Source organism: Blautia sp. HA9023 (assembly GCF_056504095.1).
In genome coordinates, this window is record NZ_JBWLUR010000006.1 from 927,745 (window position 1) to 985,415 (window position 57,671).

At 44.5% G+C, this 57,671-nt stretch carries 46 protein-coding genes, 1 pseudogene and 2 riboswitches (2 of these 49 only partly in view); of the genes and pseudogenes, 42 read left to right on the forward strand and 5 right to left on the reverse strand.

Annotated elements, in window-relative coordinates; all coding sequences use genetic code 11:
- The 32 genes and pseudogenes from AC04Q6_RS08330 to AC04Q6_RS08485 all read left to right on the forward strand — a co-directional run.
- On the forward strand, window positions 1-469 hold the 3' portion of the coding sequence (locus AC04Q6_RS08330) for a shikimate kinase (RefSeq protein ID WP_021975985.1). Its footprint begins 38 nt before the window's first position; only the last 469 of its 507 coding nucleotides appear in the window; its start codon lies beyond the left edge, outside the window; its stop codon occupies window positions 467-469.
- Window positions 470-598: 129 nt separating this feature from the next.
- Complete coding sequence (locus tag AC04Q6_RS08335) at window positions 599-1,891, forward strand: UDP-N-acetylglucosamine 1-carboxyvinyltransferase (protein WP_021975986.1); 1,293 nt, start codon at window positions 599-601, stop codon at window positions 1,889-1,891.
- Between the two features lie 774 nt (window positions 1,892-2,665).
- Window positions 2,666-3,727, forward strand: a complete 1,062-nt coding sequence (locus AC04Q6_RS08340) for a LuxR C-terminal-related transcriptional regulator (protein ID WP_476389635.1) — start codon at window positions 2,666-2,668, stop codon at window positions 3,725-3,727.
- Between the two features lie 363 nt (window positions 3,728-4,090).
- Window positions 4,091-9,664 (forward strand): SpaA isopeptide-forming pilin-related protein, encoded by a 5,574-nt coding sequence (locus AC04Q6_RS08345; RefSeq protein WP_476389636.1) that lies wholly within the window; start codon window positions 4,091-4,093, stop codon window positions 9,662-9,664.
- A 68-nt stretch (window positions 9,665-9,732) separates the two neighbouring features.
- Window positions 9,733-11,115: a SpaA isopeptide-forming pilin-related protein gene (locus AC04Q6_RS08350; RefSeq protein WP_178745668.1), complete on the forward strand. Its 1,383-nt coding sequence runs from the start codon at window positions 9,733-9,735 to the stop codon at window positions 11,113-11,115.
- Window positions 11,116-11,250: 135 nt separating this feature from the next.
- The gene (locus AC04Q6_RS08355) at window positions 11,251-12,111 is read left to right on the forward strand and encodes a class C sortase (RefSeq protein WP_242997018.1); all 861 of its coding nucleotides are present in this window, start codon (window positions 11,251-11,253) and stop codon (window positions 12,109-12,111) included.
- Between the two features lie 3 nt (window positions 12,112-12,114).
- Window positions 12,115-13,023, forward strand: coding sequence for a class C sortase (locus AC04Q6_RS08360; RefSeq protein WP_118063657.1), 909 nt, complete (start codon window positions 12,115-12,117; stop codon window positions 13,021-13,023).
- Complete coding sequence (locus AC04Q6_RS08365; protein WP_476389637.1) at window positions 13,007-14,596, forward strand: pilin N-terminal domain-containing protein; 1,590 nt, start codon at window positions 13,007-13,009, stop codon at window positions 14,594-14,596. Before AC04Q6_RS08360 ends, AC04Q6_RS08365 begins: the two co-directional genes overlap by 17 nt.
- A gap of 240 nt (window positions 14,597-14,836) precedes the next feature.
- Window positions 14,837-14,938, forward strand: a riboswitch (SAM riboswitch).
- Window positions 14,939-15,024: 86 nt separating this feature from the next.
- Window positions 15,025-16,212 (forward strand): methionine adenosyltransferase, encoded by a 1,188-nt coding sequence (gene metK / locus AC04Q6_RS08370; RefSeq protein WP_119248047.1) that lies wholly within the window; start codon window positions 15,025-15,027, stop codon window positions 16,210-16,212.
- Between the two features lie 166 nt (window positions 16,213-16,378).
- The gene (locus AC04Q6_RS08375) at window positions 16,379-17,536 is read left to right on the forward strand and encodes a sensor histidine kinase (RefSeq protein WP_021975786.1); all 1,158 of its coding nucleotides are present in this window, start codon (window positions 16,379-16,381) and stop codon (window positions 17,534-17,536) included.
- A complete protein-coding gene (locus AC04Q6_RS08380) occupies window positions 17,529-18,218 on the forward strand; it encodes a response regulator transcription factor (RefSeq protein ID WP_021975785.1) in 690 nt (229 codons plus the stop codon). The genes AC04Q6_RS08375 and AC04Q6_RS08380 overlap by 8 nt, the downstream gene beginning before the upstream one ends.
- A gap of 102 nt (window positions 18,219-18,320) precedes the next feature.
- Entirely contained in the window at window positions 18,321-18,857 is a 537-nt protein-coding gene (locus tag AC04Q6_RS08385; RefSeq protein ID WP_118063649.1) for a Uma2 family endonuclease, read from the forward strand.
- Window positions 18,858-18,925: 68 nt separating this feature from the next.
- On the forward strand, window positions 18,926-20,365 hold the full coding sequence (locus AC04Q6_RS08390) for an aminotransferase class I/II-fold pyridoxal phosphate-dependent enzyme (RefSeq protein ID WP_118170176.1): 1,440 nt from the start codon (window positions 18,926-18,928) through the stop codon (window positions 20,363-20,365).
- Window positions 20,366-20,512: 147 nt separating this feature from the next.
- Window positions 20,513-21,100 (forward strand): guanylate kinase, encoded by a 588-nt coding sequence (locus AC04Q6_RS08395; RefSeq protein ID WP_021975782.1) that lies wholly within the window; start codon window positions 20,513-20,515, stop codon window positions 21,098-21,100.
- A 101-nt stretch (window positions 21,101-21,201) separates the two neighbouring features.
- Entirely contained in the window at window positions 21,202-22,191 is a 990-nt protein-coding gene (holB, locus tag AC04Q6_RS08400; RefSeq protein WP_021975781.1) for a DNA polymerase III subunit delta', read from the forward strand.
- 1 nt (window position 22,192) lies between these two features.
- A complete protein-coding gene (locus AC04Q6_RS08405) occupies window positions 22,193-23,092 on the forward strand; it encodes a PSP1 domain-containing protein (protein ID WP_021975780.1) in 900 nt (299 codons plus the stop codon).
- Window positions 23,082-23,822: a tRNA1(Val) (adenine(37)-N6)-methyltransferase gene (locus AC04Q6_RS08410; protein WP_118063643.1), complete on the forward strand. Its 741-nt coding sequence runs from the start codon at window positions 23,082-23,084 to the stop codon at window positions 23,820-23,822. Before AC04Q6_RS08405 ends, AC04Q6_RS08410 begins: the two co-directional genes overlap by 11 nt.
- A gap of 790 nt (window positions 23,823-24,612) precedes the next feature.
- The gene (gene rsmI, locus AC04Q6_RS08415; RefSeq protein ID WP_119248048.1) at window positions 24,613-25,464 is read left to right on the forward strand and encodes a 16S rRNA (cytidine(1402)-2'-O)-methyltransferase; all 852 of its coding nucleotides are present in this window, start codon (window positions 24,613-24,615) and stop codon (window positions 25,462-25,464) included.
- A gap of 280 nt (window positions 25,465-25,744) precedes the next feature.
- Window positions 25,745-27,670, forward strand: coding sequence for a DNA topoisomerase (ATP-hydrolyzing) subunit B (gyrB, locus tag AC04Q6_RS08420; protein WP_021976143.1), 1,926 nt, complete (start codon window positions 25,745-25,747; stop codon window positions 27,668-27,670).
- A gap of 14 nt (window positions 27,671-27,684) precedes the next feature.
- Window positions 27,685-30,240, forward strand: coding sequence for a DNA gyrase subunit A (gene gyrA / locus AC04Q6_RS08425; protein WP_021976144.1), 2,556 nt, complete (start codon window positions 27,685-27,687; stop codon window positions 30,238-30,240).
- Between the two features lie 15 nt (window positions 30,241-30,255).
- Window positions 30,256-30,885 (forward strand): hypothetical protein, encoded by a 630-nt coding sequence (locus tag AC04Q6_RS08430; protein WP_242997021.1) that lies wholly within the window; start codon window positions 30,256-30,258, stop codon window positions 30,883-30,885.
- Between the two features lie 22 nt (window positions 30,886-30,907).
- Window positions 30,908-31,622, forward strand: a pseudogene (locus AC04Q6_RS08435) (lysophospholipid acyltransferase family protein).
- A gap of 181 nt (window positions 31,623-31,803) precedes the next feature.
- Window positions 31,804-33,270, forward strand: coding sequence for an alpha-L-fucosidase (locus AC04Q6_RS08440; protein ID WP_119248050.1), 1,467 nt, complete (start codon window positions 31,804-31,806; stop codon window positions 33,268-33,270).
- Between the two features lie 106 nt (window positions 33,271-33,376).
- Window positions 33,377-34,699: an alpha-L-fucosidase gene (locus AC04Q6_RS08445; protein WP_119248051.1), complete on the forward strand. Its 1,323-nt coding sequence runs from the start codon at window positions 33,377-33,379 to the stop codon at window positions 34,697-34,699.
- A gap of 104 nt (window positions 34,700-34,803) precedes the next feature.
- Entirely contained in the window at window positions 34,804-36,102 is a 1,299-nt protein-coding gene (locus AC04Q6_RS08450) for a leucine-rich repeat protein (RefSeq protein WP_119248052.1), read from the forward strand.
- Window positions 36,103-36,346: 244 nt separating this feature from the next.
- Complete coding sequence (locus AC04Q6_RS08455; RefSeq protein WP_015526591.1) at window positions 36,347-36,688, forward strand: nucleotidyltransferase domain-containing protein; 342 nt, start codon at window positions 36,347-36,349, stop codon at window positions 36,686-36,688.
- On the forward strand, window positions 36,675-37,100 hold the full coding sequence (locus tag AC04Q6_RS08460; RefSeq protein WP_044961586.1) for a HEPN domain-containing protein: 426 nt from the start codon (window positions 36,675-36,677) through the stop codon (window positions 37,098-37,100). Before AC04Q6_RS08455 ends, AC04Q6_RS08460 begins: the two co-directional genes overlap by 14 nt.
- A 311-nt stretch (window positions 37,101-37,411) precedes the next feature.
- Window positions 37,412-38,488, forward strand: coding sequence for a substrate-binding domain-containing protein (locus tag AC04Q6_RS08465; protein ID WP_476389638.1), 1,077 nt, complete (start codon window positions 37,412-37,414; stop codon window positions 38,486-38,488).
- A gap of 170 nt (window positions 38,489-38,658) precedes the next feature.
- A complete protein-coding gene (locus tag AC04Q6_RS08470) occupies window positions 38,659-39,684 on the forward strand; it encodes a sulfate ABC transporter substrate-binding protein (RefSeq protein ID WP_244832815.1) in 1,026 nt (341 codons plus the stop codon).
- A 37-nt stretch (window positions 39,685-39,721) separates the two neighbouring features.
- The gene (gene cysT, locus AC04Q6_RS08475) at window positions 39,722-40,561 is read left to right on the forward strand and encodes a sulfate ABC transporter permease subunit CysT (protein ID WP_119248053.1); all 840 of its coding nucleotides are present in this window, start codon (window positions 39,722-39,724) and stop codon (window positions 40,559-40,561) included.
- Window positions 40,561-41,397: a sulfate ABC transporter permease subunit CysW gene (gene cysW, locus AC04Q6_RS08480; RefSeq protein WP_119248054.1), complete on the forward strand. Its 837-nt coding sequence runs from the start codon at window positions 40,561-40,563 to the stop codon at window positions 41,395-41,397. The genes cysT and cysW overlap by 1 nt, the downstream gene beginning before the upstream one ends.
- Window positions 41,387-42,445, forward strand: coding sequence for an ABC transporter ATP-binding protein (locus tag AC04Q6_RS08485; RefSeq protein WP_174088481.1), 1,059 nt, complete (start codon window positions 41,387-41,389; stop codon window positions 42,443-42,445). The genes cysW and AC04Q6_RS08485 overlap by 11 nt, the downstream gene beginning before the upstream one ends.
- A 156-nt stretch (window positions 42,446-42,601) precedes the next feature.
- On the opposite strand, the gene AC04Q6_RS08490 is transcribed toward AC04Q6_RS08485, so the two are convergent.
- Window positions 42,602-43,549 carry a serine hydrolase domain-containing protein gene (locus AC04Q6_RS08490; protein WP_119248055.1) on the reverse strand — a complete coding sequence of 316 codons (948 nt, stop codon included), beginning with the start codon at window positions 43,547-43,549 and terminating at the stop codon, window positions 42,602-42,604.
- 21 nt (window positions 43,550-43,570) lie between these two features.
- Window positions 43,571-44,404, reverse strand: a complete 834-nt coding sequence (locus AC04Q6_RS08495; RefSeq protein WP_119248056.1) for a MurR/RpiR family transcriptional regulator — start codon at window positions 44,402-44,404, stop codon at window positions 43,571-43,573.
- A 259-nt stretch (window positions 44,405-44,663) separates the two neighbouring features.
- Here AC04Q6_RS08495 and AC04Q6_RS08500 point away from each other — a divergent pair, with 259 nt between their 5' ends.
- From AC04Q6_RS08500 to AC04Q6_RS08525, 6 genes are all read left to right on the forward strand, one after another.
- On the forward strand, window positions 44,664-46,010 hold the full coding sequence (locus tag AC04Q6_RS08500; RefSeq protein ID WP_118063615.1) for an APC family permease: 1,347 nt from the start codon (window positions 44,664-44,666) through the stop codon (window positions 46,008-46,010).
- Window positions 46,011-46,015: 5 nt separating this feature from the next.
- Window positions 46,016-46,948 carry a serine hydrolase domain-containing protein gene (locus AC04Q6_RS08505; protein ID WP_173762190.1) on the forward strand — a complete coding sequence of 311 codons (933 nt, stop codon included), beginning with the start codon at window positions 46,016-46,018 and terminating at the stop codon, window positions 46,946-46,948.
- 192 nt (window positions 46,949-47,140) lie between these two features.
- Window positions 47,141-47,248: riboswitch (TPP riboswitch) on the forward strand.
- A gap of 198 nt (window positions 47,249-47,446) precedes the next feature.
- A complete protein-coding gene (gene thiS / locus AC04Q6_RS08510) occupies window positions 47,447-47,650 on the forward strand; it encodes a sulfur carrier protein ThiS (RefSeq protein ID WP_119248321.1) in 204 nt (67 codons plus the stop codon).
- A gap of 44 nt (window positions 47,651-47,694) precedes the next feature.
- Entirely contained in the window at window positions 47,695-48,480 is a 786-nt protein-coding gene (locus tag AC04Q6_RS08515; protein ID WP_021977211.1) for a thiazole synthase, read from the forward strand.
- A gap of 166 nt (window positions 48,481-48,646) precedes the next feature.
- Complete coding sequence (thiH, locus tag AC04Q6_RS08520) at window positions 48,647-49,888, forward strand: 2-iminoacetate synthase ThiH (protein ID WP_244832816.1); 1,242 nt, start codon at window positions 48,647-48,649, stop codon at window positions 49,886-49,888.
- A gap of 431 nt (window positions 49,889-50,319) precedes the next feature.
- Entirely contained in the window at window positions 50,320-51,336 is a 1,017-nt protein-coding gene (locus AC04Q6_RS08525) for a sulfate ABC transporter substrate-binding protein (protein ID WP_021977209.1), read from the forward strand.
- Between the two features lie 210 nt (window positions 51,337-51,546).
- On the opposite strand, the gene AC04Q6_RS08530 is transcribed toward AC04Q6_RS08525, so the two are convergent.
- The 3 genes from AC04Q6_RS08530 to AC04Q6_RS08540 form a co-directional block, all read right to left on the reverse strand.
- Complete coding sequence (locus tag AC04Q6_RS08530; RefSeq protein WP_119248320.1) at window positions 51,547-52,857, reverse strand: hypothetical protein; 1,311 nt, start codon at window positions 52,855-52,857, stop codon at window positions 51,547-51,549.
- Between the two features lie 143 nt (window positions 52,858-53,000).
- Window positions 53,001-53,714: a response regulator transcription factor gene (locus tag AC04Q6_RS08535; protein WP_118071855.1), complete on the reverse strand. Its 714-nt coding sequence runs from the start codon at window positions 53,712-53,714 to the stop codon at window positions 53,001-53,003.
- The gene (locus tag AC04Q6_RS08540) at window positions 53,715-54,890 is read right to left on the reverse strand and encodes an ATP-binding protein (protein ID WP_476389639.1); all 1,176 of its coding nucleotides are present in this window, start codon (window positions 54,888-54,890) and stop codon (window positions 53,715-53,717) included.
- Between the two features lie 349 nt (window positions 54,891-55,239).
- On the opposite strand from AC04Q6_RS08540, the gene AC04Q6_RS08545 reads away from it, so the two are divergent.
- The 4 genes in view from AC04Q6_RS08545 to thiS (AC04Q6_RS08560) are tightly spaced (at most 39 nt apart) and all read left to right on the forward strand, a layout consistent with a single transcriptional unit that may run on beyond the window.
- A complete protein-coding gene (locus AC04Q6_RS08545; protein ID WP_119248319.1) occupies window positions 55,240-56,478 on the forward strand; it encodes an O-acetylhomoserine aminocarboxypropyltransferase/cysteine synthase family protein in 1,239 nt (412 codons plus the stop codon).
- A 39-nt stretch (window positions 56,479-56,517) separates the two neighbouring features.
- The gene (locus AC04Q6_RS08550; RefSeq protein WP_118063601.1) at window positions 56,518-57,381 is read left to right on the forward strand and encodes a 4Fe-4S binding protein; all 864 of its coding nucleotides are present in this window, start codon (window positions 56,518-56,520) and stop codon (window positions 57,379-57,381) included.
- Entirely contained in the window at window positions 57,374-57,619 is a 246-nt protein-coding gene (locus tag AC04Q6_RS08555) for a sulfurtransferase TusA family protein (RefSeq protein ID WP_015526613.1), read from the forward strand. Before AC04Q6_RS08550 ends, AC04Q6_RS08555 begins: the two co-directional genes overlap by 8 nt.
- 12 nt (window positions 57,620-57,631) lie before the next feature.
- Window positions 57,632-57,671: the start of a sulfur carrier protein ThiS gene (gene thiS / locus AC04Q6_RS08560; RefSeq protein ID WP_021976045.1), read on the forward strand. 170 nt of this gene lie beyond the right edge of the window; the window shows 40 of its 210 coding nt (coding positions 1-40); the start codon lies at window positions 57,632-57,634; its stop codon lies beyond the right edge, outside the window.

The following is a 57,671-nucleotide window of genomic DNA, read 5'->3' on the forward strand; positions in this document are numbered from 1 at the left end:
AAAAAGCAGCATCGGTGTTGTACTTGCGAAAGTGCTTGGTTACCAGTTTATTGACTCAGACCTGCTGATCCAGAAAGAAGAAAAGAGAACTTTAAGTGAGATCATTGAGCAGGATGGAATTGACGGATTCAAGGCGGTGGAGAATCGTGTGAATGCGTCTATCCAGGTTGAGAATACGGTCATTGCCACAGGTGGCAGTGTCGTGTATTGTGATGAGGCAATGCAGCATCTGAAATCAGAAGGAGTTGTGGTATATCTGAAGATTTCTCTGAAGCTGCTGTCCAAGCGTCTTGGCAATCTGAAAGACCGTGGAGTTGTTCTGAAAGAAGGGCAGACACTGGAGAGTCTTTATGAGGAACGGACAGTGCTGTATGAGAAATATGCGGATATTATTGTAGACGAAGAAGACAAAGATCTGGAGGGAAGCCTTCAGATCGTGCTTGATGCACTGAAACGGGGAGAGAAATAGTTTACAAATCCGAAATATGTGTTATAATATACAACTGACCTAAAAAACGGTGTTGCGGAACGTATGTTTCCGTCGTAAATTCAGAGAAAGTTTCTTGCTCATAGAGGAGTAAAATAATAGAGGTGTGTTATGGAACAGTATGTGATTAAAGGCGGCAATCCTCTGGTTGGAGAAGTGGATATTGCAGGTGCGAAGAATGCTGCTCTTGCAATATTATCAGCAGCCATTATGACTGATGAAACAATATTAATCGAGAATCTGCCAGATGTAAGGGACATCAATGTTCTGCTTGAGGCTATTTCAGAGATAGGTGCTCAGGTTGAGCGTGTCGATAAATCTACTGTAAAGATCAACGGTTCTACCATCGGCAATCTCAGTGTTGATTATGAATATATCAAGAAGATCCGTGCTTCTTATTATCTTCTTGGTGCTTTGCTTGGCAAGTACAAGCATGCGGAAGTTCCGCTTCCTGGCGGATGCAATATCGGCAGTAGACCGATCGATCAGCATCTGAAGGGATTCCGTGCTCTTGGTGCGGAGGTTGATATCCGTCATGGTGCTATTGTTGCCAAGGCTGAGAATCTTCATGGCAGCCACATTTTCCTGGATGTGGTTTCTGTTGGTGCTACGATTAATATTATGATGGCTGCTTCTATGGCAGCCGGCCGTACCATTATTGAGAATGCTGCAAGGGAGCCTCATGTTGTTGACGTGGCCAATTTCCTGAACAGTATGGGTGCGAATATTAAGGGTGCTGGTACGGATGTGATCCGTATCCGTGGTGTTGAGAAGCTTCACCGTACAGAGTATTCTATTATTCCGGATCAGATTGAGGCAGGTACTTTTATGTTTGCTGCTGCGGCTACGGGTGGTGATGTTACGGTCCGTAATGTTATTCCGAAGCATCTGGAGGCTACGACTGCCAAGCTTGAGGAGATCGGCTGTGAGGTTGAGGAGTTTGATGATGCGGTTCGTGTTCGTGCGCCGCATAAACTTCATCGTACTCATGTAAAGACTTTGCCTTATCCTGGTTATCCGACGGATATGCAGCCGCAGATCGCGGTTACTCTGGCTTTGGCTGAGGGTACGAGTATTGTTACGGAGAGTATTTTTGAGAACCGGTTTAAGTATGCGGATGAGCTTTCCCGTATGGGTGCCAACATTAAGGTGGAGGGGAACTCTGCTATTATTGATGGTGTGAAGAAGCTTACGGGTGCGCGTGTGAGTGCGCCGGATCTTCGTGCGGGTGCTGCGCTTGTTATTGCGGGGCTTGCTGCAGAGGGTGTTACGGTTGTCGATGATATTGTTTATATTCAGCGTGGGTATGAGAATTTTGAGGAGAAGCTCAGGAGTCTTGGTGCTGAGATCGAGAGGGTTTCCAGTGAGAAGGAGATTCAGAAGTTTCGGCTGCGTGTTGGATGATGACTGATAACGATTGATGATAATTGGATATTTGAGTTTTGGGAGAGTTCCTGGGTGTTTGGGCCTGGGGGCTCTTTTTTGTGTGGGGGAGGGAGGGACGAATGGAGGGACGAACGGACAGTCTGCCAGCGGGGCGGCTGCATGGTCGTGCCTGGTGCGGTCGTTTCGCCGGGTCATACTAGGCGTCTGAGTCTTCTGCCGTGCAGGGCACCCCATAACTCGCCATGTACGCTGATGCGTACCTGGCTCAGACAGATGGGGCTTACTCTGCGGCTTGTGGCCGCAGAGTACCTTCCCGTCAGAAGCCTCAGGCGCCAAGTATGACCAGCGGCTTACTCCGACGCACCGGGTCCCGACCATGCAGCCGCCCCGCTGGCAGACTGTCCGTTCTGTTTTTTGGGGGTGTGAGGGAGTGGTGGTTTGCCGGGAGGTGGTGTGGCATCGGCGCTGCGCTGGATGTGGGTGGGGTGAGTTTTTTTTGGGGGGTGTCGTGAGGGGATTGGGGATAGAGGCTGTTTTGGATAGGGTGTGGTGTTTTTGTGTAATATTTAAATTTATTTTTGGAGTATTTTGGATTATAATTATAGAAAAAGATGGTTGGCCTGATTGGTTGCCTGATTGACTGATTGACTGGTTGATTGATATCCGGAGTTTTGGTGACTGTTTTGTGGGACTTGAGAGATGAGCTTCGGATGTGTGCTGATGTGGCTTGAGAGATGGGCTTCGGATGTGTGTTGATGAGGGGTGTGTGATGGGCTTCGGAGGTTTGTTGGTTTGGTTTTGAGGGTGGTCTTTTTTTGGAGGGCTGCCTGGGTTTTGGAGGGAGTGGGTTGTATGTGTGATTATGTGGTTTTGCCGCTTTTGAATTCGTCTTTTGAGCCTGGGAGGGCTCGGGAGGTTGTTGAGGGGTTTGTGGATGTGGATTTGAGGAATATTGCGCGGGCTGAGCTTTTTTATTTTACGGGGCAGGCGGAGGAGTGTTGTGAGATCACGAGGGGGTATCTGTCCAGCAGGGTTATTGAGCTGAAGCTTTCGGCGTGTATTTTGTATGGGTATTCTAATCTGTCGCTGGGGAATGTGGCGGCGGCTAAGCGGGGGATGGAGGGGATCCAGTCCTGTGTGAAGATTGCTATGAAGAAGAAGGTTCCTAAGGATGTTTATGCGTCCTGTCTTCTGGCGGGGTATGTGGGGGCGGTTTTGCTTCATTTGCCTACGGATGGGATGCCTGCTTTTGGGGAGTACAGCAGGATGCTTCCTGAGGGGCTGAGGCTTTTTGCCACGTATGTGATGGCGCACCATACTTATCTTAACGGGGAGATATGGAGTGCTTATGGGATGGGGAAGGCTGCTTTGTTTATGGCGGAGAGGTCGTATCCGATCAGTATGACGTATATTCACTGTATGATGGCGGTGTGTGCGATCAACCGAAAGCATAAGCAGGAGGCGCAGGAGGAGATGCTCCGGAGCTGGGAGCTGGCGAAGATGGATGGGTTTCTGGAGCCTTTTATTGAGCATCATGGGCTTTTGCGGGGGCTGATCGAGGCATGTATCCGGAACCGGGATCCGGAGGCGTATCAGCGGATCACGAAAGGGGTGCTTTCTTTCAGCAGGGGCTGGATGGCGCTTCATAATCCGGAAAACCGGAGAAAGGTTACAGGGGAGCTGTCGACGATGGAGTTTTCTATTGCCATGCTGGCAAGTGGGGGATGGACCAATAAGGAGATCGGAGAGCATCTGGGGATTTCCATTAATACTGTTAAGCATTACCTTACGGATATCTTTTGCAAGCTGAATGTCAAGAAGCGGGATGAGCTGAAGAAATTCATGTTAAAATAGTGACAGAGGCACTTTTTTTTGAAAAAACGTGCCTTACAAAACAACTGGTAGTGTTGTATAATAAATACCACAAATAGTCAGATTTTATTGGGAAATCAGACGAAAAGAACCAGTGAACGAGTAAGTTAAGAAGGAGGAGTTGAAGACTGATTCTCGATAGCATCTGATAATGTCAATATCCTTACCAAAAATGCCTGGTATATTGATATTACAATCACATAAGGGTAAAATATTGAAAAGGTGTAACCTGTTTACTCACCGGCTAAAAACATGAAGCTTTTTTAAGAGAAAGGAATATAAACAGAAGTAAAGTAATAAGAAATACAGTACACGTTAATGCACACATAGGAAAGCGGGAAAGGTATGAAAAAATTAAGGAATAATAAGATCAGAAAACTCCTGGCATTTATGGTGGCTTTGGCGTTGATGGTATCCTGTATGCCGAGTGCATATACGATCTCCGCGAGTGAGGCGTTCGGAGATGGAACGGAGGATATATTTACAGATGGCGAAATTACATCTGAACCAGCGGCCGAAGAATCGACACCGGATGTAAGCAGCGCTGACCAGGAGGAAACGGAACAGGCGCAGCAATCGACGCTTACATATGAAAATGATTCTGTTAAAGTAACAGCAGAGGCACTGGAGGACGGAGCTCTTCCGCAGAATACAGCATTGAAGGCTGACAGCGTAAACGAGAATTCATCCGTATCTTATGATACAGTTTCTCAGAAGCTTTCAGCAGCAACTACAGACAAGGGCAGCAGCCTGAGAGGTTTTTTTGCGTATGATGTGTATTTTGCTGATGGCGACGGAAACAGAGTCGAGCCGAACGGCAGAGTCAGAGTAACTTTTGAGTACAAGACACCGGCAGCACCGGAGCTTACCGATGCAGCCAGCACGAGTGTAACCGTTGAGAAGCTTCATTATAACAACAGTACCGGTGATACTGATGTTAACACCTTACAGGCCAACGAGGATCTGAAGGTTCTGAATGTCAACGAGGGCAAACAGATCCAGACACTTCAGGTTGAGACTGGCAACGCAGCTGTTTTTGCCGTTATGTGGGATTCTCCTGAGACACCGGCAGCAGAGAATCCGGAGGTAACTCCTGAGGCAGAGCCTTCTGAGGAGCCGGCGGAGAATCCGGATGCTGAACCTACCGAAGCGCCGGCAGAGAATCCGGATGTGGTGGAAGAACCGGCAGAGGATATTGCGAGCCCGGATGAGGTTCCGGCAGCAGATGAGAATGGTGAGACAAGCCTGATCGAGGTTCTGGGAGACGATACGAATCTTCGTGTCAGCCCATCTATCGAGGCAGAGGTTCTGGCAACTGTAAACGCAGGAACACAGCTCACACTTCTGGATACCGTAACAGCAGAGGACGGAGCAACCTGGTACAAGGTTTCCTGGGAAGGAACCGAGGCTTACATAAGAAGTGATATGGCACAGGTTGTTGACAGCAGTGATGAGGCAGAAGAGCCTGAGGATGTTCAGGAAGAAGAAATTCAGCCTGAGATCACCAGATATGATTACAAGAGTGACGAAGTCAATGTCAAGGTTACTCTTACCAATCCGGCAGACCTTCCGGACAACGCAGAGCTTTCCGTAACACCGGTAGAGCTCAGCCAGAAAGCCGAAGACCAGATCACCGAAGAAGCGATCAAAGAAAAGAAAGCCATCGAGAAGATCCACGCCTACGATATCAAATTCCTGGTAGACGGCGAAGAGATTCAGCCAGGTGCTTCAGTGAAGGTATCTGTATCTCTGAATGATGAGAGGAAGATCAAGGATGCAGACGTATACCATGTAGACGCAGAAGACAACGTTGAGAACATGGACGGAAGCGTTGATAAGAATGGTAATGTTGAGTTTGAAACTACGCATTTTTCTACGTATGTAATTGTGCAGAGAGGCGGAGAAAATGTTAAAGTAATAATTCGGCATCTGGATAATACGACTAGTAAGGAGATTTATTCAGCTGATGAGAGAACAATCTTAGTTGGCGGAAAGATAAATGATTATACCAAGGCAAAGAACTGGGAGGTTTCAAAAGTAAAAGTAAACGATGCTGAAGTTGATAAGGACAAAAAGATTGAAGTTGCACAGGATAGTACGATAGAAGTGTATTATACACCAAAGCATAATGATAACTTCCAGGGACCGACATCTTTCTATGATTATACAGTTAAGGCTGGTGAAGGTTACGACGAGAATACTGGAAAGTGGACACAGTATTCATTTAATATGTTAGGAGATGCTGCAAAGGGTGATAATGGTAATCAGAAAATAACATCAGGTAAAATGGATCACAATTATGATTCTTATAAATATAATTTTACAGTTGATTCTGGTTATGATGAACACGAAAACAAAATTGAAGCCGAAGTAAATAATTATAAGGAAAATGTCAAAAGGATAGGAGGATTATTAAAAGAGGTAGAGGACAATGGAAAGGGAGCAGTAAAATTCAATTACCCCGAGCCAGGATTTTTTGTAGATCAAGATGCAACTGCCACGATTAATAATAATGAAACTTATTTAAGAAGAGTCATTAAGGATTACAAACTAGTTTTTGATCAGAACGGAGATTCTTATAAACTTACAAAAGTAATTGATAAGAATGGAGATCAGCGTGCAACAGCAGGAAGTAATTTCTTCCCATTGGACGGAGTACCCAGAAGTGAAAAGAGTGATGATGGTAATCACAATTACTTTTTTGGAATGAGATATGATGTAACTTTTAAAATTGGAGATTACGTAGGTCCATTAAATTATACCTTTACAGGTGATGATGATTTATGGGTTGTTTTGGATGGAAAAAAAATTGTAATCGATTTAGGTGGAATTCATCAGGCAGCTAAAAAGGAAGTAAATCTATGGGATTATGTTAAACATAAGGATGAAAACGAGCATACCCTGACTATTCTGTATATGGAACGAGGTGCGTATGAATCAAACTGCCAGATGGAATTTACCCTTCCTTCCGCGCGTATTTCTGAAGTTACGAATGTACCTACAACAGATCTTGTATTAAAAAAAGTAAATAAAAGCCAGGATGCGTTAAGTGGTGCTCGATTTACTCTTGTAAATTCAGAAACCAATGAATCACAGACTGCTACATCCGTAGATGAAACAGGACTTGTTAATTTTACAAGATTAAGACCTGGAACATATACATTAACAGAGGATATTGCACCTGAGGGCTATGAAGCATCAAATGAATCTTGGATTGTAAAGGTTACGTTATCTGAGGATAATAAAGCAGTGGCAACTCTTTATAAAGCAGATGGCAAGACAAAGATAGAAAAAAATACAGATTCGTTGTATCATATTATGAATTACACACAGGAGGAGATTATTAAAGCCAGTATGGATTACAGTAAGACTGCAACTGTAAACGACTGGGATAAGAGAACTTATGACATCAATATTACGGCAGCATCTACAAGTACAAGTACAATAACCACTACTGAAAAAGCAGTAGCGGATATTATGTTGGTATTGGATGTATCTGGTTCTATGGATAAAACAACTGTTTCATATAGTTATGTTGCAGAAAATACAACTGATGGTAGAGCTGGATTAAATACAGGCACACTTTACTATGTGAAAAAAGATGAATCCTATGTGAAATTGCAATATTATAATAACTACTACGGGAGAACGGGTTGGTATATTGGTGATGATCGGTGGCCGCAAACTAAAGCAGATGATTCAACTTATAATGGATGCAAAATATATCTGAAAAAAACAGAAAAGAAACTTACAGCATTACAAAATGCGGTAAAACAGTTTATAACAGATACAGCGAATAAATCACCAGATAGTAAAATTGGTATTACAGCATTTAGTAGTGCTGGATATGGTAGCCATGGAAAAACTGAAGATTTACAGAAAGCGGGAGATAATAAAGAAAACCTGACAAGGTTTGTAGATTCTTTAGTAGCAAATGGAGGAACAGATCCATATGTAGGTCTTAAAAATGCAAAAAGTAAATTGGATGCAGCTACAATGAGCGGGGATACAAAACCTAAGTATGTATTATTGTTTACTGATGGTGAACCAACAGGATCTGGTAATAGTTGGGACACTACTGCGCAGCAGAATGCAGAAAACATTACAAATGGTACTGAAAGTATAAAAGGTATAAAGCAAGAAGGATATACTGTATATACAATTGGGTTTGGACTTCGAGATAAAGCAAAGGCATTTCTTGAAGGTGGAACATATGGCAGGACTACTTATCCAGGAATTGCATCTAAAAACTGTGCATTTAATGCTGAAAATGCAACGCAGCTGGGAGACATATTCAAAGATATTCAGAATACGATCACTCAGGACATTTCCATTACAGGAGCAACAATCACAGATATTATTGATCCGAGGTTTGAACTTCTGAAAGATGATGGAACGTTATATACACAGGATGACTTGAATAATGGTGTTGAAGTAAATGGTGGTACGGTATCTCTGGTAAAAGAAAATTATCAGATCCAGTGGACAGATCAGACAATACCAAACAAGAAAAATGGCGAATGGAACAAAACAATTAAAGTAAAAGCCAAAGACAATTTCGTTGGTGGAAACAATGTCACAACCAACGTATCTCCGGGATCCAAGATTTCTACAGGATATGGTGATGTTGAGTTGCCACAGCCGACAGTTAATGTTAAAGTTAACTTAGTAGTCAAGGACAAAGACGTTTGGATTTACAAAGGTGATACAGTACCGACAGATGAGACAATTCTGAATCAGTTGTTTAATGAGTCAGAAACATCTTATTCAAAAGGTACAATAAGTGCCGCCGATGCGAAAGATCATATTACTCTGCAGTGGAAAGATGGAACTCAAACCAATATCAGTAAAGAGAATATGGCAACAACACCGGATGATGATACAGAGTATTATCTGGAAGTAACTTATGATTCAAAGACGACATCAACGGATGAGAGTAAAACGAACACCACCACAAGTGATGGGGAACAGCATGTCGTAGGAGCTGCTGAGAAGGCTTATAATCCAGATAATAGCAACAATCCATATGGTATTTATAAGATTCATGTCATCAAAGGTCAGATTCAGATCACAAAGAATGTAACGGAAACATCTGACACAGATAGAACATTTACATTTAATGTGAATGCGAAGAATGGTCAGAATGTTTCAGACAGCCAGGTAAATGTAATAGTTCCGGCTGGTGAAACAAGCGGAACAGTTACGCTGCCGGATCTTCCAAGAGGAGAGTATACGGTAACAGAAGACAATGCAGATGGATATTTCATTCAGGCATTCGATATTGTTACAGGTGATGGCCAGACAGATTGTGAAAACGTTAAATCAGATGCAGATAAATCACTTAAGTTTACACTTGGTAATGATGTAAAAAAAGCAAATGTTATTACAACAGATTACACGTATACATCTGGTGGTGTAAAAGGTGTTGCATCTTACACAAACGAAGCAGTAATCAGTCTGGATCTGAAGAAAACAGATACAGATAATCATTCTTTAACAGGTGCTAAATTCAAATTAGAGATGAAAGATGGTGACATCTGGAAATCTCTTGAGAATGACATAGAAGTAAAGAATGATACTTCAGAGATTGAACTGAATAATCTGAAGGCAGGTATCTACAAGCTGACAGAGACAACTGCTCCGAAAGGATATTCATTATTAGGCAGCAGTATCTGCTTCAAAGTTGCAACAGGAAGTGTAACACTTGTTGACGAAAATGGCGATCCGGCACAGAAAAGTAATATGTGGTCACTGGAGAATAAAGTTTTAACAATCAAAAATGCTAAACTTTATTCCTTACCAGAATCCGGTGGACCGGGAATCTATGGATTTACGATCAGTGGTGTAGCGATTCTTGCAACTGCACTCCTGCTGTTTATAAATAATAAACGAAGGGAGGAAGAAGCAAAGAGATCGTAACACATTAATTGTAAATGGCCGATGAAGGGCGAAAAAGAAAAATGCAGAGAAAGAAAGGAGCAAACCTTATGAAAAATTTATTTAAAAAGATTGGTGCATTATTAGTGGCAGCGATTATGGTGCTGGCAATGGCATCTACCGCGTTCGCGGATGGACCTACTGCAACAATTACAGTGAATAATGCCGACAATGCAACTTTAACTTATGCACAGGTTATTAAAGCAGATCAGACAACGAGAACAGGTTGGGCTTTTGTAAATGATGATGTGAAAAATGCATATATTGAGGCATATGGAGTGGCTGCTGATGATGCACAGGCAGCAATTGAGGCATTAATTGCAAATACGGATGCTGAGAAATTAGGAAAAGCTCAGGCATTAGCAGCAGGAAAAGTTACTTTTGTAGAGATGAGTAATCCACAGACAGTCAGTGAAGCAGGTGTGTACTTAGTAAAGGCAACAGAAGTAGGATATACCTATAATATTATGTCAGCATATGTTGGATTTGGTGAAGTTCCGAATTTAACAAATGCAATTGTAAACGCAAAGAAAACACCTATTCAGGTAAACAAGAAAGTTCTTGATACTGACAATGTAACAAAAACAGGAGATGTCCTTACTTACACAGTAAGCACAAATGTACCATACATCAATCCTACAGATAAAGATAAATCTTTCTGGGCATATGATAAACTGACAGGTGCTGAATATGTAAATACAGACCAGGCAACAATCACATTAAATGGAGAGGATGTAACAGAGTCTTATCCAATTAGCTTTGATAGCGTAAATAATAAATTCAGCGTTGATTTAAGTGCCATGATTAATGATGCAAACAGCCATGCTGGAGAACAGGTAGTAATTACTTATCAGGTAAAAGTTACATCAGAAAATGACACCATCACCAATACAGCAACAGCCGGACATGAAAATGGTAATGAGTATGGAAGCAAAGAAAGTAAAACTTATGAAGGTAACATCACATTAACAAAATATGGTGAGAACAATGTTACACTTGCAAACGCAGGATTTGAAGTAAGAAAAGATGGTGCAGCAGATGCATTAACATTTGTAAAACTTTCTAATGGCGCATATAAATATGTTCCAGCTGATACTGAAGGTGCTGTGACAGAAGTTGTAACAGATGCAAATGGTAAGGTTAAAGTACAGGGACTTGATGTTGGAACATATAAATTTAAAGAGGTTACAGCACCACAGGGATATTCTGTAAATACAACTGACGTTAGTGCAACACTGGAAGTTGCTGAGGATGATAATGGAATTGCAAGTGACGTTCTTACACAGACAACTAGTATGAATGATACCAAGCTTGGATCTCTTCCATCCACAGGTGGAATGGGAACATACCTCTTCACTATCATCGGTGTTGTAGTTATGGCTGGTGCTGCTGGCGCATTCTTCATGAGCCGCAGAAGAGGATCTGAGGAGTAATCCTTCACAGATCGATTGGTCGAGTTTTTTCAAAATATTTATAAACAACAGAACCAAAGTAATCATTAAGTAAATCAGTTACCGCCCGGCCTCTTCGGAGGCCGGGACTGGTAATACAACAGTATGGAGAAACCTATGAGAAAGAATAAAAAGAAAAATTATATTGGACTTGGGTTGCTGTTTCTGATAGGATTGTCCATACTGCTGTATCCGATGGTCAGCGATGTCTGGAATAAGCACAGGGATAATCTTCTGATCAGTAAATATAGCAGCAGTGTTTCTTCGAATAATAATTCGGAGGAACTTGACAGCATGTGGAAGGCAGCAGAGGAATATAACGAGCAGATCAAACAGGAAAGCGTGCCGGATGCTTTTTCTGTGAGGGATGGAGAGACAGACAGTACATATGAGTCACTTCTGAATCTGAATGGTGATGGAATGATGGGATATATAGAGATCCCTGTGATCGATGTAAAGATCCCGATCTATCATTACACAACAGATGAAACACTGGAGAAGGGCGCGGGACATTTGTTTGGCAGCAGTCTTCCAGTTGGCGGTGAAAGTACACATGCGATTCTTTCCGCACACAGGGGACTTCCCAGTGCAAAGCTGTTTACAGATCTGAATCTTGTTGAAAAGGGAGATGTTTTTTACCTGCATATTCTGGATAAGACGCTTGCTTATGAGGTGGATCAGATCCAGACGGTTCTTCCGGAGGAGACCGATTCGCTGGCAATCACAGAAGGTAAGGATTATGTGACACTTGTTACGTGTACACCATATGCGGTAAACACGCACAGAATCCTTGTAAGAGGACACAGAACAACTGTAAAAGCTGCGAAAGAAGCGCAGAAGACAGAGAAGAAAGCTACCGGAGTTTCCAATCCGACACTTCCGATGCTGATCCTTTGTGTTGTGATCGGTTTTGCGATCGCAGGTGTGCTGGTAGCAGTTGTCAATTTTGTTCAGAACAAAAAACGACGCAGGAAATAATTTATGGCTAAAAAGAAAAAAAAGAAAAAGAGCAATGTCGTCCTGAATGCTTTTATTGCAGTAGCTTTTTTGGCAGGGGCAGGAATTTTTCTTTATCCTACGATCAGTGATATGTGGAACCAGTACAGAAACGCGCAGCTGATCAGTGATTATGATCAGGCAGTCACAGGACTTTCTGATGATAATTATGAGAAGCTTTGGAAAGAAGCAGAAGAGTACAATGCGGAGCATACGGTAAATGCGATTGTAGATGCTTTTGACGATGAGGAGGATTATGAACCGACCCATCCTTATGATGAGGTTCTGGATCCAAATGGCGATGGATTGATGGGAAGTATTGAGATTCCGAAGATCCAGGCGAAGCTGGCAATCTATCACGGACTGAGTAAAAACGTTCTGGAAAAAGGTGTGGGCCATGTGGAGGGCACCAGTCTTCCGATTGGAGGCGAGAGCACACATGCCGTGCTGGCGGCACACCGTGGACTTCCTAATGCAAAGCTTTTTACAGATCTTGACCAGATGGAGATCGGAGATATTTTTATCCTGCACATTCTGGGAAAGAATCTGGCATATAAAGTAGATCAGATCAAAACGGTTCTTCCGGAAGAGACCAGCGAGCTGGATATCGTGGAGGGCGAGGATCTGGTGACTCTTGTAACCTGTACTCCTTACGGAGTAAATACACACAGACTTCTTGTGCGGGGAAGCCGTACAGAGTATGTGGAGGAAGAAGAAAGTAATGAGACAATTCCGCAGAAGCTTGCAAAAACAGATCCGAAGAAGGTTCTGGCTGCGGGAGGCATCGTGCTTGTTATCTTGATACTGCTGGTTTATTTGATCGTCCGCCGCAGTGGAAAGAAGCGGGTATCAGGAGAAAAAGAGGAGGCGGAAAAAAGTGGAAAAGAGAACTAAGCGGAAAAATTTTTTAAGCAGCTTTCTGGCAATTCTGGTAATGGCTGTGATGCTGATCGGCAGTATGGCGCAGGCAGTTTTTGCAGATGATTATGTAGCCGGGAAAACCGGAAATATCAATCTGACGATCCAGGAGACCGGAGAGGACGGAACCGTGAAACCGATTCCTAACGTGAATCTGACCCTTTATAAAGTGGGAAGTGTGACGTTTGACAGGAATGTGCATTTTGTGGTTGACAGCGCACTGCAGTTTACGGGAATTGATTTTGAAAATCTGAAAACAGCAGATGAGTGGTATAAAACAGCAGATACGCTTTCCGCGGCAGTGAAGAAGGCCGGACTTAGCGGAAGCGAGATGCAGTCAGACGCAAACGGAAAGATCGTCTACAGCAATATGGCTGAGGGCGTATATCTGATCGTACAGAGCAACCCGGATGACCCGAATGTATCGGTTTCTCCGATGGTCCTGACCGTTCCTTTTGTGGAAGAGGGTACGGGCTGGACTTATGATGTGCAGGCTTATCCCAAGGCTGTAACCCGTGACGGTGATAAGGAAACAAAGATCCAGGTTACAAAACGACTGTACTATATTAATCAGGATACTTTCGATGTTATCGAAATGGAAGCAGATGATGCAACCTATAAAGTTGGTCTTTTCCTGGATGATAAGGGAACAATCCCGTTCAGAAGTGACTACATGAAAGATATCCGCCTTGTAAAAGCAAGCAGCGGAACGGCTACCTGGGCAAATGTACCAGATGGAAAATATTATGTATTTGAGCTGGACGAGAATGGCGATCCGATGACTATTAATGATTCGATCATTATAGATGAAGGAAAGTCCTATTACTATGATGTAACTGATTCCAATGAAAATGCGACCAATGAGGCAGAGATCAGCCAGAATGGTTCTACAGAATCGGTATCATATGTAAATAACTATTATTCTTTCATTCCGACTGGATTTGCGTTGAAAGGACATATTACGATCAATAAGAAGGTTCTTGTTGACGGACAGGAGACAACGGTACCGGATACTTTCTATGCAGCTGTATTTGAGACAGGAGCAGATGACTCTCTGAATCTTGTTGAGGGTACGATCAGAGAACTGAATCAGAACGGTTCTGTCGATATAGAGGTTTCTTTCCCGGAGAATACAGAACCTGAGTCAGTTACCTATACAGTTATGGAGACTGATAAGGATGGAAATCCGGTTGATCATGATTCTTTCGCATATGAGATCGACGGTGAAGGTGATATCATTCTGAACGAAAGTGAGAGTTATGAAAACTCCATGGATATCACTAACAGTAAGAATACAACACCGGAGCCGACGGTAACGAATACACCGGTACCGAGCGGACAGCCAACAGTAACACCTTCTGAGAGAACAAGTACACCAGTACCTGGAGGTTCTACATCAACCAATAATGATGGAGGCGGAACAACAGGACGTACTTCTGTAAAGACCGGCGATAATACACCGATCGGTGTATGGGTTGGCATCCTTGCAGCAGCGATCGTAGTTGGCGGTGCAGCAGGTTTTGCAGTAAAAAGAAAAAAGAAAAAATAATAAAATGAATCATTGTAAAGAATGATCATCAGAAAGGCCAGACAGAGATGTCTGGTCTTTCGCTGGATATGGAGAACCGTTTTACGAATATTTTTACTGTAACGGCGGATGAGAGATAAACAACAGGGAATGGGAATATTGTCTTTTTTTTATCAAAAGAGAGTTTTACATAAAAAATTTCTTGACATTTGGTAAGGAGAAGTATATTGTATGTGTTGCAGTAATTTCATAAAAGATAGCCTTTTATTCAGAGTGGTGGAGATACAAAGGATCTGAGAAGCCACGGCAACCCCGGAATATTCTGGAAGGTGCCAACCTGAGCGAGCAATCGAACAATAAGAGGATTGTTTACAGAACTTAAACAGTCCGGATTGTACGGGCTGTTTTTTATGTCTATGACCGTTGTTTTATTACAAAAGGAGAAGAACATGGAGAAAATTTTATTTACATCTGAATCTGTAACTGAAGGACATCCTGACAAGGTTTGCGACTCTATTTCCGATGCCATCCTTGACGCTATGATGGAGCAGGACCCAATGAGCCGTGTTGCATGCGAGACTGCTACTACTACAGGTCTTGTACTTGTTATGGGTGAGATCACAACCAAGGCTAACGTTGATATCCAGAAGATCGTTCGTGATACGATCCGTGAGATTGGATATGACAATGCTGATTATGGTTTTGACGCAGATACCTGCGCAGTTATCACAGCTCTTGACAAACAGTCCACAGATATCGCTATGGGTGTTGACAAGGCGCTTGAGCAGAAAGAGGATAACATGAACGAGGATGAGTTGGATTCCATCGGTGCCGGTGACCAGGGCCTTCAGTTTGGTTATGCTTCCAACGAGACTGAGGAGTATATGCCATATGCGATCAACATGGCACATAAGCTTGCACAGCAGCTGACAAAAGTTCGTAAAGACGGTACTCTGAAATACTTAAGACCGGATGGTAAGACACAGGTTACTGTTGAGTATGATGAGGCTGGAAAGCCGAAGAGAATCGATGCGGTTGTATGCTCTACACAGCATGATCCGGATGTGACTCAGGAGCAGATCCATGAGGACATTAAGAAATATGTTTTTGATGCGATCATCCCGGCTGATATGGTTGACGCGGATACCAAATATTTCATCAACCCGACAGGCCGTTTTGTTATCGGCGGACCTCACGGTGACAGTGGTCTGACAGGACGTAAGATCATCGTTGATACTTACGGTGGAACAGGCCGTCACGGCGGCGGTGCTTTCTCCGGTAAGGACTGCACAAAGGTTGACCGTTCCGCAGCTTATGCAGCTCGTTATGTTGCTAAGAACATCGTTGCAGCAGGTCTGGCTGACAAGTGTGAGATTCAGCTTTCTTACGCAATCGGTGTTGCACATCCGACATCTGTCAGTGTGAATACTTTCGGAACTGGTAAGCTTTCTGAGACCAAGCTTGTTGAGATCGTTCGTGAGAATTTTGACCTTCGTCCGGCTGGTATCATCAAGATGCTTGATCTTCGCCGTCCGATCTACAAACAGACTGCTGCTTATGGTCACTTTGGCCGTACAGATGTTGACCTTCCATGGGAGCATCTGGACAAGGTTGAGACTCTGAAGAAATATCTGTAAGAGATAATAATAGTTCCAAAAGAACAAAGATTGAAGCCCCCGGTATTCGCACTACCGGGGGCTTTTTTATAGAAAATTTAGAGATGGGTAATATAGTTTATGTTATAATACGTGTGTAAATGTGGATTGCAAATATCCGCTTGATTAATAAAGGACGGAGATATAGATGAAGTTAAAAACACGTATTATTGTGGGCTTTATCGCAGTGATCCTGCTGCCGCTGCTTCTTTTTTCAGCAAGTCTTTACGGTTTCAGCCGGACTCAGGTGAAACATGTACAGGAGAGCAGCAGTCAGGCTGCTGATTCCAATGAGATGGTCTATGATATTTCTCTGGCGCAGTCTTCCAGCAGTCAGGTGAAGCTGATGGCCAAGGATATGATTCTGACGGCAACGATCATTCTTGTTTTTACAGCGCTGTCTGTGGGTCTCTGGATCTACAGGAGTATTGCGGTTCCGCTGGTGAAGCTTCGTAAGGCAACCCAGAACATCAAAGAGGGTAATCTGGATTTTGTGCTGGAGGTTGAGGGGAAGGATGAATTTTCCCAGCTTTGCCAGGATTTTGAGGAGATGCGTAAACGGCTGAAGGAGTCCACGGAAGAGAAGATCCTGATGGATAAGGAGAACAAGGAACTGATCAGTAATATTTCCCATGACCTGAAGACACCGATCACTGCGGTGAAGGGTTATGTGGAGGGGATTATGGATGGTGTGGCAGATACACCGGAGAAGATGAACCGGTATGTGCGTACTATTTATAATAAGACCAATGAGATGGATCACCTGATCAATGAGCTGACGTTTTATTCCAAGATCGATACCAACCGTATTCCGTATACGTTCAGCAAGCTGAATGTGGAGGATTATTTTTCGGACTGTGCGGAGGAACTTGGACTTGAGATGGAAACCAAGGGAATTGAGCTTGTGTATGCCAATTATGTGGAGAAAGATGTCCAGGTGATCGCAGATGGAGAGCAGATCCGCCGTGTGATCCATAATATTGTGAGCAATGCCATTAAATATATGGAGAAGCCCAAGGGGATCATCCAGCTTCGTGTGAAGGATGTGGGTGATTTTATCCAGGTGGAGATCGAGGATAATGGTAAAGGAATTGCCGCCAAGGATCTGCCGTATATTTTTGACCGTTTTTACCGTACCGATGTTTCCAGAAATTCTTCCAAAGGAGGAAGCGGTATCGGACTTTCCATCGTAAAGAAGATCATGGAGGATCATGGAGGAAAGGTCTGGGCTACAAGCAGGCTGGGAATTGGAACGATCATGTATTTTGTTCTCAGAAAATATCAGGAGGTACCGATTAATGAGTAGAATTTTGATCATAGAGGATGAGGAAGCGATTGCGGATCTTGAGAAGGATTATCTGGAGCTTTCGGGGTTTGAAGTGGAGATCGAGAACCGTGGTGATACAGGTCTTGTACGTGCCATGAAGGAGGATTTTGATCTGATCATTCTGGATCTGATGCTTCCGGAGGTGGACGGTTTCGATATTTGCCGACAGGTCCGTGAGGAGAAAAATACGCCGATCATCATGGTTTCCGCGAAGAAGGATGACATCGATAAGATCCGTGGACTTGGACTTGGTGCAGACGATTATATGACCAAGCCGTTCAGCCCAAGTGAGCTGGTTGCCCGTGTGAAGGCTCATATGGAGCGTTATAACCGTCTGGTTGGTTCCAATGTGCATAAGAATGATGTGATCGAGATCCGTGGCATTAAGATTGATAAGACAGCCAGACGTGTATGGGTCAATGGCGAGGAGACGACATTTACTACCAAGGAGTTTGATCTTCTGACTTTCCTGGCGGAGAATCCAAACAGGGTATTTACGAAGGAAGAGCTTTTCCGGGAAATCTGGGATATGGAGTCTGTGGGTGATATCGCCACGGTTACGGTTCATATCAAGAAGATCCGTGAGAAGATCGAGTTTAATACGGCCAAGCCTCAGTATATTGAGACAATCTGGGGTGTGGGATACCGGTTTAAGGTGTGAGTGTATCGGGAAATCTTCAGATGGAGCTGCTGTATGCGCGTATGAATGCAGAGCGAAATAAAGGTGTACATTTTACCAGGTGTTTTTGAGAGGAGTGGAAATATGCCGCTGTTGAAAGAAAAAGTTTATACGATAGAGGATATTTATGCTCTGCCGGAGGGCGAAAGAGCGGAACTGATCGATGGACAAATTTATTATATGTCGCCACCGAATACGAGACATCAGAGGATCTCGAGCATTTTGTCCAGAAAAATAGGCAACTATATAGATGACAATAAAGGGAAATGTGAAGTATTTGCTGCACCGTTTGCAGTGTATCTGGATGAGAAAACAAATACTTACGTGGAACCGGATGTTTCCGTTATCTGTGATTCTGATAAACTGGATGACAGAGGTTGTAAAGGAGCTCCGGACTGGATCATTGAGATCGTTTCTCCTTCAAGCAGGCGTATGGACTACTACACGAAGCTGTTTAAATACAGGACTGCCGGTGTGAGAGAATACTGGATCGTGGATCCGACGAAGAATCAGATAATGGTATATGATTTTGAGAATGAAGATACGGAACAGTATACATTTCAGGATTCGGTTAAGGTTGGAATTTATGAGGATCTGAGGATTGACTTTACTGAGATGTGATAAAACAGAGGGGAATATCGTTTTGATGATAGCCCCTCTTTATTATTATCTGGACGAAAGGGAGAATTATGGAAGACAGATTATATAAAAAACTGGAGGCATACGGCAGAAGTGATTTTTACCCATTTCATATGCCCGGGCATAAGAGAAATCCACTGGCTGTGGATGGAGATTTTCCGGTAGAGAGGGATATTACGGAAATCAACGGGTTCGATAACCTGCATCATGCAGAGGATATTCTGAAAAGGGCCCAGGAGGATGTTGCACGGCTTTATGGTGTGCCGGAGAGTTTTTACAGTATTAACGGAAGTTCCGGGGCGATTCTGGCGGCGGTGTCTGCGGCTGTAGATAAGGGTGGTCAGATCCTGGTGGCAAGGAATTGCCATAAGGCGGTTTACCATGCAATTTATCTGCGGGAGCTGAGTGCCACGTATATTTATCCACATGAGGATCCGAAATTGGGGATAAACGGAGGGATTTCACCCGGCCGCGTGGAAATGTATCTGGCGGAAAATCCGGAGATCCAGGCGGTGCTGATCACTTCGCCGACTTATGACGGGATCGTGTCGGATGTGGCTAGGATCGCGGAGATCGCGCATCACTATGGTGTGCCGCTGATCGTGGATGAGGCTCACGGGGCGCATTTTCGGTTTTCGGAGTATTTTCCGGTGTCTGCGGCGCAGCTTGGTGCGGATGTGGTGATCAACAGTGTGCATAAGACGCTGCCCTGTCTGACCCAGACGGGGGTGATCCACCTGTGCAGTGATCGTGTGAGCCGGGAAAAACTGAAGCGTTTTCTGGGAATCTATCAGAGCAGCAGTCCTTCTTATATTCTTATGAGCAGCATTGATGCGTGCATGGATAAGCTGGAGCGTGAGGGGGATGAGATGTTCCGTGTGTTTACGGAGAATCTGGAAAAAGCACGCAGGCGTCTTTCCGGGTGTAAGTATATCCGGCTGGTAACGCCGCAGGCCTGTGAGTGCCAGAGAGTTTTTGATTTTGACAGATCTAAGATATTGCTTTCTACTGTGAACAGTTCGCTGAACGGCCGGGAGCTGCATCAGATCCTCCGGAGGGAGTTTCATCTGGAAATGGAGATGGAGGCGGAGAATTATGTGCTGGCGCTGGCGGCTGTGGGTGATACGGCGGAGGGCTTTGAGCGGCTTTGTGATGCTATTGAAGAGATCGACCGCCGTGAATCGTTAAAATACAGAGAAGAGGCTGTGGCGAAGGAGCCTTTGAAAAACGGAAAAATGAAGCAGGTCATGCGGATCTCCCAGGCTATGGATGCGGAGAGTGAGCGGTGTCCGCTGGATGAGTGTATCGGACGGACATCTGTGGAGTTTGCGTATCTTTATCCGCCGGGGATCCCGCTGATCGTTCCGGGGGAACAGATTTCTGGACATTTCGTAAAAAATGTGAGAAGATACCTGGAACAGGGCTTTGAGGTACAGGGCCTGAGTGACCAGACAAGTGAGACTGTGTGCGTTGTGAAGAATGAAACATGAGATGTATGACAGTGATAACTGACAGTGAAAATTCTGTGTATTGCTGATCTGTGGGAAGGCAGCAAACGGATTGTCCGCTTTGGCTATGGGATATATTGGATTGGGCTGAAGTGTGAGCAGTAATGCGCGGAAAGCAGAGGAGACAGAGTGGGAAAGATTTTTTACATTATGGGAAAAAGTTCTTCCGGTAAGGATAGTATTTACAGGCAGCTGGAGGCGGACCAGGAGCTGGGACTGAGGCGGCTTGTGATCTATACCACCCGGCCGATCCGTGATGGAGAAGAGAACGGAAGAGAATATTTTTTTGTGGATGAAAATAAACTGAAGGAGTTCCGGAGAAACGGGAAGCTGATCGAGGCCAGGACTTATCAGACGGTTTATGGTCCGTGGACATATTTTACAGCGGATGACGGGCAGGTTTCCGTGGGAAATGACAGCTATCTGGGAATCGGTACGCTGGAGTCTTTTGTGAAACTTCGGGAGTATTATGGGGATGATGTGATGCGTCCTGTTTATATAGAAGTGGAGGACGGGGAGCGTCTGGAGCGTGCCCTTGCCCGTGAGAGAACTCAGGAAGTGCCGAAGTATGAGGAGATGTGCAGGCGTTTTCTGGCGGACCAGAATGATTTTTCAGAAGAAAATATTCTGAAAGCTGGTATATGGAAGCGCTTTCAGAATCATAATCTGGATGAATGTGTGAAGGAAATTGGAAATTATATAAAATCTGTACAATAGGGAAAAATAGTTTTTTTTATACAGAAGATTATGTTATAATTAGATGAAAGATGTCCGCCGGGTATGACGGAGGACACAAAAGGCAGAAAGAGGTGATTCTTATGGCAGGATTTCATGACATCATCGGTCATGACGATATAATCAGGCATTTGAAGAATGCGATAGAGACAGGGAAGGTGTCCCACTCTTATATTTTTACGGGAGAACCGGGCTCCGGCAAGAAACTTCTTGCGGGGACTTTTGCGGCAGCACTGCAGTGTGAATCAGGAGAATCTGAACCGTGTATGACCTGTGATTCCTGTAAGAAGGTGATCGGCAAGAATCATCCGGATATTATCACAGTGACACATGAGAAACCTGGCAGTATCAGTATTGATGAGGTGCGTGAGCAGGTTGTCCATGATGTGGATATCAAGCCGTACTGCAGTCCGTATAAGATCTATATCATTCCGGATGCGGAGATGATGACAGTACAGGCGCAGAATGCCCTTTTGAAAACAATCGAGGAGCCGCCGGAATATGCGGTAATCTTGTTGCTGACCAGCAATATCGACAGCCTTCTTCCTACCATCCGTTCCAGGTGCGTGCGTCTGGATCTGAAAGTAGTGGATGATGGTCTTGTGAAAAAATATCTGATGGAGCATCTTCAGGTGCCGGATTATCAGGCTGAGATCGATGCGTCCTATGCACAGGGCAGCATTGGCAAGGCGAAGGAGGCCGCTACTTCCCAGGAGTTTGCGGATATGACGGCCAATGCACTGAAGATTTTGAAATATGCCAATTCCATGGAAGTTTATGAGCTGACAGAGGCAATTAAGACTCTGACTGCTGATAAGAATAATATCAATGATTACCTGGATATTTTTCAGTTCTGGTTCCGCGATGTTCTGATGTTTAAGGCAACAAGGGAAATTGACAACCTGGTTTTTAAACAGGAGATTAATTTTATCAGAGAGCAGGCCAGCGAGCGTTCTTATGAGAATATCGAAAAGATCCTTGAAGCACTGGAGAAGACCAAGGTGCGTCTCCGTGCCAATGTTAATCTCGAACTTGCCCTGGAGCTCCTGTTCCTGACAATTAGGGAGAAATAGAATGGAAATGGTAGTTGGAGTTAGATTTCGTAACGTTGGTAAGATTTATTATTTTAATCCGAAGAACTATAAGGTGAAGGTCGGCGATCATGTGATCGTGGAGACTGCCCGTGGTGTGGAGTATGGCCGTGTTGTTCTGGAGCCGCGCAGTGTGAAGGAGGACGAGGTGGTGCATCCGCTGAAGGAAGTTCTCCGTGTTGCGACAAAAGAGGACGAGGAGCATGAGGCTGAGAACCGTCTGAAGGAGAAAGAGGCTTTTAAGATCTGCAAGAAGAAGATCCGTGAACATGGGCTTGAGATGAAGCTGATCGATGCGGAGTATACGTTTGATAATAACAAGGTGCTGTTTTATTTTACAGCGGACGGGCGGATTGATTTCCGTCAGCTTGTTAAGGATCTGGCGTCTGTGTTTAAGACAAGGATTGAGCTTCGTCAGATCGGTGTCCGTGATGAGACGAAGATCCTTGGTGGTATTGGTATCTGTGGAAGGACGCTTTGCTGCCATACGTATCTTTCCGAATTTGCACCGGTTTCCATTAAGATGGCGAAAGAGCAGAATCTTTCTCTGAACCAGACGAAGATTTCAGGTGTTTGTGGACGTCTGATGTGCTGTCTTAAGAATGAGCAGGAAACTTATGAGGAGCTGAACCGGAATCTTCCGGGAATTGGTGATATAGTGACTACACCGCAGGGTATTACCGGTACAGTTCAGAGTGTGAATGTTCTCCGTCAGATGGTTAAGATTGTTGTGGATGTTAACGATGAGAAGGAGATCCAGGAGTTTCCGGTTCGTGATCTGAAGTTCCGCCCCAAGAAGAAAAAAGGTAAGGGTGGTGCAGGTTCTGCTGACCACGATGAGAAAGAGGCTAAAAAGGGAGATTCAAAACCGAATGAGAAGTGATCTTGTTAAATGTGGTGAGCGTGTGGATGATCTTCAGAATGGGTTGTTTGTGATCCAGGATCCGAAGAAGTTCTGTTTCGGGATGGATGCGGTTCTGTTGTCTGGTTTTGCCCGGGTGAAGAAGGGTGAGGTTGCACTGGATATGGGGACTGGCACGGGAATTATTCCGATTTTGCTTTCTGACCGTACGGATGGGGAGCATTTTACGGGTCTGGAGATTCAGCATGAGTGTGCGGAGATGGCTGACCGTAGTGTGAGGTTTAATGGCCTTGAGGACAGGGTTCGGATCGTTGAGGGTGATATCAAGGAGGCTGCCGGGATTTTTGGGGCGGCTTCTTTTGATGTGGTGACGTGTAATCCGCCGTATATGATCGGACAGCATGGGTTAACGAATCCGCATGTTCCCAAGGCGATTGCAAGGCATGAGATTCTTTGTACTTTTGATGATGTGGCCTGTCAGGCTGCCCGGGTTCTGAAGGACCGGGGGAGGTTTTTTCTGGTGCACAGGCCTTTCAGACTGGTGGAGCTGATGGCGACTTTGACGAAGTATAAGCTAGAGCCTAAGAGGATGCAGCTGGTGTATCCTTTTATTGATAAGGAGCCGAATATGGTGTTGATCGAGGCCTGTAAGGGCGGGAATTCCAGGATCCAGGTTGAACGGCCGCTGGTGGTTTATGAGAGGCCTGGGGTTTATACTGAGGATATTTTGGAGTTGTATCGGATGGTGTGAATGTTGTGATGTTGTGGCTTAGGGTGGCTGCCTGGTTGGTTGTTTGGTTGTGAGAGATTGGGGTGGCTGCTCGGGAGGTTTTGGGCCATCGGCGCTGCGCTGGATGGCTGGGAGGTGATGGTGGCTGTGGAACTTCGGTTGGTGAAGGGACGGCGAGGGGAGGCAGGCTGCTGGTGGTGACACGCTGCGCCCCCTGCTCGGCTGCGGCGCCGGTTTGCTGCCATTCGCGCAAACTCGCTTCGCTCAAACAGTGCGCTCGGTGGCAGCAGCTATCCTCACCTCGCTGACGGGGGCTCCGCTAACGTCACCACCAGCAGCCGGCCTCCCCTCGCCTGAGATTCAAAGCGAGAGATCGCAACGCGTAGCGCATTGAGTATCGAAGAATACAGACACCTTGCCAGAAGTGAATCACTGAGAAAGTGAAGAAATAAAACAACATCGGCACAGCGTAGCGCGCTGAGTATCGAAGAATACAGACACCTTGCCGGAAGTGAACCACAGAGAAAGTGAAGAAATAAAACAACATCGGCACAGAGTAGCGCGCTGAATACCGAAGCATACAGACACAAGTCAACAAATAAGAACAGCGAATCCCTTGCACTACTTAAAAAAAGCCCAAGGGGTGTGCAGAGGGGGCGCGGCTTTGCGGCCCCTTTGCGGTTTTCAAAGTTCCCAAACTTAAACAAACCCCCGCGGTCAAGCGGAATATCCCCCGCGGTCAAGCAAAACAACTCCCCCACGGCCAAGTGGAAAACAACTCCCCGCGGTCAAGCGAGAAAAGAGGCAAATTATGAAACAAAACGGAAAACTATACTTATGCGCCACCCCCATAGGAAACCTCGAAGACATCACCCTTCGAGTTTTAAGAACCCTTCGGGAAGTGGACTTAATCGCTGCGGAAGATACCCGCAACAGCATAAAACTTTTAAATCATTTTGACATAAAAACCCCCATGACCAGTTACCACGAATACAACAAGATCGACAAAGGTCACGTTCTTGTGGAAAAAATGCTCTCAGGCACAAACATTGCGTTGATCACAGATGCAGGAACTCCAGGTATCTCAGATCCTGGAGAAGAACTTGCAGCTATGTGTTACGAAGCTGGTATTGAGGTGACTTCATTGCCGGGGCCTGCTGCCTGTATTACTGCTCTGACTTTGTCAGGTCTGCATACCAGGCGTTTTGCCTTCGAGGCGTTTCTTCCGGCGGATAAGAAAGAGCGAAAAACGATTCTGGAAGAGCTTTCCAGCGAGACGAGGACTATTATCCTGTATGAGGCGCCTCACAGGCTTGTACGGACCCTTGGCGAGCTCAGAGAGGCACTTGGTAACCGCAGGATGACTCTTTGCAGGGAGCTGACCAAGAAACATGAGACGGCGTTTCGGACGACGATCGATGATCTGATGGATTTTTATAAAGATGAGAAGCCACTGGGTGAGTGTGTCCTTGTGATCGAGGGCAGAAGCCGCAGTGAAATGGAAGCGGAGAAGCGTGCTTCCTGGGAGGAGGTTTCCATTGCGGAGCATGTGGCGATGTATGAGCAGCAGGGGAATTCCAGAAAGGATGCTATGAAGCTTGCCGCTAGGGATCGTGGTGTTTCCAAGAGGGATATTTATAAGGCGTTACTGGATTGCATTTAATAAGATACTTTTTTGCCTGTATTTCCTATGATTTTGCGTGGAAATACAGGCTTTTTTGTGCTATAATAAATTCTGTATTCGTATGTAAAAAACGTTTATTTTACAGGTATAAATGACACTTCTGGAGCGGGTTTGAGAATTGCTTTCTGCAAAATTTGAAAATACAGTAGTTACTGAAATTAATGGATCAGGGTATGGTGCAGTAATTTCTGAAATTGCTGTGGTTCTGCAGAAATGAATTTTCAAACACGTCCGGACAGACAAGAACAGGAGGAATGACATGGGCGCAGAGAATACAGAATACGGCGCAGATCAGATCCAGATCCTGGAGGGACTGGAAGCCGTACGTAAGAGGCCTGGAATGTATATCGGAAGTACCTCCAGCCGTGGACTTCATCATCTCGTATATGAGATCGTGGATAATGCAGTCGATGAAGCACTGGCTGGTTTTTGTACGGAGATTCATGTAGATATCAATCCGGATAATTCCATTACCGTTACAGATAATGGCCGTGGTATCCCGGTTGGCATCAATCATAAGGCTGGTATTCCGGCAGTTGAGGTTGTATTTACCATTCTTCACGCAGGTGGTAAGTTCGGCGGTGGAGGATATAAGGTTTCCGGTGGTCTTCACGGTGTTGGTGCATCGGTTGTAAATGCACTTTCCGAGTGGCTGGAGGTTACTATCTACCACGAGGGTAAAGAATATAAACAGAGATATGAGCGTGGCAAGACCATGTATCCGCTGAAGGTTGTAGGCGACTGTGATCCGGAGCTTTCCGGAACGAAGGTTTATTTCCTTCCGGACAAGGAGATCTTTGAGGAGACCGTTTATGATTACGATATCTTGAAACAGAGACTTCGTGAGATGGCTTTCCTGACCAAGGGTCTTCGCATTGTGCTGGAAGATAAGAGAGAGGGCCAGGAGCGCGAGAAGGTATTCCACTATGAGGGTGGTATCCGTGAGTTTGTAAGCTACCTGAACAGAAGTAAAGAGGCACTTTACCCGGAGATCATTTACTGTGAAGGTGAGAAGGATGGTGTATCTGTAGAGGTTGCTCTGCAGCATAATGATTCCTATACAGAGAATACCTATGGTTTTGTAAATAATATCAATACACCGGAGGGCGGTACACACATTACCGGTTTCCGTAATGCGATCACCAATACATTCAATGATTACGCACGTAAGAATAAGCTTCTTAAGGACAGCGAGCCGAACTTAAGCGGTGATGATATCCGTGAAGGTCTGACCGCGATCGTCAGCGTTAAGATCGAGAATCCGCAGTTTGAGGGACAGACCAAGCAGAAACTTGGAAACAGCGAGGCAAGAGGTGCGGTAGACAGCGTTGTAAGCAAGCAGCTGGAGATTTTCCTGGAGCAGAATCCGGCAGTTGCCAAGGCTACTGTTGAGAAATCTGTTCTTGCACAGAGAGCCAGAGAAGCAGCCAGAAAGGCCCGTGACCTTACAAGAAGAAAATCCGCACTGGACAGCATGTCTCTTCCTGGAAAACTTGCAGACTGTTCGGACAAGAATCCGGAGAACTGCGAGATCTATATCGTAGAGGGAGATTCCGCGGGCGGTTCCGCCAAGACAGCGAGAAACCGTGCCACACAGGCAATCCTTCCACTTCGTGGTAAGATCCTGAACGTTGAAAAAGCACGTCTGGACAAGATCTATGGAAACAAAGAGATCAAGGCCATGATTACTGCTTTCGGAACCGGAATCCATGAGGATTTTGATATCTCCAAACTTCGTTACCATAAGATCATCATTATGACCGATGCCGATGTTGACGGTGCGCACATCGCAACACTGCTTCTGACATTCCTGTATCGTTTTATGCCGGAGCTGATCAAGCAGGGATATGTATACCTGGCACAGCCGCCTCTTTATAAAGTCGAGAAAAACAAGAAAGTATGGTACGCATACGATGATGATGAACTGAACAATATCCTTACCGAGATCGGACGTGACGGAAACAATAAGATCCAGCGTTATAAAGGTCTGGGTGAGATGGATGCGGAACAGCTCTGGGAGACTACTATGGACCCTGAGAAGAGAATTCTTCTCCGTGTGACCATGGACGAGGCTGCCACATCTGAGATCGATCTGACATTTACCACTCTTATGGGAGACAAGGTAGAGCCAAGACGTGAATTTATCGAAGAAAATGCAAGATTCGTCAAGAATCTTGATATCTAGGAGAATAAAGAAGAATGGAAGATAATATTTTTGACAAAGTCCACGAAGTGGATTTGGAAAAAACTATGAAAGAATCTTACATCGACTATGCCATGAGTGTTATCGCCTCACGAGCTCTGCCGGATGTAAGAGACGGCCTGAAACCGGTACAGCGCCGAGTGCTGTATTCCATGATCGAGCTGAACAATGGTCCTGACAAACCACACAGAAAATGTGCGCGTATTGTCGGTGATACCATGGGTAAATATCACCCTCATGGTGACAGTTCCATCTACGGTGCGCTGGTTAATATGGCTCAGGAATGGTCAACAAGATATCCGTTGGTTGACGGACATGGAAACTTTGGTTCCGTGGATGGTGACGGTGCGGCTGCCATGCGATACACAGAGGCACGTCTCAGCAAGATTTCCATGGAGATGCTTGCAGACATCAACAAAGATACCGTTGATTTCCAGCCGAACTTTGATGAGACAGAACGTGAGCCGGTTGTACTTCCGGCACGTTTTCCGAATCTGCTGGTAAACGGTACAACAGGTATCGCTGTAGGTATGGCGACCAATATTCCACCTCATAATCTTCGTGAGACAGTTAATGCCGTTGTTAAGATCATTGATAACATTGTGGAAGAAGACCGCGAGACAGCAATGGAAGAACTTCTTGAGATCGTCAAGGGACCGGACTTCCCTACAGGAGCAACCATCCTCGGAACAAGAGGAATCGAGGAAGCTTATCGTACAGGTCGTGGCAAGATCCGTGTCCGCGCTGTGACAAATATCGAGACTTTGCCCAATGGTAAATCCCGTATCGTAGTCACAGAGCTTCCATACCTTGTAAATAAGGCACGCCTTATCGAGAAGATCGCAGAGCTTGTCCGTGATAAAAAGATCGATGGAATCACAGACCTGAATGACCATTCCAGCCGTGAAGGTATGCGTATCTGCATCGATCTCCGTAAAGATGCCAATGCCAATGTGATCCTGAACCTGCTCTACAAACATACACAGCTGCAGGATACTTTTGGCGTGATCATGCTTTCCCTTGTTCCGAATCATGGAAGCATGGAACCGAAAGTTCTGAACCTGAAAGAGATGCTGGAGTATTATCTGGAACATCAGGAGAATGTTGTTCGCAGAAGAACACAGTACGATCTGAATAAAGCCCAGGAGAGAGCCCACATTTTGGAAGGCCTCCTGAAAGCACTTGATAATATCGATGAAGTGATCCGTATCATCCGTGGTTCCCGTAATGTACAGATCGCGAAACAGGAACTTATTGAGCGTTTTGAGCTGACAGACGTTCAGGCTCAGGCAATCGTGGATATGCGTCTCCGTGCACTGACAGGTCTGGAAAGAGAGAAGCTGGAAGCCGAGTATGCAGAGCTTATGGAGAAGATCCGCAAGTTCCAGGCAATCCTCGCTGACCGTAAGCTTCTTCTCCGTGTGATCCGCGAGGAGATCCTCGCTGTTGCAGAAAAATACGGCGATGACAGAAAGACTTCCATCGGATACGATGTATACGATATTTCCACAGAGGATCTGATCCCGAGAGAGAATACCGTGATCGCAATGACCAAGCTTGGTTACATCAAGCGTATGACGGTTGATAACTTCCGCAGTCAGAACCGTGGCGGCAGAGGAATCAAGGGTATGCAGACCATTGAGGACGATTATATTGAAGAGCTGTTGATGACTACAACCCATCATTATCTCATGTTCTTTACCAATACCGGACGTGTATACAGACTGAAGGCATATGAGATTCCGGAGGCCGGCCGTACAGCCAGAGGAACTGCGATCATCAACCTGCTGCAGCTTGCACCGGGAGAAAAGATCACAGCTGTGATCCCGCTCCGCAAATATGAAGAGGGTCATTATCTGATGATGGCAACCAAGAAAGGTCTTGTGAAGAAAACTCCGATCAGAGATTACGAGAATGTACGTAAGACAGGCCTTACAGCGATTGTTCTCCGTGACGATGATGAGCTTATCGAGGTTAAAGCTACCGATAATAACAAAGATATCATTCTTGTGACCAAGGACGGACAGTGCATCCGTTTTAAAGAGACTGATGTCCGCAGCACAGGCCGTGCATCTATGGGTGTAAGAGGTATGAATCTTACAGATGGTGATGAAGTTGTTGCCATGCAGCTGAATACCCAGGGGGATTATCTGCTGGTAGTTTCTGAGAACGGAATGGGCAAACGTACAGCAATGAGTGAGTTTGTTGTCCAGAACCGTGGCGGTAAAGGTGTGAAGTGCTACAAGATCACCGAGAAGACCGGAAACGTTGTCGGAGCCAAGGCTGTGAACGAAGAGAACGAGATCATGATGATCACAACAGAAGGTATCATCATCCGTCTGCAGTGTGCAGATATCTCAGTTCTTGGAAGGATCACTTCCGGTGTGAAGATGATCAATCTTACAGATGGTGTAACGGTTGCAAGCATCGCCAAGGTAAGAGATAAAGATCCGGAAGTGGAGGTAAATTCCGAAAAAGCTGACGGAGAGACCAACGATAACGAGGAAGAAATATCCGCAGATGAAACTGTCACAGGCAGTGAAGAAGAATAAGGTCGAGGATAAGTCATGACGACGACAAAAAAGAAACGCAGAAAAAAATCTGTGAAAAAACTGAAATATTCCAACAAAAAACTGAATTTTGTCCATGTGGCGACACTGGCAGGAGTTATTCTGATACTGCTGGTGATCATCCTGGCAGCCAGAGGCTGTGGGGGGATCAGCCACAGAACCCCGGAGGGGCTTGTGGAAAGTTATATCAAGGCTGCGGTAGAAGGCAAGGACAAAAAAATGCAGGAATGTTATGGTGCGGATAAGATTTCTGATGAGGCAAAAACAGAGATTTCATCCACGGTCAAATATTTCCAGGCTCATGGAGCAAAGGATGTAAATATTGACAGCTGTGAGGCCATTTCTGAGAGTAAAAATTATACGTATGTTTATATCCGCTATAATCTTGTACTGCAGAATGACCAGGAATATCCGTGCATCAGTACTTACCTTGTAAAAGTGCAGGATAAGAAATATTATCTGTATTCGCCGGCTGAGATCTCAGATGAGATCAGCCAGCAGGCTGCGGCAGATTATCAGAAATTTATGACCACCAAAACTTATACAGACTATACCAAGGCTTACGAAGTCTTTCTGAAAAAGAATCCGGGATATGAGGACAAAATTGCAAGTAAACTGAACGGATAAAAACAGGCAGGAGGACATAAGAATGAAGCGAATTTTGCTGATGGTGATCAGGAATCTGATCTTTGTTCCCTACTGGTGGATCAAACTTTGCTGGTATGCGGCGCATACAGATGATTATCCGGAAGAGAAGAAATACACATTCCTGAGACATGTGAGATGAGCATGCCATCGAAGGCGGAAATATCCATATTGATGTGCATGGGCAGGAAAACATCCTCAAGGAAAACGGATTTATGTTTTTTCCGAATCACCAGGGACTGTTTGATGTACTGGCGATCATTAAAGCCTGCCCGGTTCCTTTTTCTGTAGTAGCTAAGAAAGAAGTGGGAGATATTCCATTCCTGAAGCAGGTTTTTGCCTGCATGAAGGCTTTTATCATTGACAGAGAGGACCTGAAGCAGTCCATGCAGGTGATTGTCAATGTGATCCGCGAGGTAAGGGCAGGTCGCAATTATCTGATCTTTGCGGAAGGAACCAGAAGTAAGAACGGAAATCACCCGGGAACATTCAAGGGCGGCAGTTTTAAGACTGCGACAAAGACAAAATGTCCGATCGTTCCTGTTGCGCTGATCGATTCTTTTAAAGCTTTTGATACCGGTTCCACAGAGAAGATCACAGTGCAGGTACATATCCTTCCTCCAATGTATTATGAGGAATATAAGGATATGCATACAACGGAGATTGCGGAAGAAGTAAAGAGACGGATCGAGAAAGTGATCGAAGAGAATACTATATAAAAACAGAAAAGGCTCTGATGAAGTTTAAATAAAAACATCATCGGAGCTTTTTTTGATATGTATATTGCACAAAAACGAAACGTTTTATTTGTGAATTGTTAAGCGTATACAACTAAAACATTTGATGGTAACATATAAACACCTGTTAAATATGAATAAAAACACAAAAGAGGACTGTGAAATGAAAAAAGAAGAATATCTTTCCCTGATCGATGAAGTGATCGCACAGGGACCATATACCGATACGTGGGATTCTCTCTGTGAGCATCCTACTCCGAAGTGGTATGCAAGAGATAAGTTTGGAATTTTTATTCACTGGGGTGTATATAGTGTTCCGGCATTTGGAAACGAGTGGTATCCCAGAAATATGTATGTGAAAGGCTCCAAAGAAAATCTGCATCATATAGAGAAATATGGAACTCTGGATAAATTCGGATATAAAGATTTTATTCCGCAGTTTAAGGCAGAAAAATTTGATCCAAAAGAATGGGCAGCACTTTTTAAAGAGGCAGGAGCGAAATTCGTAGTTCCGGTTGCAGAACACCACGATGGATTTCAGATGTACGCCAGTGACCTCTGCCGCTGGAATGCTGCTGAGATGGGACCGAAGCGTGATATCCTGGGAGAGCTGAAGACAGAAGTTGAAAAAGAAGGCATGGTTCTGGGAGCTTCTTCTCACAGAGCGGAGCATTACTGGTTCTTTAACGGAGGACGTCAGATCCCGGAGGCAGATGTCAATGATCCGGAATATGCGGATCTTTACGGACCGGTAGCAGGAATCACCCGGGATATGAGTGATATCTATGACAATCCGCCATCGGAAGAGCATATGCAGGACTGGCTTGTTCGTACATGTGAGATTGTAGATAAATATCAGCCTTCCATCGTATATTTTGACTGGTGGATTCAGCAGTATGCATGGAAACCGTATCTCCGTAAATTTGCGGCATATTATTACAACCGTTCTGCTCAGTGGGGAAAAGAAACTGCTATTGATGCAAAATTTGACGCATATGTTTACGGCAGTGCGGTCAATGATCTGGAGAGAGGTCAGTTAGACCATATCACACCGGATCTCTGGCAGAACGATACTTCTGTAGCGAAGAATTCCTGGGGCTATACCATCGGAAATGATTACAAGAAACCTTCAGATGTAGTTCTGGATCTGATCGATGTAGTCAGCAAAAATGGCGCACTTCTTCTCAATATCGGACCGAAGCCGGATGGCACGATTCCGGAAGAAGATGCACATATCCTGAGAGAAATGGGAAAATGGCTGAAAGTAAACGGAGAGGCAATTTACGGAACCAGATACTGGAAAGTATTTGGAGAGGGTCCGACGGTGGTTCCGGAAGGCCATTTCACAGATACTTATGACAAGCATTTTACTTCTGAGGATATCCGTTTCACAAGCAAGAGCAACCATATTTACGCAACGGTACTTCACTGGCCGGAAGACGGAGAGATCCATATCAAATCTCTTGGAAATGATATGAAACTTTTGAAATCTACGATCAGGGATATTGAGATTCTTGGAACAGATCTGCATCCGTCATATGCAAGAAACAAAGAACTGGATATTTCCTGCGGAAGAGGAGCGGTTGATGCAGGGGATATGCCGGTGGTACTGAAGATCACGATAGAGTAAATTATCGGAGAATAAACGGGGGATACTGTCGGAACTGTTCCGGCAGAAAAATACAGGAAAATCAGCAAAAACTTATGTATAACAGAAAGGTTATGGGGATTACACTATGGGAAACAAAAGATACACAGGAAACTGGAACTCTGTAAATACACATACCGTTCCAAAATGGTATGAGGACTGTAAATTCGGAATTTTTATTCACTGGGGAATTTATTCTGTACCGGCTTTTGCGCCACATACATGGGAACTGGGAGAAGTTGATTCCAAAGAGTGGTTTGCGGATAATCCTTACGCAGAGTGGTATTATAATTCTCTGAACATAGGAAAAGGCCCGACATATGAGCATCATATGGAAAAATACGGAAAAGATTTCAAATATGAAGATTTTATTCCTATGTGGAAAGCTGAAAACTGGGATCCGAAACAGTGGGCAGAGATTTTTAAAGAAGCAGGTGCAGAGTATGTTGTTCTGACAACCAAGCATCATGATGGATTCTGCCTGTTCCCGAGTAAGTATACACACTTTAACTCTGTGGAAATGGGACCGAAGAGAAATATCACCGGTGAGCTGACAGAGGCTGTCCGGGATGCAGGTATCCGTATGGGGCTGTATTATTCAGGACTGATTGACTGGCAGTATGCAAATGATCCTATTTTTGAGGATGATGATCTGTTTGGAACAGCTAGCCCGACATTTGCATATGCAGATTATTCCTATAATCAGATGAAAGAGCTTGTAGATGATTATGCACCGAGTGTGTTCTGGAATGATATCGGATGGCCGACACAGAGTGAAGAGATGATGCCGTATTTCCTGGCACATTATTATAACAAAGTGCCGGAAGGTGTAGTAAACGACCGTTTCAATGACCGTTACCATGACTTCCTTACCAAGGAGTACAAATCCGGTTCTGTGAATCGAAAAGAGAAATGGGAAATGTGCCGTGGAATGGGATTATCCTTCGGTTATAATGCCAATGAAGGTGATGACAAACTGATTTCTGTTCCGGATCTAATTTCACTTCTGGTAGGAACTGTTGCAAACAATGGAAACCTGCTTCTGAACATCGGACCAAAAGCAGACGGAACAATTCCGGAAGAACAGGTAAAGAGGCTGAAGATTCTTGGCGCATGGCTGAAAGTTAACCATGATGGTATTTATGGCACACGCTGCAGCGACCGCGAATCTGAGATGCTGGAGAATGGAATTGAGCTGCATTATACACAGAAAGAGGGAAATCTCAATGTGTTTGCAGATCATCTGAAAGAGGGAGCAAATGAGTTCCTGATCAAAGGTTATCATGGACAGCTGAGATCTTTTGATCCGGCAGTTAAAGTAGAAACTGAGGATACAGAAGAGGGACTTCTGGTGAAGATTCCTGAGTATAAAGAAGATATGTATGTGGTTGGATTAACAAATAAATTTTAACCGAATGCGGATTGCCAATATCCGCTTGACATGAGCAGAGAGGACCGGATGTATGCCGGTCCTTCTGTGATATAGCTGATTGTTTTTTTTAGGGAGGAAGCTATATGTTTGGGAAAAAAATTGCGGCGATATTATCAACAGTAATGATCATAACAGGGGCCTGTGTACCTTCTGTGGTTGTGCATGCACAGACTGGTTATGCGGCTGATCATACACAGGAAGCATCGGCAGCAGGCACGCAGAGCACTGCAAAACTTGTTGCGAAAGGATCCTGCGGAAGCAATGCCACTTACCGGCTGTATTCCAATGGAAATCTTCAGATACAGGGAAAAGGGGAAGTTAAAGTTACCGATGATTTTTCATACAGATCCGAAACGATAAAAACGGTAACAGTTGCATCCGGGATCACGGGAATCGGTGACAGAACTTTTTCAAACTGTAAAAATCTGAAGAGAATTTCATTGCCGGGAACTTTGCGGAGTATCGGCGTTCGGGCATTTGGTGATACTTCGATCACCAGCATCAAGCTTCCGAATGGACTGAAAAGCATTGGCGCATATGCTTTTTACCAGAGTAAAATTACGAGCCTGGATATACCGAAAACAGTGACAAAAATTGAGGAATATGCTTTCAGTTACTGTAGCAGTCTGGAATCTGTCAGTATTCCGGGAAGTGTAAAAACATTACCGGAATCGTTGTTTGAGGCAGATATGAAACTGAAAAAAGTTACTTTGGGACAGGGCGTTTCCAGGATAGAACGAGCTGCTTTTCGGCATTGTGGTTTGACAGGAATAAGTTTTCCTGACAGTGTTACGCTTATTGATGAGAGTGCGTTCTCTCTTTGTTCAGATCTCAGAAAAGTGACGTTACCGAAGAAGCTTACAGAGATTGGGAACGGTGCATTCGGTAACTGTCGAAAACTGGGGAATATTACGATACCCGCCAGCGTGAAAAAGATCAGAAGCAATGCTTTTTATGATTGCCAGGCAATGAAAAAGATTACGATCCTAAACAGTAAAACAGTGATAGAAAAAGAAGCGATCGGCTATAATTTCAATAGTGGAAAAAATAAAACTTTTGTCATTGTCGGAAAAAAGAGTTCTACTGCTCAGACTTACGCAAAGAAAAATGGGTTCCGTTTTTTGAACAATACTGCCGCAGTAAGGACCGCAAAGATGACCGGCGTGCCCAAAACAAAAACCATACTTCGTGGAAAAACATACACGATCCAGGCAGTGACCGTGCCGTATTACAGCGACGAGAAGATTCTTTTCCGTTCCTCGGATCGCAGGATCGCTACGGTAAATTCCAAAGGTGTTGTAAAGGGAATCCGAAAAGGGACGGCCGTGATCACCGTGCAGAGCGGAGCAAAAAAACTGACCTGTAAGGTAACGGTTAAATAATTCAAGGGATATTAGCAATCCGCATTTGTTATTTGCTCATAGTTATATCTTATATATTTGAGCACGCAAAACAGACTGGAGCTTGATAAGAATATATATCAGGTTCTCAGTCTGTTTTTGTATGTCTGGAGAATTATGTCGAAAAAATTTCATTGCAGAATAATGATATAAAAGCGTATAATTAAATGGAAGAAATAGTGGTTATCGAATAAAGATGTTTTATCAGATAGAAGGGGGCGGGATTATGCCGGTATCGATGAAGACATTGTTGGAACAATACACAAAAATATTACAGAAAATATATGGGAAACATTTGAAAAGTGTTATTTTATACGGCTCATATGCCAGAGGAGATTATAGAGAAGATTCTGATATCGATATTATGATTCTCCTTGATCTGTCTGATATAGATATTAAACAGTATCGTCATGAATTGGCAGGAGAAACTTTTGATTTTAATATGGATCATGATCTTGATATTAAGCCAATTGCAAAAAGTGAAAAACATTTTCTGAATTGGGTTGATGTTTATCCATTTTATGCAAATGTAAAGAAAGAGGGGGTAAAATTATTTGATGCAGCCTGATGAAAAAGGAACGCAGAAAGATCTTATTTTTTATCGGATTGAAACTGCCCAAAGTGATATTAAAGCTGCGGAAATTCTTTTGAATGCAAAAGAATTTCGAGGTGCTAATAATCGGGCATATTATGGTATTTATCATGCAATTTCAGCAATACATGCACTAGATGGAAATGCATATAAACGTCATAAAGATGCATTAGCAAATTTCAATAAGAATTATATTAAAACAGAGATTTTTCCCAGAAAACTTGGACGAAAAATCGTAGAAGCAGAAGAAATCAGACATGCCAGCGATTATGATGATTTTTATATTGCAACAAGAGAAGAAGCAGAAGAACAGATAGAAACGGGTAAACAATTATTGGAATTGATAGAAGAATATATCAAAAGAAAATTAAAGGACAATAATAAGTGATGATCGCAAAAAATACCTTCCACAGTAACTCTGTGTAAGGTATTTTTTTGTAGTGCGCCTTGCGTGGTAATGTAATGCTAAATGAGATGGGCAAGGCGCAGAATTCGGGTGGTCTACTGGAAGATGCAGCAAAAAAAGAATACGTTTTCACAAAATAAGATTGACTTTTTTAAAAACTCTTATTATCATATAAAACATATTTAATTACTATGAAATAAGGAATAATAAAAAGTTCTGTTACACAGATGACGTTGAGCAGCTTACAGGACTGGCAGCGGGCAGACTTTTTTTTAGAGGGAGGGGACGGGTACATGTCCATCAAGAAGATTGCAGAAAAGGCAGGGGTTTCACCGGCGACGGTTTCCAGAGTTTTGAATAATCCCAATTATAAATGTTCTGTTTCCGGACTCCGGGATAAGATATGGAAAACAGCCATCGAGATGAATTATGTGCCAAATGAGGCGGCCCGGAATCTGAAAAGAGGTGTTTCCGCGAAGCAGGAGAAAACCTGGTACATCAATATTCTGATGACAAGAACCGATTCTTCCACCACCGATCCATTTTTTGCGGAGCTTCTCCGGGTGATCGAAAGTGAGATCCATGATAAAAACTGCATTCTTTCCAAAGTATGGTATATGTCTGTGTTTTCCGATGACCGGAAGTGCCGAAGGGAGAATCTGGACCGGCTGGTTGATGGAATGTATGGCGAGGTAGACGGGAAGAGGGACGGACTGATCATCATAGGCAGATGTAATAAGGAAGCCCTGAAAAAACTGAATAAGAAATATAAGAGCGTGGTGTTGGTGAACCGGAATTCCACCAATTATGAAGTGGATGAAGTCCTTTGCGATGGAAAAAAGATCGCGTCAGCGGCAGTGGAATATCTGATTTCCCTGGGGCATAAAAATATCGGATATATTGGTCAGTGCCACAGCGAAGACCGGTACAATGGATATCTGGAAACCCTGAAGAAGCATGATCTGGATGTGATTCCTGAGTATGTTATTGAGACGAAACAGACAGAGGCCGAAGGATATGAGGCCATGGAAAAATTCTTCCAGTCGGACGACATGCCAACCGGAATCTATTGCGCCAATGATATTTCGGCGATAGGAATGCTGAAATGTCTGAATAAATTCCGGAACCGGTATTATATGCCTTCTATCATATCCAGTGATGATATTCAGGAAGCACAGTTTACCAAGCCGATGCTGACAACGGTAAGTCTGCCGAAAGAGGATATGGGAAAATTCGCACTGTATCTGCTGCTGGACCGACTGAGAGGCGGACATTCCGGTATTGTCCGGATGGAACTGGAAGGAAAGCTGGTGATCCGGAACAGCTGCAGCAGTGTGGAGGACAGTATGTGGAGCGATTATTGTATCTGAGGATTGCTGATATGATGAGATATGAAATATTTGCAGCTTTGACAGAATATATGCGTGAAAACGTTTTCAGATATTCCTATTTAATTAATGGGAATAATATGGTTTAATGTATTCAATCAGGATAACGTTTACAGAAGGTCGCAGCAGTGACAAAAAGGAGTACATAAATCATGAAAAAAAGACGCATCGCAGGTGTCTGTATCGCACTGGCAGCAGTGGTACTGGCAGGAACTTTTGCAGTATCAGGAAACAATACAAAGGATAAAAATCAGGTAGAGATCATCAATGTGTCCTATGATCCAACCAGAGAATTTTATGAGGAATACAACAAGATCTTTGCAGATTACTGGAAAGGGGAAACCGGCCAGAGTGTGGATGTGATCCAGTCTCATGGAGGTTCCGGCAAGCAGGCACTTGAGATTTCCAACGGACTTCCGGCAGATGTAGCCACACTTGCCCTGGAATATGATATCGATGCGATCCGGAATGCCGGTCTGATCGACAAGGGATGGATCGATGAATATCCGGATGACAGTGCTCCTTATACTTCCACCATTGTATTTCTTGTTCGGAAGGGAAATCCGAAGAATATCCAAGACTGGGATGATCTGACAAAGGATGGTGTGGGAGTGATCACTCCCAATCCGAAAACCTCCGGTGGTGCCCGCTGGAATTACATGGCAGCCTGGGCTTATGCCAATGAGAAATATAACGGCAATGAGACAGAGATGAAAGCCTTTGTCAAGAAGCTTTACAAAAATGTCCTGGTTCTGGATTCCGGAGCAAGAGGTGCCACAACCTCTTTCGTGGAAAACGGGCAGGGGGATGTGCTGATCGCCTGGGAAAATGAAGCGTTTCTTTCTGTAAGGGATAATCCGGATGATTACGAGATCGTAACGCCGGGCATCAGTATCCTGGCACAGCCGTCCGTTGCTGTTGTAGATGAAAATGTAAAAAAACACGATAACGCAGATGCCGCAAAAGCTTATCTGAAATATCTGTATTCCGATGAAGCGCAGGAGCTGATCGCTGAGAATTATTACAGACCGGTCAATCAGACCATCTTGAAAAAACATGCAGATACTTTTAACCTGAGTGTGAAGCTGACTACTATCAAAGATTTCGGCGGATGGGATGCAATACAGAAGAAACATTTTGCGGACGGTGGAGTGTTTGATGAGATTTATGAAGAGTAAAAAAGCATAGCGGATACAGAAAAGAGGGGAGACAGAAATGAAGAAACAACAGAGTAAACGGGTGATACCAGGCTTTGGACTGACAATGGGAGTGACTTTGGCGATGCTGAGTATCGTGGTTCTGATTCCCCTTGCATCTCTGGCTGTATATTCAGCGCGGCTGGGATTTCGGGAATTTATCCAGGTGATCACACGGCCGAGAGTTTTGTCCGGATTTTATGTAAGTTTTATCACTGCATTTGCGGCCACGGTGGTGAATGCCATCATGGGACTGATCCTTGCGTGGGTGCTGGTGCGGTATAATTTTCCGGGAAAAAGGATCATGGATGGAATGATCGAGCTGCCTTTTGCGCTGCCAACTGCAGTTGCCGGTATCTCGCTGACATCACTGACATCCGACAAAGGACTGGTGGGAAGCTTTTTTGCAAAGTTCGGGATCAAGATCGCGTATACCAGGATCGGTATCACGGTGGCTCTGATCTTTGTGGGAATTCCGTTTGTAGTCCGGGCTATTCAGCCGGTGCTGGAAAAACTGGATGGTTCCTATGAAGAGGCAGCACGTGTCATGGGGGCAAAACCATTCACCATTTTCCGCAGGGTAATTTTTCCTGAGCTTCTGCCGGCAATGCTTTCCGGTGCTGGACTTGCTTTCGGACGCTGCCTGGGAGAATACGGAAGCGTTGTTTTTATCGCAGGAAATAAACCATATTATACAGAGATCACACCGCTGATCATTATGTCAAAACTTCAGGAGTTTGATTATGAAAGCGCAACATCTATCGCACTGGTTACACTGGCAGTATCGTTTTTGATCCTGTTTGGCGTGAATCTGGTGCAGGCAAGAAATACGAAACGAATCAGAGGGAGGGACGCATAATGGACGAAAAAAAGAAGCAGGCTTCCGGGCCGGTGAAATGGATCCTCATTGGGATTTCCGTGATCTTTCTTTTTGTAATGCTGGTGCTTCCGCTGGTGGTTGTTGTGACCCAGGCGCTGAGTAAAGGCTGGGAGTGCTACGTGCAGGCTGTGACAGATGAGTATACGCTGAAAGCTCTGGCACTGACCATAGAAGCAACGGTGGCTGCTGTTGTATGCAACACGATCTTCGGCCTGTGTGCAGCGTGGGCAATGACCAGATTTTATTTCCGGGGAAAAAAGCTTCTGACGACGCTGATCGACATTCCGGTTACGGTGTCACCGGTCATCGCAGGTCTTATTTATATTCTGGTTTTTGGAAAGCAGAGCCCGCTTTATTCTGTTCTTGACAAAGCAGGGATCCAGATCGTGTTTGCAGTTCCTGGAATTATCCTGGCAACGATTTTTGTTACATTTCCATTTGTATCAAGAGAGATCATTCCGGTGCTGGAATCTATAGGGTCCGATGAGGAAGAGGCGGCAGCACTGATGGGAGCAAAAGGCTGGACGATCTTTACCAAAGTGACTTTCCCGCATATCAAGTGGGCATTCCTTTATGGCGTTGTGCTGTGTACAGCGAGAGCTATGGGAGAGTTTGGAGCCGTGTCCGTACTGTCCGGACATCTCCGTGGAAAAACAAATACACTTCCGCTTCATGTGGAAATTCTTTATAACGAATTCCAGTATGTTCCGGCGTTTGCGGTTTCTTCGATCCTGGTGATCCTGGCGGTGATCCTTCTGATCGCGAGAAATGTTCTGGAACATAAAGGAAAGGGGGAAAAAGGCGATGTACGTTGAGTTAAAAAATATCAATAAAACATATGGGGATTACAAGGCATCTGACAACGTAAGTTTTGGCATCGAAAAAGGTAAGCTGATCGGTCTCTTAGGCCCAAGCGGAAGCGGAAAGACAACGATCCTCCGTATGATCGCCGGTCTGGAGCAGCCGGACAGCGGTGAGATCATCATTGACGGAAGAGTGGTCAATGATGTTCCTGCCAGCGAGCGAGGCATTGGATTTGTGTTCCAGAATTATGCCCTTTTCCGGTATATGACTGTGTATGATAATATTGCGTTTGGTCTGAAAGTACAGAAGGCGGATAAGAAGTATATCAAGCAGAGGGTTATGGAACTGGTAGAGCTGATCGGGCTGAAAGGCCTGGAAAAAAGATATCCAAGTCAGCTGTCCGGTGGTCAGAGACAGCGAGTTGCTTTTGCCCGGGCCCTTGCTCCGAATCCGCAGCTGCTTCTTCTGGATGAGCCTTTTGCCGCTATTGATGCAAAGATCCGTACAGAGCTTCGAAGCTGGCTGAAGGATATGATCGAGAAACTGGGAATCACCAGTATTTTCGTTACTCATGATCAGGACGAGGCCATTGAGGTGGCGGATGAGATCATCATTACCAACCGGGGACGTATCGAGCAGAAGGGAACGCCGCTGGAGGTTTACCAGAATCCGGATACTGCATTTACGGCGGGATTTTTCGGACAGACGTCCGTGATCGAGGATTATCAGGTGTTCAATCACTTCGAGGAAGTTCCAGGCGGAGAAAAAGCTATTATCCGTCCGGAGTTTGTGAAAGTGACCAAGAAGAACGAGGAGCAGAAATATAAAAGTTCTGCCACAGAAGGCATCGTAGAACGAGTCGCATTCCGTGGCAGCAGCCTGGAACTGAAAGTTCGTGTAGGAAACACCACACTCAGCGCCAGAAGAAGCCTTGACGAAGAACCCGTCCGGGAAGGCGAAGTTGTGGATGTTTTCGTACAGAGGATCTTTGTGACGAAAGGAAATGAAGCCGTGTTGCTGCATAATACAGCTATGGTTGAGGACTGGTTGGTTATATAAAAAAATGCCGCGGGAGCGGCATTTTTTTATGAGCAAGTAGCGTTAGCGGATTGCGAATATCAGCTGCTGAGGCCGCGGGAGCGGCATTTTTTTATGAGCAAGTAGCGTTAGCGGATTGCGAATATCAGATGATGAGGCCGCGGGAGCGGCATTTTTTTAGATGTGTGAAATTTTTACACCATAATATTCTGCAAGAGAATCCACCAGATCATCACGGATTTTTTTGTGGTCATTGCCATCCAGGGACATAACACAGGATACCATCTGACGTTTTTTATCAATGACGCAGTATTGGCCGTAATTGCCGGACAGGATCAGCGTATCTTCCATGGGCCCCATATATATGAAATATCCATAGCCATAACTCTGATAATCCGGACGCTCGGTTAATGGATTGTAGGAATCGATATGTTTTCGGCAGGCATCCATAACAAAGTTTTTTGGGACAATCTGTTTTCCGTTCAGAGCACCTTCATGCAGAAGCAGATGCCCAAAACGGGCCAGTTCATCAATCGTCAGATACAGTCCATTAGCTGCCATGCAATGTCCCTGAGGGCAGAGGGTCCAGTCCGGATTCGGGATGCCAATTGGTTCAAACAGACGATATCGCAGATAATTCAGCAAACCGGTTCCGGATTTTTCTTCCAGAAGAACAGACAAAATATAGGAACAGAAATTGCTGTACACGAAATGGGTACCTGGTGTATAGGGAAAAGAATCATTCTGGAAAAAATATCTTACCCAGTCTTTTTCTCTGTATCGTTCCGGACCGTCGCAGAAAAAGAGAGGATCTTTCTGACCGGATGACATCGTAAGCAGATCACAGATCTTTATTTTGTAAAGATTTTCGGAAGGATCAGATGGGAAATATTTTTCAAACCAGGGATAAATATATTCATCAAGAGTGATCAGTCCTTCGCGTTCTGCGATACCAGCAGCCATGGCAACAAAAGGCTTGCTGATAGACCATATATTTAATCGGGTTTTTACCGGAAAAAGCCTGAATTCTTCTTTTAAAACATCGTTTTTATATATCTGGGCATAGATAATATTGGAATGATGCTGTTTAGATTTTTCAAGAAAAATATCTAAAATTTCCTGCATGATAATCCCCCCCTGTAATTATTATTCGTAAAAAAGATCAAAGTCTGAGTAAAGTTCTTCCAGGTCATGAAGGTGTGTACTGATGGACTTGCACTTGCTTTTTCGGATTTTTGCAACAATGCTGTCAAAAAGACAATAGAGACAGGAAAAGGAGTTAAATCCCATTTCATTGAGATTGATCTCTGTAATGACCGCATGATCTGCCAGAGACCATGCCGGTGATGAAATACTGTCTGTGATGGCAAGGATCTTTGCACCATGGTTTTTGGCAACCTGTGCGTATTTCAGTGACCATTTGGTATAGCGGGCAAAAGAGAGCAGAAGAACAACAGTATCTTCAGAAGCTTCCGTGAGATATTCAAAATGGGGATCATAAAATTCATGAACCACCTTGGTATTTCCAAGAAGCTGATTCAGCAAGGTTCCCATCCAGAGTGCTGCACTGTAAGAGGAACGGGCGCCTACAATCAGACGTTTCTTCGCATTGGTCAGATAGGTAACGATCTGATCCATATCATCCTGACTCAGGTGTGAAGCCCAGTTTTCCATGGAATGGAGTTCTTTTGCAATGATGTTCTGATAGAAATTCCCATTGTCCAGTGTGTCATCTGCTGTAGCTGTGGGAATGGAAAGAATGTCATTCTGTACAGTACGCTGCATCTCGGAAAAACTTTCAAATCCCAGAGAATAAGCGAGGCGTATGATAGTGGTTTCGCTTACGGAAATTTCCTTGCTGAGTTTCGCAAGGGTGGAATAACTGAATGAATCAAGGTGTTGTAATATATATTCGGCGACTTTCTTCTGACCGGCAGAAAGGAAAGATACTTTTTCACGGATCAACTGTTCTATTTTCATGAAAACCTCCTGTATTGTACGATTAGTATAATAAATTATAACAGGTGTAAAGTTTGATTACAATATAATGGAGTAAAAAATTCTTCTTGATATAAAAAAGATGTAAATAATGCACAAATTAAAGTGTGTATTTTTAATAATATTGTCAATAGAAATCTTGAAACCTAGATGTTAATATAGCATTAAATAATTCATATGACGTCAGAAAAAGAATTAATTGCACTATTAATATTAGAGCCAATAAAAAAGGGGGGCTTTTATGTCGTCAACAGTAAAGGAAATAAAAGAAAAAACAGGTTACCTGAAACGAAGTGATCTTTATACAATCGGTGTAGGACAGGCGATTGGATCGGGTGTTCTGACACTGATCGGACCGGCAATTCTTTTGACTGGTCAGTCAGCATGGCTGGCATATGTAGCTGCATGTATCTGGGGATTTATGATGATTGCACCAATTCCATGGATCACATCTACACTGAAACTTGGAGGAGGATTTTATTCTCTGGTAGGAGATATGGCCGGCAAACGAGTTGCCGGTATGTATGCAGTAGGATTTTTGCCACAGACGATCAATCTGGCGACTTATGGTGTGGCAATTGGTATGTATGCAAATTCCCTGTGGCCGCAGATCAATGCGAAATGGTTTGGAATTGCAGCCCTGAGTGTGTTCTTTGCCATCAATCTGTGTGGTGTGGATGTAATGGCGAAGGTACAGAAAATTCTGGTTACCCTGCTGTTTGTTGCACTTGGTCTGTTTATTGTTCTGGGATGCCTCCAGCTGAAAAATCCGGTGTTTGAGTTTACAGCACCAGACTTTTTCTCCAATGGTCCATCTGGATTCTTTTCCGCAATCATGCTGTATGTATATTCAACAAACGGATATTCCTGCATTATGAATTATGGTAAACAGGCAAAAGAAGCACATAAAGATATTCCAAAGGCACTTCTGTACTGTATTCCGACACTGATGGTTGTATATGGCGGTGTTGCAATTGTAGCAAGTGGTGTGCTTCCTCTGGATCAGGTAGCCGGACAGCCGCTTACCCTGGTTGCAAAAAATATTTTAAATCCGGCACTTTTCACAGTATTTATGATTGGTGGTCCGGTACTTGCACTGTCTTCATCCATTAATTCAACAATTTCCAATAACTGTATTCCGGTTGCACAGTCCTGTAAAGATGGATGGCTTCCGAAATCATGGGCAGCTCAGAACAGAAGAGGGGCTTACTGGAAACTGATGACATTTACTTATCTTATGGGAATATTACCTGTGTTACTGGACTTTTCTATCAGTGATGTTGTAAATAATATTATGCTTCTGGCATCAGCACTGGCATTTCTGCAGATTTATGCTTATTTCCAGCTTCCGAAAAAACATGCAGAAGCATGGGAAAAATCACCAATGCATATTTCTAACGGAAAATATTATTTCCTCTGCTGTTTGAGCCTGTTTGCATATATCTGCATTTTTATCAATTCTTGCAGAAGCCTGAAACTTCCGGTAGTAATCATCAGTCTGATAGCCATTGTAGTATGCATGGCTTACGGATGGTTTAGAAGTGTAAGTCCTGATGTAAAGATGGAAACAAGTGTGTGGGAGGATTAATGTTTATGAATAAAGACCAGAACCTGATCAATGAATTTGCTATCAAAACTTTAAAAGAAAATCTCAATGTTATGTATGCGCAGATATGGCGTGAAGGACAGTTAACGGCAGAATATAAAAGAATGCCGGTGAAAACCCGCCTGAATACCTGGTCTGCATGCAAAGGCGTGGTATCCTGTGCAGTGGGAATTGCACTGGATGAGGGATTGATTCAGCTGGATGAGAAGATCGTTGATATTTTTCCGGAGTATGTTCCAGAAAAAACAGAAGGATATCTTGGTGATGTGACTCTGGAAAATATGCTGACAATGACCACCGGTCTGGAAAGCTCACTGTTTTTCTGTGACTGGCCGGAACGTTATACAACACCGGACTGGATCAGATATTTCTTTGAGAACGCGAAGGTTGTAAATAAACCAGGAACCCAGTGGCTGTACAGTAATTTCAACACATATATGATCAGTTGTGCCATTGAAAAACGTGCGGGTGTCAACCTTCTGGAATATCTGAGAAATCGATTTTTTGAACCATTGGGAATTGGAAATCCGGACTGGACTTTGTGTCCGAAAGGTCATGTACATGCTGCGAATGGTCTTTATGTAAATATTGACGAGTTCACCAGATATGGACAGCTGATCCTTCATAAAGGAAAATACAATGGAAAACAGTTGGTGCCGGAAGAGTATATGAAAGTTGCGACTTCCAATCTTGTAGACAATTCAGCGGCAGGAAGTCCGGGAAATCTTTATTCCGGTTTTGGATATGGATATCAGTTTGTCATGAATCCGGAAGCCGGTTCCTATCGATCCGATGGAAATTATGGTCAGTTCTGTCTGGCGTTTCCTGACAAGGATGCAGTAGTAACTGTAATGTCTCTGGAGGGGGATTTCCAGAAAATAGGAAATCATCTATGGACTACAGTGGTTCCGGAATTGTAATATACTCTGGTTGACAAAACAGAGTGGAAAGCATAAGATAATAGTAGCTAAGAAATGTGATGAAATTCAAACATTGGCAAAAACGAAAACCCCGGAAGTGTGCGAGCCTTCCGGGGTTTTCTATTCCGTTATGTAAGGTGGCTTAAGCCTTTCAGGCTTGACATTAATCATAATTCGCCTTATACTAAGCATTGTAAATAACAGGGGAGCTTGTGATGGCAGGCTGAGAGGAAGTCTTCAACTTCGACCCTTATACCTGATTTGGATAATGCCAACGTAGGAACGTATAGGATGAATTTACGGGAGATACTTTGGTGTGTCTCCCTTTTTATTTATGATCAGGATTTACAAGGAAGGGCTTAAGAGCAGATGCTTTTAACCCTGGTATCTACAACGGAATACAGGAAATTTTGAGAGTGAACTGAGTTCATGAAGGGGTGCACCACCGCGGGTGTATTTCTTTGTGGACTCTTTTTTTATTCTCGGAAAGGAGAGCTTATGATCACAGTAAACGGCGAGAAAAGAACACTGGAAAATCCGGTAACAGTAACCGAATATCTGAAAGCCTGCAATTATGTTCCGGTGCAGGTAGTAGTTGAACTGAATGAAGTGATCATCAAGAGAGAGACTTACGATACAACAGTGCTGAAAGACGGCGATGTTGTGGAGATTCTGCAGTTTATGGGCGGCGGAAGCTGCTGAGATAAAAGGTATATTGAAGATAAAAAGAAAGGTGGACATAAAAAATGACAACAGCAAACACAAATGAAGACAAACTGATCCTGGGAGGCCATGAGTTTACTTCCCGTTTTATTCTTGGTTCCGGAAAATTTTCCCTGGATCTTGTAAAAGCATGTATCGAAAAAGCAGGAACACAGATCGTAACGCTTGCTCTGCGCCGTGCAAATGAAGGCGGACTTGCCAACATCCTGGACTATGTGCCGAAGGACGTTACACTTCTTCCGAATACATCCGGTGCCAGAAACGCACAGGAGGCAGTCCGCATCGCAAGACTTTCCCGTGAGCTTGGCTGCGGAGATTTTGTAAAGATCGAAGTCATCCATGATTCCAAATATCTTCTCCCGGATAACTATGAGACCATCAAAGCAACTGAGATCCTTGCAAAAGAAGGCTTCGTTGTCATGCCGTACATGTATCCGGATCTGAATGCAGCCAGAGATCTGGTAAACGCAGGAGCTGCCTGTGTAATGCCGCTTGGTTCTCCGATCGGTTCTAACAAAGGAATCTGCACAAAAGAATTCATCCAGATCCTTATCGACGAAATCGATCTTCCGATCATCGTAGACGCAGGGATTGGCCGTCCATCACAGGCATGTGAGGCTATGGAAATGGGTGCTGCGGCAGTTATGGCAAACACAGCCATCGCAACAGCAGGGGACGTCCGTGTTATGGCGGAGGCTTTTAAGAAAGCCATCGAGGCAGGAAGAAGCGCATACCTTTCCGGCATGGGAAGAACCCTGGAAAGAGGTGCAAGTGCATCTTCACCGCTGACTGGATTTCTGCATGAGTAAAATTGATAAATGAATGATTGAACGCAGAACACTAAGCAGGGGACAGGCACTGCCTGTGTAGTGAAACACAGGTATTGTCTGGTTTCAATCGAAATTGAGTTTACAGATATGCAGCAGTGAGGACCAGAGTATTGCTGCAATATATGAGAGGAGCGACATAAGAGTAATGGCAGAAACAGTACAGGCCAGTCAGCAGGACGGCCATTTTAATGAGAGTATCGTAAACGAAGAAATTCTGGAAGACATGAAAAAGAATCGTATCGACCACATGAAGTACCTTCCGGATATGGAACAGCTGGAAGAGTCTGATGTGATGGATCAGGTTATTTCCGCAATGAATGCATATGATTATGACAAATACACAGAAGCAGATGTACGCAGAGCCCTGGCCCATGACAACCGTACACCGGAAGATTTTCAGGCACTGCTTTCACCGGCAGCACTGCCTCTTCTGGAAGAGATCGCACAGGCAGCGCGGATCGAAACAAGAAAACATTTTGGAAACAGTGTCTGTATGTTTACACCGATCTACATTGCAAACTACTGCGAAAATTACTGTATTTACTGTGGATTTAACTGCCACAACAAGATCCGCCGTGCACAGCTGAACGAGGAAGAGATTGAGAAGGAGATGGCAGCCATTGCCAAGACCGGCCTTCAGGAGATCCTGATCCTTACCGGTGAGAGTAAATCCAAGTCCAATGTGGAATATATCGGAAAAGCCTGCGAGATCGCCCGGAAATATTTCAAGGTAGTAGGCCTTGAAGTGTATCCGATGAACTCTGATGAGTATGCATATCTTCACAAATGCGGTGCAGATTATGTGACCGTTTTCCAGGAGACCTATAATTCTGATAAGTACGAAACCCTGCATCTGGCAGGCCATAAGAGGATTTTTCCATACAGATTAAATACACAGGAGCGTGCACTGAAAGGTGGCATGCGAGGTGTTGGCTTTGCAGCTCTTCTGGGACTGGATGATTTCCGTAAAGATGCTTTTGCGACGGGATATCATGCATACCTTCTGCAGAGAAAATATCCACACGCAGAGATTGCTTTTTCCTGCCCGAGACTCCGCCCGATCATCAACAATGACCGGATTAATCCGAAGGATGTCCATGAACCACAGCTTCTGCAGGTAGTCTGTGCATACCGTCTGTTTATGCCGTTTGCAAGTATCACCGTATCCACCAGAGAGTGCGAGCGTGTCCGTGACAACCTGGTAAATATCGCAGCAACCAAGATTTCTGCAGGTGTCAGCACAGGAATCGGAAGCCATGTGGAAGACATCGAAGATAAAGGCGATGATCAGTTTGAGATTTCAGACGGAAGATCCGTGGATGAAGTATTCAATGCCCTGAAAGATCACGGTCTGCAGCCGGTAATGAACGACTACATCTATCTGTAAAAAGAGATAAGGTCACACAAGCGCATAGATGACTGCACAGCCAACAGGGGATAACTTCTGTGGAATATGTGGAAAACCACTCGCCCGAAAGAAAGATTTTTCAAGGCGGGTGTGGATAACTGTTTCAGAAAAATGAATGCAGAAAGATTTTTGCCAAACAGAGGGGAGTACTGGGAGAATTTGTTGGATTCACAAGGCTGATGACGTTTTCACATATACTCCCGGAACAATAAAATACGATGCAAAAATCAACAAAAACAACATAATATCGGCCGGAATCAGATATAAAAACCTGTGAAATCCGCAAAAACACCCCTGTTTCTGAAAACTGCTGAAAACGGTTTCTAATCTAACAGTTTTCATATGGACTTACTCATGTTTATAATAGCCCCAACAACAAAACACGAGGCAAAATACAGGAGGTAAGTATTATGAAAAGAAGATGGAAATCAGCAGTAGCAGCTCTTGCAGCAATAGCAGCGATCGGAAGCCTTACAGGAGTAACCACATATGCGGCGGACAGCGTCAGCATTACCAATGTATCTTATGACCCGACCCGAGAACTTTATGAGCAGTACAATAAGATCTTCCAGAAACACTGGAAAGAAAAAACGGGCCAGGATGTGGATATCACGCAGTCTCATGGAGGCTCCGGAAAACAGGCACTTGAAGTTGCCAACGGACTGGAAGCAGATGTGGTAACACTGGCACTGGAATATGATGTGGACGCGATCCAGGATGCAGGGCTTATCGATGACGGATGGGTAGATGAATTTCCGGAAGACAGTTCTCCCTATACTTCAACCATCGTATTCCTTGTAAGAAAAGGAAATCCCAAGAACATCAAAGACTGGGATGATCTGGTAAAGAAAGACGTAGGTGTGATCACACCAAACCCGAAAACCTCCGGCGGAGCAAGATGGAACTATCTGGCAGCCTGGGCCTATGCAAAAGATAAATATAACGGAGACGAGGATAAAATTAAAGAATTCATCGGAGATCTTTACAAAAACGTACTTGTCCTGGACACCGGAGCCAGAGGCGCAACGACCTCTTTCGTGGAAAACGGACAGGGTGATGTACTGATCGCCTGGGAAAATGAAGCCTATCTTTCCGTAAAGGATTATCCGGACGACTACGAGATCGTAACACCAAGCATTAGCATCCTTGCACAGCCATCTGTAGCAGTAGTCGATAAAGTCGTAGACAAAAGAGGCACCAGAGATGTGGCAGAGGAATATCTGAATTATCTCTATTCCGATGAAGCACAGAGGATCGCCGGTGATAATTATTACCGTCCGTCAAACCAGGATATTCTGAAGGAATACTCCGATGTGTTTGACCTGGACATCAATCTTGTCACCATTGATGATTTCGGCGGATGGAAAAAGGCACAGGAAACACATTTTTCAGATGGAGGGATTTTTGATCAGATTTACGAAGGATAGACAGTAGAAGATATAGTTGGACACAATAACACAAAGAAGCTGCAGAACAGTGAAAAAACAGAGTCTGCAGCTTCTTTTATGTAAATATGATGTGCCTTTTGCGACTGGAAAATCTGTACCTGATATATAGCAGCTGTCAACATCACATGCAGCTATGGATCTTCCGGTCTGCAAAATAACGGCAGAGGGGGCAATGTGAATCACAAGGGATCAGGCATGGCTTCCTTCGGTCAGGGAACAGCCGTCCATTATACGGATCCCGTTTATGACATCCAGATAAGTGTCATACATTTCCTTCCATTCATCAGAGGCGTCCTTGGAGTACTGGCTGATGGTGGACAGAAGATCGTATTTTTTGCCGTCGACGGTTTCGATACGGCCGAGATAGCCCTGCCATACACTGTCCAGAGGCTGGTCTTCGCCATCGTAATATCTGGCTTCCAGAGTCAGTACAGGAACATCCTCATTGTAATAAGTCAGTTTATATCCACCATTTTCGGTTTCGGTTGTTTCATAACGGCAGAGATATTTCCAGCGCTCCGGAGTGAGGACCTGGAAGTAATCCGTCATGGCCATATCCACACGCTCTGCGTAAACGAAATCTATGGATTTGATCAGCTCTGTGGCTTCCTTTTCGGCGGCCTTGTCATAGGTGTCTGACGGAGTCAGGACAAAAAGTCCAAATGTATAATCGTCAGTCTGGCATACAAGAGCATCTACATTTTTTTCTTCTTCGTTGACCGCGGTTAAGTATTGATATTTCGTGGCGGGATAAGATTCAAAGGTAAGGTCCTTTTTTGTGATGATCTCACCCTTTACCGGATAGTATTCTGCCAGAAAACCCTTCAGGGAAGAATCCTCCAGAGAGGAGTTTGGTACTTTTAAAACAAAGGCAGTGCTTTTTCCGCCATTTACGGAACGCTGCTCGAAATAACCTTCTTTTTCGGGCATGGATTCTCTGATCGTATCATCGGCAGGGAATCCAACCCGCATATGAAGCTCGCCACGCTTTTCCGATTCAGAGGATTCTTCTGCGTTTGTATCAGAAGAGGAATTTGGGTATGAAGAACCGGAATCCTGCGAGGAGGAGTTTCCACTGGTATCGGAGGATTCTTCTGAAGAATCTCCGGAGGAGGAATCAGTTTCAGAATCGGAATATTCCTGAAGATTGCCGTAGTCATCAATATAATATTTATCTCTGGAGCCAATATATGTGGTTCCGGTGGCATCTTCCAGCCACACACTGCCGTCCTCATAATAATAATGAGGCTCAAAATAACCGTCCTGTTCGGTCCAGCCGGCATCGTTGCCTTCCATCAGTTCACCGGAATCCGGGTCAGGGGCATAATTACCTTCCCCGATATATTCATCCTCGGAACCATTGCGGTACCAGTAATCTCCGTTTTCATCCTGCCAGATGTACTGACCGTCATCGGTTGGAGGGTCAGAAGCGAGGACCGGGATTGCAGATATGGAAAGAGCGATCGCGCCTGTTAAAAGAACTAAGATTTTTTTATGCATAGGCACCTCCTGATAAATTGCGCAGCAGTTATTCAGTTACTGTCCACGGATCATAAATTTTTACAAAATAAAAAGGATCTGTTTGTTAAGTATATTGTAACAGACAGATCCTGATATCCGGAAATGTGAAGAAAAAGAGACATTTACCGGCAGGTAAAAAGATATCCCTTCCCATAAACCGAGACAATGTCATACTCATCGGTATCTTCGGCACCGATCTTGGTCCGGAGGTTAAAGATATGCCGCCGTACCGTGCTGGTATCTGTTCCTGCACAGCTGCCCCATACCGCTTCGTAGAGCTCCTTTGCAGAAAAAATCTTCTCCTGGTTTTCTGCAAGGAGACGCAGCAGAGAGAATTCGGTCCGGGTAAGGCCTGTGTCGGCATTATTGAGATATGCATGGCCGTCCGAAAGATCCAGCCGCAGGCTGCCGATGGTGATCTGACGGGAGGACTGAAATTTTTCTTTTATTTTTTTTTCCATTCGTTTCTGGCGTTCCAGAAGCATCTGGATCACGGCCAGAAATTCATCGAAATTATAAGGTTTGGTGAGATAATAGTCGCCTCCCTGCTGAAGTCCTTCTACCCGATCCCGGATATCACTTTTTCCGGTGAGAAAAAGAACCGGATTCATGGTTTTTTCGCGGAAGCGGCGGCAGATATCCAGACCGTTTCCGTCCGGAAGCATAATGTCCAGGATAAGAAGATCCGGCAGCTGTTCTTCAAGCTGATGACAGGCTTCGGCGGCTGTCTGTGCAGTGCGGACATCGTAGCCACGGCGCCGCAGCATCCGGCAGTTGGTATTCAGCACCTGTTCTTCATCCTCGACCATAAGGATAAGTGATTTCTTTTCATTCATTTATGATTCCTCCTCCGGAAGTGAGAAGAACACCTGAGTTCCCTCGCCTTCTTTACTTTTCAGCCATATTTTGCCGCCATGGGCAGTGATGATCTGATGACAGACATAGAGGCCTATGCCGTGCCGCCAGTAATCCTTATCAGCGGAAACATAACCCTTGAGTGCGTTTTTTCGCATTTCTTCTGACATGCCGGTTCCGGTGTCGGAGACGCAGATGGTCTGCCAGCCCGGTTCGCCGGTAAGAGAAATGGTGATGGTTCCGTTTTGGGTGTGACGCTCTGCATTGGAGATCAGATTGGTGACAACCTGGATCAGTCGTTCCGGGTCTGCAGAGATTTCCGGGAGGTTGGGCTGTATCGTAAGGACCAGCTGGTTATTCCCGGGACTTGGATGACTGCTGAAATCTTTTTCCACAGAATGTAAAAGTGCTCCCAGATCTGATGGTACAAGGGAAAGGGCAAGCCGTCCCTGCTCAATGGAAACGGTATCCATAAGATCCAGCACAATCCGGTCGATCCGCATTACCGACTGTTCGATCGTGCGGAGATTTTGCTGCATAAGCGAGAAATCCAGAGGTTCTTCCTCAAGCAGCTCGGAAGTATCCCGGGCGTGGAGGGAGATGGAGTTCAGAGGATTTTTGATCTCATGGGCAACGGTGGTCAGGAAGGTGGACTTGGCATTGTCAAGGGAACGAAGCCGCTGGTTCTGTTCCTTAAGAAGGATCTGCTGCTGATTGTATTCTTTCAGATGAAAATAGAGAACAATGCCGCAGACAATACTTACAGAGACAAATGCCAGGAGTACATCTGCCAGCCGGTCTTTTTCCGTTGCAAAAGGAGTCACACTGTCCGGAAAATGGTACGCAACCAGACACAGTCCCATATATAGGACAATCTCCAGAAGAGAAACGATCAGAGCACGCCATTTTTCCAGCATCAGCACAGTGAAGATAATGGCAAACACGAAGAATGCCGGCATGCCGCCATGATATCCGCCGCTGGTAAAAAACATGATCGGAAAAACAATGAGAAAGATCAGGACAATGGTGATCAGGTAACAGCGCTGATATTTCCCACTATAATAGGAATAAAGAAAAAGTCCTCCGGATATGACAACCAGTGCGAAGTTGATCAGCACATTTCCCCAGGAGCCGGTCCTGAAACTGAGAAAAGCCATGATCAGACTGATAATGGTGCCACCGGAGGCGAGGATGTTGAACAGCCGGACACGGAAATCCAGGGTGGGGCTGAATAATGAGTGGAAAATATCTCGGAGTTTCAGATTTATATGGATAGAGATCACCTCCTGATAAAATTAGAAACGGTTATTCGATGCAGAGTTATGTAGCGAATGCGGATTGCAGATATCCGCCTGATCCGGATCTGAGATTCTATAAGTATAATTTCATTGTACCATGTCAGCCCTTTCTTTTGTATCAAAAAAAATGCAATTAATCCATATTTCCTATTGACATACTATGAATACTAGGTTAATATAAGTGTCAACAAAAGAAAGGGAAGAGGCTATGAACGAATACGGCTTTAATACAGGGCTGCTCCACGGCACCAATGAGAAATATCCGCAGGGTGCCACACAGGTTCCAATCTATCAGAGCAGCGCATTCCGACATGACAGTGCGGAAGACCTGGAGAAAATTTTTGACAATAAAAAAATGGGCTTCTCCTATACAAGGATCAACAATCCTACGGTAGAGTCCTTTGAGAAAAGAGTGACTATGCTGGAGGATGGAATCGGCAGTGTGGCATGTGCTTCCGGAATGGCGGCGCTGACCAATGCGTTTCTGAACATTCTGCAGGCAGGAGACGAGATCGTGGCAGCCTGCGGACTGTACGGCGGAACTGTGGAACTGTTCGATGATCTGAAGCCTTTCGGGATCTCCGTAAAGTACGTAAGTGAGAATAAGCCGGAAGCTTTTGAGGCAGAGATCACAGAGAAAACGAGACTTATTTTTGCGGAGACGATCGGAAACCCCAAGCTGGACGTTACCGATATCCAGGCAGTTGCAGAAGTGGCACATAAGCATGACGTACCATTGATCGTAGACAATACGGTAGCAACCCCGTATCTGATCCAGCCACTGAAGCTTGGAGCTGACATCGTGGTTCATTCTTCTTCCAAGTATATCAATGGAAGCAGCGATGCGATCAGCGGCATTCTTGTCTGTGGTAAGGGCCTGAAATGGGACCCTGACCGATATCCGGGACTTGCTCCATACCGGAAATTCGGACCATTTGCATACATCGCCAAACTTCGAAACGGACTTTTCCGGAACACTGGCGCGTGTCTTGCTCCGCAGAATGCTTTCCTTAATAATCTGGGACTGGAAACCCTGGGACTTCGAATGCAGAGACAGTGTGACAACGCACTGGAACTTGCCAGATTTTTACAGAGCCTGGGTGGTGACATTGAAGTAAATTATCCGGGACTGGAAGAGAGCCCTTATCACGAAATTGCGAAAAAGCAGTTCAGGAATGGTTACGGAGCTATCGTAACCGTAAGAACCGGAAGCAAGGAGAAAGCTTTTTCCATTATCAATTCCCTGAAGATCCCGCTGATCATCTCCAACATCGGAGATACGAAGACACTGGTGATCCATCCGGAATCCACCATCGCGGCACACATCTCCGATGAGGAGAAACAGCAGTCCGGAGTGTTCGAAGACCTGATCCGGATCAGCGTGGGAATTGAAGACATTGAAGATTTAAAAGAAGATTTCAAACAAGCGATAGAGAGTAACAGATAAAATCGATAGCTGCACCAGCAGAGAAATGGAGAGTTCGCTATGGCAAAAGTAGATTACGCTACATTAAAAAAAGGTGGTTTCATGAGACAGAAGCAGAAAAATAATTTTTCTCTTCGTCTTGCCTGTGTAGGCGGTACGCTTACCGCAGAAAACCTTAAGAAGATTGCAGAAGTAGCTGAGAAATACGGTGACGGATATGTACATCTTACTTCCAGACAGGGAGTTGAGATCCCGTTCATTAAATTAGATGATATTGATGATGTAAAAGATGATCTTGCGAAAGGCGGATGCAAACCTGGTGTCTGCGGACCGAGAGTCCGTACAGTTACAGCCTGCCAGGGTAACGCAGTCTGTCCAAGCGGAAACATCAACAGCTATGACATTGCGGTGAAATTAAATGAGAGATATTTTGGAAGAGAGCTTCCTCATAAATTCAAATTCGGTGTTACCGGATGCCAGAACAACTGTCTGAAGGCAGAGGAGAATGATGTAGGGATCAAGGGAGCGGCTGAGGTCAGCTGGAAAGAGGAGGCATGTATCCACTGCGGTGTCTGCGAAAAGGCCTGCAGAGAAAACGCCATTTCCTTTAAAGATGACAAGCTGGTGATCGATACAGAGAAATGTAACTACTGTGGCAGATGTGCAAAATCCTGTCCGGTGGATGCATGGGATGTAAACGAAGCATATATCGTTTCCTTTGGCGGAACGTTTGGAAATCACATCAGCAAGGGACAGGAATTCCTTCCGCTGATCACCTCTGAAGAACAGCTTTTCAGAGTGACCGATGCAGCGATCCAGTTCTTTGATGACTATGCAAATCCGGGAGAGCGTTTTAAATTTACCATCGACCGGGTAGGCGCTGAAAAACTTCAGGAAGTTTTGAAAGGAGCATACAATGGCTGATATTAAAATTGATGATACAGTAGATATTACCGATGTAGTTTGCCCGGTAACTTTTGTAAAAGCAAAAGTAGCACTTGAGGAGCTAGACGACGGACAGATCCTGGCGATCAAAATGAACGATGGCGAGCCAGTACAGAATGTACCGAGAAGCGTAAAAGAAGAAGGACATCAGATCCTGAAACTTGAAGATAATGAAGATGGAACTTATACACTGATCGTAAGAAAAGTTGAAGAATAGGAGAACAGAGAAATGACAATCACAGTTGCAGGAAATAAAAAAGAATACGAAG

Bases quoted from the DNA above. Each gene is read 5' to 3' on its own strand.
- AC04Q6_RS08465 (WP_476389638.1), top strand. From the start codon at position 37,412: ATGTCCATCAAGAAGATTGCAGAAAAGGCAGGGGTTTCACCGGCGACG.
- cysW (WP_119248054.1), top strand. From the start codon at position 40,561: ATGGACGAAAAAAAGAAGCAGGCTTCCGGGCCGGTGAAATGGATCCTC.
- AC04Q6_RS08385 (WP_118063649.1), top strand. From the start codon at position 18,321: ATGCCGCTGTTGAAAGAAAAAGTTTATACGATAGAGGATATTTATGCT.
- AC04Q6_RS08485 (WP_174088481.1), top strand. From the start codon at position 41,387: ATGTACGTTGAGTTAAAAAATATCAATAAAACATATGGGGATTACAAG.
- AC04Q6_RS08410 (WP_118063643.1), top strand. From the start codon at position 23,082: ATGAGAAGTGATCTTGTTAAATGTGGTGAGCGTGTGGATGATCTTCAG.
- AC04Q6_RS08375 (WP_021975786.1), top strand. From the start codon at position 16,379: ATGAAGTTAAAAACACGTATTATTGTGGGCTTTATCGCAGTGATCCTG.
- gyrA (WP_021976144.1), top strand. From the start codon at position 27,685: ATGGAAGATAATATTTTTGACAAAGTCCACGAAGTGGATTTGGAAAAA.
- AC04Q6_RS08555 (WP_015526613.1), top strand. From the start codon at position 57,374: ATGGCTGATATTAAAATTGATGATACAGTAGATATTACCGATGTAGTT.
- AC04Q6_RS08440 (WP_119248050.1), top strand. From the start codon at position 31,804: ATGAAAAAAGAAGAATATCTTTCCCTGATCGATGAAGTGATCGCACAG.
- AC04Q6_RS08355 (WP_242997018.1), top strand. From the start codon at position 11,251: ATGAGAAAGAATAAAAAGAAAAATTATATTGGACTTGGGTTGCTGTTT.
- metK (WP_119248047.1), top strand. From the start codon at position 15,025: ATGGAGAAAATTTTATTTACATCTGAATCTGTAACTGAAGGACATCCT.
- gyrB (WP_021976143.1), top strand. From the start codon at position 25,745: ATGGGCGCAGAGAATACAGAATACGGCGCAGATCAGATCCAGATCCTG.
- AC04Q6_RS08350 (WP_178745668.1), top strand. From the start codon at position 9,733: ATGAAAAATTTATTTAAAAAGATTGGTGCATTATTAGTGGCAGCGATT.
- AC04Q6_RS08380 (WP_021975785.1), top strand. From the start codon at position 17,529: ATGAGTAGAATTTTGATCATAGAGGATGAGGAAGCGATTGCGGATCTT.
- AC04Q6_RS08535 (WP_118071855.1), bottom strand. From the start codon at position 53,714: ATGAATGAAAAGAAATCACTTATCCTTATGGTCGAGGATGAAGAACAG.
- holB (WP_021975781.1), top strand. From the start codon at position 21,202: ATGGCAGGATTTCATGACATCATCGGTCATGACGATATAATCAGGCAT.
- AC04Q6_RS08455 (WP_015526591.1), top strand. From the start codon at position 36,347: ATGCCGGTATCGATGAAGACATTGTTGGAACAATACACAAAAATATTA.
- AC04Q6_RS08450 (WP_119248052.1), top strand. From the start codon at position 34,804: ATGTTTGGGAAAAAAATTGCGGCGATATTATCAACAGTAATGATCATA.
- AC04Q6_RS08345 (WP_476389636.1), top strand. From the start codon at position 4,091: ATGAAAAAATTAAGGAATAATAAGATCAGAAAACTCCTGGCATTTATG.
- AC04Q6_RS08515 (WP_021977211.1), top strand. From the start codon at position 47,695: ATGACAACAGCAAACACAAATGAAGACAAACTGATCCTGGGAGGCCAT.
- AC04Q6_RS08390 (WP_118170176.1), top strand. From the start codon at position 18,926: ATGGAAGACAGATTATATAAAAAACTGGAGGCATACGGCAGAAGTGAT.
- AC04Q6_RS08500 (WP_118063615.1), top strand. From the start codon at position 44,664: ATGTCGTCAACAGTAAAGGAAATAAAAGAAAAAACAGGTTACCTGAAA.
- AC04Q6_RS08360 (WP_118063657.1), top strand. From the start codon at position 12,115: ATGGCTAAAAAGAAAAAAAAGAAAAAGAGCAATGTCGTCCTGAATGCT.
- AC04Q6_RS08540 (WP_476389639.1), bottom strand. From the start codon at position 54,890: ATGGCTTTTCTCAGTTTCAGGACCGGCTCCTGGGGAAATGTGCTGATC.
- AC04Q6_RS08335 (WP_021975986.1), top strand. From the start codon at position 599: ATGGAACAGTATGTGATTAAAGGCGGCAATCCTCTGGTTGGAGAAGTG.
- AC04Q6_RS08505 (WP_173762190.1), top strand. From the start codon at position 46,016: ATGAATAAAGACCAGAACCTGATCAATGAATTTGCTATCAAAACTTTA.
- AC04Q6_RS08445 (WP_119248051.1), top strand. From the start codon at position 33,377: ATGGGAAACAAAAGATACACAGGAAACTGGAACTCTGTAAATACACAT.
- AC04Q6_RS08430 (WP_242997021.1), top strand. From the start codon at position 30,256: ATGACGACGACAAAAAAGAAACGCAGAAAAAAATCTGTGAAAAAACTG.
- AC04Q6_RS08495 (WP_119248056.1), bottom strand. From the start codon at position 44,404: ATGAAAATAGAACAGTTGATCCGTGAAAAAGTATCTTTCCTTTCTGCC.
- AC04Q6_RS08470 (WP_244832815.1), top strand. From the start codon at position 38,659: ATGAAAAAAAGACGCATCGCAGGTGTCTGTATCGCACTGGCAGCAGTG.
- AC04Q6_RS08405 (WP_021975780.1), top strand. From the start codon at position 22,193: ATGGAAATGGTAGTTGGAGTTAGATTTCGTAACGTTGGTAAGATTTAT.
- AC04Q6_RS08490 (WP_119248055.1), bottom strand. From the start codon at position 43,549: ATGCAGGAAATTTTAGATATTTTTCTTGAAAAATCTAAACAGCATCAT.
- AC04Q6_RS08550 (WP_118063601.1), top strand. From the start codon at position 56,518: ATGGCAAAAGTAGATTACGCTACATTAAAAAAAGGTGGTTTCATGAGA.
- AC04Q6_RS08525 (WP_021977209.1), top strand. From the start codon at position 50,320: ATGAAAAGAAGATGGAAATCAGCAGTAGCAGCTCTTGCAGCAATAGCA.
- rsmI (WP_119248048.1), top strand. From the start codon at position 24,613: ATGAAACAAAACGGAAAACTATACTTATGCGCCACCCCCATAGGAAAC.
- thiS (WP_119248321.1), top strand. From the start codon at position 47,447: ATGATCACAGTAAACGGCGAGAAAAGAACACTGGAAAATCCGGTAACA.
- AC04Q6_RS08545 (WP_119248319.1), top strand. From the start codon at position 55,240: ATGAACGAATACGGCTTTAATACAGGGCTGCTCCACGGCACCAATGAG.
- thiH (WP_244832816.1), top strand. From the start codon at position 48,647: ATGGCAGAAACAGTACAGGCCAGTCAGCAGGACGGCCATTTTAATGAG.
- cysT (WP_119248053.1), top strand. From the start codon at position 39,722: ATGAAGAAACAACAGAGTAAACGGGTGATACCAGGCTTTGGACTGACA.
- AC04Q6_RS08530 (WP_119248320.1), bottom strand. From the start codon at position 52,857: ATGCATAAAAAAATCTTAGTTCTTTTAACAGGCGCGATCGCTCTTTCC.